40 protein-coding genes, 1 other RNA gene and 4 pseudogenes (1 of these 45 running past the window's edge) are annotated in these 57,671 nt (G+C 63.4%); 31 read left to right on the top strand and 14 right to left on the bottom strand.

What is annotated here, in order from left to right; all coding sequences use genetic code 11:
- From XANALMUS060_RS00210 to leuB, 5 genes are all read left to right on the top strand, one after another.
- A protein-coding gene (locus XANALMUS060_RS00210; protein ID WP_045736655.1) for a 2-isopropylmalate synthase crosses the window boundary here: on the top strand, positions 1-551 show its 3' portion. It extends 1,009 nt beyond the left edge of the window; only the last 551 of its 1,560 coding nucleotides appear in the window; its start codon lies off the left edge, out of view; its stop codon occupies positions 549-551.
- 81 nt (positions 552-632) lie between these two features.
- Positions 633-2,060, top strand: a complete 1,428-nt coding sequence (gene leuC / locus XANALMUS060_RS00205; RefSeq protein WP_045736654.1) for a 3-isopropylmalate dehydratase large subunit — start codon at positions 633-635, stop codon at positions 2,058-2,060.
- Positions 2,057-2,236, top strand: a complete 180-nt coding sequence (locus XANALMUS060_RS00200; protein WP_045736653.1) for a hypothetical protein — start codon at positions 2,057-2,059, stop codon at positions 2,234-2,236. The genes leuC and XANALMUS060_RS00200 overlap by 4 nt, the downstream gene beginning before the upstream one ends.
- Positions 2,236-2,814 (top strand): 3-isopropylmalate dehydratase small subunit, encoded by a 579-nt coding sequence (leuD, locus tag XANALMUS060_RS00195; protein ID WP_045728207.1) that lies wholly within the window; start codon positions 2,236-2,238, stop codon positions 2,812-2,814. Before XANALMUS060_RS00200 ends, leuD begins: the two co-directional genes overlap by 1 nt.
- The gene (gene leuB / locus XANALMUS060_RS00190) at positions 2,804-3,883 is read left to right on the top strand and encodes a 3-isopropylmalate dehydrogenase (protein ID WP_045736652.1); all 1,080 of its coding nucleotides are present in this window, start codon (positions 2,804-2,806) and stop codon (positions 3,881-3,883) included. Before leuD ends, leuB begins: the two co-directional genes overlap by 11 nt.
- 93 nt (positions 3,884-3,976) lie before the next feature.
- On the opposite strand, the gene XANALMUS060_RS21690 is transcribed toward leuB, so the two are convergent.
- Both XANALMUS060_RS21690 and XANALMUS060_RS00185 read right to left on the bottom strand, forming a co-directional pair.
- The gene (locus tag XANALMUS060_RS21690; protein ID WP_052688056.1) at positions 3,977-4,645 is read right to left on the bottom strand and encodes a GGDEF domain-containing protein; all 669 of its coding nucleotides are present in this window, start codon (positions 4,643-4,645) and stop codon (positions 3,977-3,979) included.
- A complete protein-coding gene (locus tag XANALMUS060_RS00185; protein WP_235430282.1) occupies positions 4,642-6,858 on the bottom strand; it encodes a two-component regulator propeller domain-containing protein in 2,217 nt (738 codons plus the stop codon). Before XANALMUS060_RS00185 ends, XANALMUS060_RS21690 begins: the two co-directional genes overlap by 4 nt.
- Before the next feature lie 536 nt (positions 6,859-7,394).
- On the opposite strand from XANALMUS060_RS00185, the gene XANALMUS060_RS00180 reads away from it, so the two are divergent.
- From XANALMUS060_RS00180 to XANALMUS060_RS00170, 3 genes are all read left to right on the top strand, one after another.
- Positions 7,395-7,985, top strand: a complete 591-nt coding sequence (locus tag XANALMUS060_RS00180) for a TetR/AcrR family transcriptional regulator (protein WP_052688054.1) — start codon at positions 7,395-7,397, stop codon at positions 7,983-7,985.
- Between the two features lie 135 nt (positions 7,986-8,120).
- A complete protein-coding gene (locus XANALMUS060_RS00175) occupies positions 8,121-8,783 on the top strand; it encodes a protein-L-isoaspartate O-methyltransferase (protein WP_045737039.1) in 663 nt (220 codons plus the stop codon).
- An 18-nt stretch (positions 8,784-8,801) separates the two neighbouring features.
- The gene (locus XANALMUS060_RS00170) at positions 8,802-10,238 is read left to right on the top strand and encodes a TolC family outer membrane protein (RefSeq protein WP_045736650.1); all 1,437 of its coding nucleotides are present in this window, start codon (positions 8,802-8,804) and stop codon (positions 10,236-10,238) included.
- Between the two features lie 94 nt (positions 10,239-10,332).
- On the opposite strand, the gene waaA is transcribed toward XANALMUS060_RS00170, so the two are convergent.
- Positions 10,333-11,670: a lipid IV(A) 3-deoxy-D-manno-octulosonic acid transferase gene (waaA, locus tag XANALMUS060_RS00165; protein WP_045736649.1), complete on the bottom strand. Its 1,338-nt coding sequence runs from the start codon at positions 11,668-11,670 to the stop codon at positions 10,333-10,335.
- A 79-nt stretch (positions 11,671-11,749) separates the two neighbouring features.
- On the opposite strand from waaA, the gene XANALMUS060_RS00160 reads away from it, so the two are divergent.
- On the top strand, positions 11,750-12,694 hold the full coding sequence (locus XANALMUS060_RS00160; RefSeq protein WP_045736648.1) for an LpxL/LpxP family Kdo(2)-lipid IV(A) lauroyl/palmitoleoyl acyltransferase: 945 nt from the start codon (positions 11,750-11,752) through the stop codon (positions 12,692-12,694).
- A gap of 7 nt (positions 12,695-12,701) precedes the next feature.
- Here the strand turns inward: XANALMUS060_RS00160 and XANALMUS060_RS00155 are convergent, their stop codons facing one another.
- Genes XANALMUS060_RS00155 through XANALMUS060_RS00145 form a run of 3 tightly spaced genes read right to left on the bottom strand, consistent with a single transcriptional unit; the run spans position 12,702 to position 15,365 of the window.
- The gene (locus XANALMUS060_RS00155) at positions 12,702-14,060 is read right to left on the bottom strand and encodes an O-antigen ligase (protein WP_045736647.1); all 1,359 of its coding nucleotides are present in this window, start codon (positions 14,058-14,060) and stop codon (positions 12,702-12,704) included.
- Positions 14,041-15,156: a glycosyltransferase gene (locus XANALMUS060_RS00150; protein WP_045737038.1), complete on the bottom strand. Its 1,116-nt coding sequence runs from the start codon at positions 15,154-15,156 to the stop codon at positions 14,041-14,043. Before XANALMUS060_RS00150 ends, XANALMUS060_RS00155 begins: the two co-directional genes overlap by 20 nt.
- Before the next feature lie 11 nt (positions 15,157-15,167).
- Positions 15,168-15,365 carry a zinc-finger domain-containing protein gene (locus XANALMUS060_RS00145; RefSeq protein ID WP_045727055.1) on the bottom strand — a complete coding sequence of 66 codons (198 nt, stop codon included), beginning with the start codon at positions 15,363-15,365 and terminating at the stop codon, positions 15,168-15,170.
- Positions 15,366-15,548: 183 nt separating this feature from the next.
- Here XANALMUS060_RS00145 and XANALMUS060_RS00140 point away from each other — a divergent pair, with 183 nt between their 5' ends.
- Positions 15,549-15,812 (top strand): helix-turn-helix transcriptional regulator, encoded by a 264-nt coding sequence (locus XANALMUS060_RS00140; RefSeq protein ID WP_255352335.1) that lies wholly within the window; start codon positions 15,549-15,551, stop codon positions 15,810-15,812.
- A gap of 586 nt (positions 15,813-16,398) precedes the next feature.
- On the opposite strand, the gene XANALMUS060_RS00135 is transcribed toward XANALMUS060_RS00140, so the two are convergent.
- Positions 16,399-18,690: an NADP-dependent malic enzyme gene (locus XANALMUS060_RS00135; RefSeq protein WP_045736645.1), complete on the bottom strand. Its 2,292-nt coding sequence runs from the start codon at positions 18,688-18,690 to the stop codon at positions 16,399-16,401.
- A 169-nt stretch (positions 18,691-18,859) separates the two neighbouring features.
- On the bottom strand, positions 18,860-20,206 hold the full coding sequence (locus tag XANALMUS060_RS00130) for a dicarboxylate/amino acid:cation symporter (RefSeq protein WP_045736644.1): 1,347 nt from the start codon (positions 20,204-20,206) through the stop codon (positions 18,860-18,862).
- A 435-nt stretch (positions 20,207-20,641) separates the two neighbouring features.
- Between XANALMUS060_RS00130 and XANALMUS060_RS00125 the strand changes: the two genes are divergently transcribed.
- The 3 genes from XANALMUS060_RS00125 (at position 20,642) to XANALMUS060_RS00115 (ending at position 25,527) form a co-directional block, all read left to right on the top strand.
- Positions 20,642-21,781: a porin gene (locus XANALMUS060_RS00125; RefSeq protein ID WP_045736643.1), complete on the top strand. Its 1,140-nt coding sequence runs from the start codon at positions 20,642-20,644 to the stop codon at positions 21,779-21,781.
- A 127-nt stretch (positions 21,782-21,908) separates the two neighbouring features.
- A complete protein-coding gene (locus XANALMUS060_RS00120; protein WP_045736642.1) occupies positions 21,909-22,841 on the top strand; it encodes a cache domain-containing protein in 933 nt (310 codons plus the stop codon).
- Between the two features lie 28 nt (positions 22,842-22,869).
- Positions 22,870-25,527, top strand: a complete 2,658-nt coding sequence (locus XANALMUS060_RS00115; RefSeq protein WP_045736641.1) for a PAS-domain containing protein — start codon at positions 22,870-22,872, stop codon at positions 25,525-25,527.
- Between the two features lie 155 nt (positions 25,528-25,682).
- Here XANALMUS060_RS00115 and XANALMUS060_RS00110 read toward each other — a convergent pair whose 3' ends face one another.
- Positions 25,683-26,321, bottom strand: coding sequence for a response regulator transcription factor (locus XANALMUS060_RS00110; RefSeq protein WP_045736640.1), 639 nt, complete (start codon positions 26,319-26,321; stop codon positions 25,683-25,685).
- A 177-nt stretch (positions 26,322-26,498) separates the two neighbouring features.
- On the opposite strand from XANALMUS060_RS00110, the gene XANALMUS060_RS18055 reads away from it, so the two are divergent.
- From XANALMUS060_RS18055 to XANALMUS060_RS00095, 3 genes are all read left to right on the top strand, one after another.
- A complete protein-coding gene (locus XANALMUS060_RS18055; RefSeq protein WP_235430281.1) occupies positions 26,499-28,316 on the top strand; it encodes a two-component regulator propeller domain-containing protein in 1,818 nt (605 codons plus the stop codon).
- On the top strand, positions 28,201-31,179 hold the full coding sequence (locus tag XANALMUS060_RS00100; RefSeq protein ID WP_235430312.1) for a ligand-binding sensor domain-containing diguanylate cyclase: 2,979 nt from the start codon (positions 28,201-28,203) through the stop codon (positions 31,177-31,179). The genes XANALMUS060_RS18055 and XANALMUS060_RS00100 overlap by 116 nt, the downstream gene beginning before the upstream one ends.
- Before the next feature lie 187 nt (positions 31,180-31,366).
- Positions 31,367-32,398, top strand: coding sequence for a LacI family DNA-binding transcriptional regulator (locus XANALMUS060_RS00095; RefSeq protein WP_045736638.1), 1,032 nt, complete (start codon positions 31,367-31,369; stop codon positions 32,396-32,398).
- A 52-nt stretch (positions 32,399-32,450) separates the two neighbouring features.
- On the opposite strand, the gene XANALMUS060_RS00090 is transcribed toward XANALMUS060_RS00095, so the two are convergent.
- Positions 32,451-33,791 carry an MFS transporter gene (locus XANALMUS060_RS00090; RefSeq protein WP_045736637.1) on the bottom strand — a complete coding sequence of 447 codons (1,341 nt, stop codon included), beginning with the start codon at positions 33,789-33,791 and terminating at the stop codon, positions 32,451-32,453.
- On the opposite strand from XANALMUS060_RS00090, the gene XANALMUS060_RS22605 reads away from it, so the two are divergent.
- From XANALMUS060_RS22605 to XANALMUS060_RS00075, 3 genes are all read left to right on the top strand, one after another.
- Positions 33,790-33,921, top strand: coding sequence for a hypothetical protein (locus XANALMUS060_RS22605; protein WP_255352334.1), 132 nt, complete (start codon positions 33,790-33,792; stop codon positions 33,919-33,921). The two genes, XANALMUS060_RS00090 and XANALMUS060_RS22605, sit on opposite strands and share 2 nt — an antisense overlap.
- A 159-nt stretch (positions 33,922-34,080) precedes the next feature.
- Positions 34,081-37,074, top strand: coding sequence for a TonB-dependent receptor (locus XANALMUS060_RS00085; protein ID WP_082064744.1), 2,994 nt, complete (start codon positions 34,081-34,083; stop codon positions 37,072-37,074).
- 47 nt (positions 37,075-37,121) lie between these two features.
- Entirely contained in the window at positions 37,122-39,044 is a 1,923-nt protein-coding gene (locus XANALMUS060_RS00075) for an alpha-amylase family protein (RefSeq protein WP_082064742.1), read from the top strand.
- Positions 39,045-39,171: 127 nt separating this feature from the next.
- Here the strand turns inward: XANALMUS060_RS00075 and XANALMUS060_RS18050 are convergent.
- Positions 39,172-39,246: non-coding RNA, sX9 sRNA (locus tag XANALMUS060_RS18050), on the bottom strand.
- A 102-nt stretch (positions 39,247-39,348) separates the two neighbouring features.
- Positions 39,349-39,591, bottom strand: a pseudogene (locus XANALMUS060_RS21685) (IS3 family transposase); the annotation flags it as partial.
- Between the two features lie 455 nt (positions 39,592-40,046).
- On the opposite strand from XANALMUS060_RS21685, the gene XANALMUS060_RS00065 reads away from it, so the two are divergent.
- A complete protein-coding gene (locus XANALMUS060_RS00065; RefSeq protein WP_235430280.1) occupies positions 40,047-40,622 on the top strand; it encodes a hypothetical protein in 576 nt (191 codons plus the stop codon).
- Here XANALMUS060_RS00065 and XANALMUS060_RS00060 read toward each other — a convergent pair whose 3' ends face one another.
- Positions 40,623-42,134, bottom strand: a complete 1,512-nt coding sequence (locus XANALMUS060_RS00060) for an MASE1 domain-containing protein (protein WP_082064739.1) — start codon at positions 42,132-42,134, stop codon at positions 40,623-40,625.
- A gap of 430 nt (positions 42,135-42,564) precedes the next feature.
- Here XANALMUS060_RS00060 and ybaL point away from each other — a divergent pair, with 430 nt between their 5' ends.
- From ybaL to XANALMUS060_RS00005, 11 genes and pseudogenes are all read left to right on the top strand, one after another.
- Positions 42,565-44,244 carry a YbaL family putative K(+) efflux transporter gene (gene ybaL, locus XANALMUS060_RS00055; protein ID WP_045736635.1) on the top strand — a complete coding sequence of 560 codons (1,680 nt, stop codon included), beginning with the start codon at positions 42,565-42,567 and terminating at the stop codon, positions 44,242-44,244.
- Positions 44,245-44,505: 261 nt separating this feature from the next.
- Complete coding sequence (locus XANALMUS060_RS00050) at positions 44,506-45,237, top strand: aldolase/citrate lyase family protein (protein ID WP_045736634.1); 732 nt, start codon at positions 44,506-44,508, stop codon at positions 45,235-45,237.
- Between the two features lie 115 nt (positions 45,238-45,352).
- Complete coding sequence (locus XANALMUS060_RS00045; protein ID WP_235430311.1) at positions 45,353-47,383, top strand: TonB-dependent siderophore receptor; 2,031 nt, start codon at positions 45,353-45,355, stop codon at positions 47,381-47,383.
- A 243-nt stretch (positions 47,384-47,626) separates the two neighbouring features.
- Positions 47,627-48,853: a carboxylate--amine ligase gene (locus tag XANALMUS060_RS00040; protein ID WP_045736632.1), complete on the top strand. Its 1,227-nt coding sequence runs from the start codon at positions 47,627-47,629 to the stop codon at positions 48,851-48,853.
- Positions 48,850-50,649 (top strand): IucA/IucC family protein, encoded by a 1,800-nt coding sequence (locus XANALMUS060_RS00035; RefSeq protein WP_045736631.1) that lies wholly within the window; start codon positions 48,850-48,852, stop codon positions 50,647-50,649. Before XANALMUS060_RS00040 ends, XANALMUS060_RS00035 begins: the two co-directional genes overlap by 4 nt.
- Positions 50,646-51,812, top strand: a complete 1,167-nt coding sequence (locus XANALMUS060_RS00030; protein WP_045736629.1) for an MFS transporter — start codon at positions 50,646-50,648, stop codon at positions 51,810-51,812. The genes XANALMUS060_RS00035 and XANALMUS060_RS00030 overlap by 4 nt, the downstream gene beginning before the upstream one ends.
- Positions 51,790-52,695, top strand: a pseudogene (locus tag XANALMUS060_RS00025) (IucA/IucC family protein); the annotation flags it as partial. The gene XANALMUS060_RS00030 and the pseudogene XANALMUS060_RS00025, both read left to right, overlap by 23 nt.
- A pseudogene (locus XANALMUS060_RS00020) lies at positions 52,689-53,153 on the top strand (IucA/IucC family C-terminal-domain containing protein); the annotation flags it as partial. The pseudogenes XANALMUS060_RS00025 and XANALMUS060_RS00020, both read left to right, overlap by 7 nt.
- Entirely contained in the window at positions 53,150-54,316 is a 1,167-nt protein-coding gene (locus XANALMUS060_RS00015; protein WP_045736629.1) for an MFS transporter, read from the top strand. The pseudogene XANALMUS060_RS00020 and the gene XANALMUS060_RS00015, both read left to right, overlap by 4 nt.
- On the top strand, positions 54,294-56,048 hold the full coding sequence (locus XANALMUS060_RS00010; protein ID WP_045736628.1) for an IucA/IucC family protein: 1,755 nt from the start codon (positions 54,294-54,296) through the stop codon (positions 56,046-56,048). Before XANALMUS060_RS00015 ends, XANALMUS060_RS00010 begins: the two co-directional genes overlap by 23 nt.
- Positions 56,045-57,256, top strand: coding sequence for a type III PLP-dependent enzyme (locus tag XANALMUS060_RS00005; RefSeq protein WP_045736627.1), 1,212 nt, complete (start codon positions 56,045-56,047; stop codon positions 57,254-57,256). The genes XANALMUS060_RS00010 and XANALMUS060_RS00005 overlap by 4 nt, the downstream gene beginning before the upstream one ends.
- Before the next feature lie 149 nt (positions 57,257-57,405).
- On the opposite strand, the pseudogene XANALMUS060_RS21680 reads toward XANALMUS060_RS00005, so the two are convergent.
- Positions 57,406-57,576, bottom strand: a pseudogene (locus tag XANALMUS060_RS21680) (fatty acid hydroxylase); the annotation flags it as partial.
- Positions 57,577-57,671: the final 95 nt, after the last annotated feature.

The raw sequence follows: 57,671 nt of genomic DNA, 5'->3' as shown, positions 1-57,671 counted from the left end.
GTCACAGCGGCCGCGCCGCGGTCGAGCAACGTCTTCGCGCGCTGGGCTACGTGCTGGAAGAAGCCGAACTGGGTATCGCCTTCGACGCGTTCAAGAGGCTGTGCGAACAGCAGCGTGTGGTCAACGACACCGACCTGCAAGCGATGATGCAGGAAGCGCCAGAGAGCCAAGGCTATCGGCTGTGGTCGATGACCATCAGCGACCGCGGCCAGCGCGCCAGCGCCCAGGTCGAACTATCCGATCCGAACGGCCAACGCGTCAGCGAACAAGCCGAGGGCGATGGCCCGGTCGATGCACTGTTCTCCGCACTGTCTGCCGCCACCGGCGTGCAGTTGACGCTGAACAGTTATCAGGTCCACAGCGTCGGCATCGGTGCCGATGCACGCGGCGAAGCCAACCTGAGCGTGCGTCACGGCAACCTGGAATACGAAGGCACTGGCACCAGCCGCGACATCATCGAAGCCAGCGCACTGGCTTGGCTGGATGTCGCCAACCGCATCCTGCGTCAGCGCCAGGGTGTGCGGACCGACTTCACCGGCGCAATGGCCTGAACCTCCAGCGCGCCGTCATCGACCTCTTGTACGCTCCCCTTCCCCTCCCCCCACCAAGCGTCTCTGCCAGGTAGTTTCGCAATGTCTTCGACCCCCCGCACCCTGTACGACAAACTGTGGGACGCGCACGTCGTCGTCCCGGAAAGCGACACGGCCCCCGCCGTGCTGTACATCGATCTGCACCTGATCCACGAAGTGACCTCGCCGCAGGCGTTCACCGAACTCAAGACGCGCGGCCTGAAGCCACGCCGCCCCGAACGCACCAAGGCGACGATGGATCACTCCACGCCCACCCTTCCGCGTGCGGCCGACGGCAGCTTGCCATACGCCAGCAAAGCTTCCGAAGCACAGGTGGACATGCTCGCGCGCAACTGCGCCGACTATGGCATCGAACTGTTCGACATGGGCTCGGCGAACCGCGGCATTGTCCATGTGATCGCGCCGGAACAGGGGTTCACCCAACCCGGCATGACCATCGTCTGCGGCGACAGCCACACCTCCACCCACGGCGCATTCGGTGCGCTGGCGTTCGGCATCGGCACCAGCGAGGTCGGTCACGTCCTGGCGACCCAATGCCTGCTGCAGCGCAAGGCCAAGACCATGGCGATCAACGTCGACGGCCCACTCGCGCCGGGCGTTGGCGCCAAGGACGTGATCCTGCACATCATCGGCGTGATCGGGGTCAACGGCGGCACCGGCCACGTGATCGAGTACCGCGGCTCCACCATCGAAGCGATGGACATGGAACAGCGCATGACCCTGTGCAACATGTCGATCGAAGCCGGTGCGCGCGCCGGCATGGTGGCGCCGGATCAGACCACCTTCGACTGGGTGGCCAACACGCCGCGCGGCCCCAAGGGCGCCGACTTCGATGCCGCCGTGCAACGTTGGTCGCAACTGCGCAGCGATGCTGGCGCACGCTTCGACGTGGAAGTGCGCATCGACGCACGCGACATCCGCCCAACCCTGACCTGGGGCACCCACCCGGGTACCGCGATCGCGGTGGACGTGCCGATCCCGGCCGCACAGGATGCCGCGGCGCAGAAGGGCCTGGACTACATGCAACTGGAAGCAGGACACCCGTTGATCGGCACGCCGGTGGACGTGGTGTTCGTCGGTTCCTGCACCAACGGCCGGCTCAGCGACATGCGTCAGGTGGCGCAGGTGCTGCGCGGCCGCAAGGTGGCCCAGCACGTGCGCATGCTGGTGGTGCCGGGTTCGGAAATCGTCAAGCACCAGGCCGAGGCCGAGGGCATCCACGACGTGGTGCGCGCCGCGGGTGCGGAATGGCGCGAATCCGGCTGCTCGATGTGTATCGCGATGAACGGCGATCTGGTCGCGCCGGGACAGTTGGCGGTGAGTACCAGCAACCGCAATTTCGAGGGCCGCCAGGGCCCCGGATCGCGCACCCTGCTGGCCTCGCCACTGACAGCGGCCTGGGCGGCGGTGAACGGCAAGGTCAGCGATCCGCGCACGCTGTTCGCCGATGCGAAGGACGGCGCTCGATGACCCTGCACATCGCAACCTTCGCGGCCACCTTGACCTTCGTCGCGGCAAGCACACGCGCCTTTGCCCATCGCGGCAAGCCACTGTTACCTGCGCACGTATCCACTCCGGCGCTGATGCCGGCACCGCAACACATCATGGCGGGAACCATTTCCGCCGTATCCCAGGAGACACCGTGATGGCCGGCTTCGCCACCCTCACCTCGCGCAGCGTGGTACTGCGCCAAACCAACATCGACACCGACCAGATCATTCCGGCGCGCTTCCTGTCCACCACCGAACGCGCCGGTCTTGGCCGCCACGCCTTCAACGATTGGCGCTTGCAGGCCGATGGCACGCCGAACCCGGAATTCGCCTTCAACCAGCCGCACAACGCTGGCCGCCAGATCCTGCTGGCGGGGCGCAACTTCGGCTGCGGCTCCTCGCGCGAGCACGCTCCATGGGCGCTCACCGACCTTGGCCTGCGCGCCATCGTCAGCAGCGAAATCGCCGACATCTTCCGCAACAACAGCCTCAAGAACGGCCTGCTGCCAATCGTGCTGGCCGAGGACGACGTGCAGACGCTGATGCAGCGTCCGGACGACGAACTGACCGTGGACGTGGCCGCACGCGAGCTACGCACGCCCGACGGGCGCGTCTATGCGTTCCCGCTCGATAACTTCTCGCAGACCTGCCTGCTCGAAGGCGTGGACGAAATGGGCTACCTGCTGTTGCGCCAACCCGATATCGAACGTTACGAGGCCACCCATGCACGCTGACATCGTCGTCCTGCCTGGCGACGGCATCGGCCCCGAGGTCACCGCTGCGGCGGTCTCGGTGCTGCACGCCATCGCTCACCGCTACCAGCACACCTTCCAATTCCACGAGCACGATATCGGCGGGATCGCCATCGACCGCCACGGCGAGCCATTGCCGGCGGCAACGTTGCAGGCGTGCCAACAGGCCGACGCCGTGCTGCTGGGTGCAGTCGGTGGGCCGAAATGGTCCGACCCCAACGCCAAGGTGCGCCCCGAACAAGGCTTGCTGGCGATCCGCCGTGGCCTGGGCCTGTTCGCCAACCTGCGTCCGGTCAAGCCGCATCCGGCGGCACTGGACGCCTCCCCGATCAAAGCGCATCTGCTGAACGGCGTGGACATCGTGGTGGTGCGCGAACTGACCGGCGGCATCTACTTCGGCGACAAGACCCGCAACGCGACCGAAGCCAGCGACCTGTGCCGCTACAGCGTCGAAGAAATCGAACGCGTGCTGCGCAGCGCTTTCCGTCTTGCGCAACAACGCCGCAATCACGTCACCTCGGTGGACAAGGCCAATGTGCTGGAAACCTCGCGACTGTGGCGCGACGTGGCCGCGCGTATCGGCCGCGACGAATTCCCCGAGGTGCGCCTGGAACACCAACTGGTCGATTCGATGGCCATGCACCTGCTGGCCAAGCCACGCGAGTACGACGTGATCGTCACCGAGAACATGTTCGGCGACATCCTCACCGACGAAGCCTCGATGCTGGCCGGTTCGCTGGGCCTGCTGCCGTCGGCCTCGCTGGGCGACGGTCGCATCGGCCTGTACGAACCGATCCACGGTTCGGCCCCGGACATCGCCGGCAAGGGCATCGCCAACCCCTACGCGACGATCCTCAGCACGGCGATGCTGTTGCGCCACTCGCTCGGCCTGAATGCCGAGGCGGAAGCCATCGAGCAGGCGGTGGGTGCCGCACTGGACGCAAAGGTGTTCACTGCCGATCTGGCCGCGCCCGGCCACGGCGTTTCCACCGAAGCCGCAGCACGCGCGGTCCTAGAGCAGCTCGGCGTCGCGAGCGCGACAGTACGCTGAGCGCGCTGGCAACCGTGGTGCCCGCACGCGGGCGCCACGACGTTTGCAACGAATCGCGACCAACGCGCACGCGCAGAGTTAACGCGCAGAGTTCTAGCCGACCACCCGATCGCGGCCTTCGTGCTTGGCCTGGTACAGATGCTTGTCGGCCTGTAGCAACAGGTCGCGGCGTGCACACAACGTCGGCGAAAGACAGGCAAAACCGATACTGGCGGTAAACTGCACGACGCACCCATCACCGTCTTGCAAGGTGAGGGTAGCGAAACGAGCGCGCAAGGCATCCAAACACACCAATGCCTGCTCGCGATCCAGACCAGGCAACACCAACAGAAATTCCTCGCCTCCATGACGGGCCGCAAAGGCATTATCGCCCAGGGCAACGCGCAGCAAGTCGCCCACCCGGCGCAACACCTCGTCGCCGACCTCGTGGCCGTATGCGTCGTTGATCTTCTTGAAGTAATCGATGTCAAGCAACGCCACACACAGTGCTGTGGACGTAGCCATGGCCTTTTCCAAGGCGGCGGTGAGGTAAGGTTCGGCGGTATGCCGATTCGGCAAGCCGGTCAACGCATCGTGACCAGCTTGATAGGCAAGCTTGCGCACCAGTTCGTCACGCTCGCGATTGGCCGCCGTCAGCGCCATATTATTCGCCCGCAACTCGTGAGTACGATCAGCAATAATCGCATTGAGGCGACGTTGACGGCGCCGATGACGATAAGTACGGCCGCGATACCACCACAGCAACAAACCGCTGACACTCATTGATGCGAACAGTACGAACGGCCAACGCTGCCAGAACGGCGGCAGCAGTTGCAGACGGAACGAGACGCTGCCAATCCGCTCGCTGCGCGACCAATCCAATGGGCTGATGATCGCCTGCACCTCCACAGGCGATAATCTCCCGGCGGCAGGTTGGTATAAATCGCTTCTTCGCTGCTACCGGCATCGATCCATTGGCGATCAGACCCATACAGGCGATAGCGATAACGGATCTTGTCTGGGGATCGGAAACTCAGCCCGGCGTAGCGAATCGCCAACCGCGCGACACCCCCATGCAAGGTGTAATCACGATGCAACGCGAGTGGTTTGCCGTTGACCTGTAGGCTCTCGATCACCAACGGTGGCGGGCGCACGCTGCGTAGTCCTGGCAACGTCGGATCGATCAATCCCAGGCCCTCGGAAGTCGGGATCAACAGCGTGCCGTCGTGGCTGCGCCAGCCCGCCGGCGCACTGCTACCGTTGACCTGGCTGCCCGGCATGCCATCGCTGCGGTCGAGTACGTCTATCACTAACTTCGTGCGTTTGCCGGCATCCAATTGCGTCAGATCGGCACGCGGAATACGGAACACACCTAAGTTACTCGTCGCCCATATATTGCCGTGCTTGTCATCGATAAGCCGGAATAACTTATCGCGCGGCAGACCAATGCGATGATCGTAGAGACGGAACCGCCCGCCGCTTCGTCGCAATAGGCCATGATCGGTGGCAATCCAGAGGGTGCCATCGGGATCTTCGAGGAAATCGAATACGTTCTGCGCCTGAAATCCACTCCCGCTCGGGGTGCCCTTCAGCGCACCATCGGACGATATTGTCGCGATGCCCTGGTTGGTCCCGACCCACAGGACTCCGGCGCGATCACGGTACAGCGTTTGCACATGCGATCCAGGCAATCCATCGGCGGTACCATAGGCGCGTCTATAAGCCCCCTTGCGATAAAGCAAGCCATCATTGCTACCGATCCACAGGCCACCGTCGGCATCGAGCGACACGGCGCGCACCATGGTCTTGGGAACTCCGGCCTCGACACCAAGCCGTTGCCTGATCGCGCCATCGGCCGACAACAACAACACGCCTTGGCTGTCGGTCCCTACCCACATGCCGCCATCCTTGGTCGGTTCCAGCGCCAACGCCGCCGGATCCCGACCGGGTTGATTACCAATGCGTAACGCGCGGATGCGGCCGTGCTGCCAAAGATCGAGTCCGGTCGCGTGGCCGATCCAGATGGCGCCATCGGCGCTTTGCCGAACTACGCGCACATAATTGTTCCCTAATCCATCACGCCGGGTGAGACCACCAGCATCGCCCTTGGCAACGCGATATAGACCATCGCTGCTGCCTGCCCAAATCAGGCCTTCGCGATCCTCGATCAAGGTTGTGCTGAAAACACCGGAGATCGACAGAATCTGCTCACTCTCCCCTTCAGGCAAACGCCGCAGCAGTTGCCCGTTGGACATGGTGATCCAGAGCTGGTTTTCTTGGTCCTGCAACGCGGACACAACACGCTCTCCACGTTGCAGCCATTGCACCTGACCGTCATCGCTGCGCCAGAGCAGGCCGATATCGGTAGCGACCAGCAGCCCCCCCTTGCGATCGCGCGCCAAGTTACGGATCGACGCTGTCCGCATCGCCGTGCTTCCCCAGCGGGATGCCGGGGCAGTCGCCGAGGCCAGTCGGAACAGCCCCTGCGAGGTCCCCACCAACAACCCATCACCGTCTTGCAACAAACACACAACATGGGCATTACCCATGCCAGCAAGATTGCCGACATCGACCAAACGGCCATCGCGCTCGATCCGGAACAGGCCATCCTCGTTACCGACCCACACTGCGCCGCCGGCATCGCGCAATATGACTTTCGCCCGCAACTGTTGCGCGCGCGCGTCGCCCAGATGTCGCCACCGCCCCGCGACATAGCGGAACACGCCGTTATAAGCGGTCCCGACCAGCACGCCGCCATCGGGCTCGGCCACGACCGAGAACACGTTGGACAGATCCATGCCTGGCGTATTTTGCCGGTCGAACGAGGTAAAGATGCGGCCATCGAAACGTGCCACGCCCTCCCAGGTAGCAACCCAGATCATGCCATCACGATCCTGCACCAGACCATGCACCAGGTTGTGCGGCAGCCCTTCCTCCATGGTCCAGCGGGCGATCACCGGACGATTGAGTACCTCGCGTTCGGTCAGCGACGGCACCGGCTGTGCGGTTGCGGTTGCGGTTGCGGTTGCGGTTGCGGTTGCGGTTGCGGTTGCGCATAGGCTGCACAGCAGCAGCAAAAGGCGCGAACCCAGTGCCAGACAACGGTGCATCGCGCACGCACGGACGCGCTCGCGATTCTGATGAATCCACTGCCCCTGTTTCATCACATCCCGAATCGCACCAGCAACGGCGCCCGGCACCCCATATTGCAAGCGGATTAATCTATCACCGAGCACTGGACGTCAATGTCAGGATATTCCCGACCTGCGCAGCAGGCCGTACGACATCTATTCAGCACGGGAATCGGGATGCGCCACAGGCGAGCCATCACTCAGGCCTAACAATTCCGACGCATTGAAAGGAGCAGATGAACCGTCGCCATCCATGCGCCAGCATCAAAATAATAAACCCAACGGTGTAGTATATATATCGAACCGACTGGTATAGTATTTTCACTATGGCCCACCAATCGTCAACCGCCCCATCACCCAAGCCCTCTTCACGTTCTGCCGGACCAGGACGCCCCAAGGACATGGGCAAGCGTGCAGCGATCCTGGAAGCGGCCAAGTACATGTTCACCGAACTGGGTTTCGGCCGGGTCAGCATGGACGGTATCGCCGCTCGTGCCGGCGTCTCCAAGCTCACCGTCTACAGTCACTACGGCGACAAGGAGACCCTGTTCGCCGAGGCGGTGCGCGCGCAATGCCAAGCGCTACTGCCCGAAGCCCTGTTCTGTCATCCGCTGAAAGGCCCGCTGCGCGCGCAACTGGTGGAAATCGGCCTAGCCTACTTCGCGATGATCAGCAACGAAGAGGCGATGGCCACCTATCGCATGATGCTGAGCCCGAACACCGGCGACGAACACGTCCGCGAGATGTTCTGGAATGCCGGCCCAAAGCGCACCCGACAGGATCTAGGACAATTACTCCAGGCATATGTGGCGACCGGCGAACTCGAGATCGCCGACATGTCGCTAGCCGCCTCGCAGTTTTTCTCTCTGGTCAAGGGCGAACTGCACTCGCTGATGATGTGCGGCCTGTGCCGCAACCCCAGCCAGACGCATATCCGCACACATGTGCATGCCAGTGTCGACTTCTTCCTGCGCGCCTATGCGGCGCGCTGAGTCCACGCGGCGTGTGTGGTCAGGTACCGATGACTTCCGGCACTGCGCCTCACGCTGTCCCGAAGGCGATGCTGCTGCATACGCCCAATCTCTACGCCAGCTAAAATGCGCGCCCTTCTGCGTTGGATGCCCGAAATGACGATCGACTACTCCCAAGCCCGCGAAAAAATGGTTGAACAGCAGATCCGCCCGTGGGACGTGCTCGACCTACGCGTGCTCGACGTGCTGTCGCGGCTGCCGCGCGAGACTTTCGTGCCGCAGAGCCACCGGGCGGTCGCTTATGCCGACCTGGAGATTCCGCTGGGCCACGGCCAGTACATGATGAAGCCGGTCATCGAGGGGCGCATGCTGCAGGCCTTGGACCTGCAACCTGGCGAGGACGTGTTGGAAATCGGCACGGGCAGCGGTTTCGTCAGCGCCTGCCTGGGCGAGCTGGGCCGCGAGGTGGTGAGCCTGGAGATCGAAGCCGCCCTGGCCACGGCCGCACGTGCCAACCTCGACGCCGCCGGACTGGGAAGCAATATCCGCATCGAGACCGCCGACGCATTGACATGGACCCCGGGCGAGCGTCGCTTCGATGTCATCTGCGTGACCGCTGCGGTTACCGAGATTCCGGCACAGTTCCTCTCCTGGCTGCGCCCAGGCGGCCGCCTGTTCGCCATCCGCGGCCGCGCCCCGGTCATGGAAGCGGTACGCATTCACGCCAACGCCGGCACGCCACGCACGGAGTCGCTATTCGAAACCGACTTGGCGTATTACCTGCGTGGCACCGCGCCAGTTCCTCAGTTCACATTCTGATCCATCAAGGAAGCCGCAATGATCCGCCGATCCCTCGCCCTTGCACTGGCCGTCGCGCTGTCCCCGTTAGCCGCCAACGCTGCGGACCTCATGCAAGTCTACGAAATGGCCCGCAACAGCGACCCGACCCTGGCCTCGGCGGAATCGACCCGTCTGTACGACAAGGAAGGCGCGGTGCAGGCGCGCGCGGCACTGCTGCCGCAGATCAACGGCGAGGCCTCATTGCAGCGTTCCCATAGCAATACCGAACGCGACAGCAGCGGCAACAATCAACTCATCGATCTGATCCACCGCCTCAACCCCTCCTTCCCGACCGAGGCGCTCGAAACCGCGCAAGGCCCAACATCAAGCACCAGCAAGAGCCGCAACTACACCCTCCAAGGTCAACAAACCCTGGTCAATTTCGCGCAGTTTTCCAACCTGCGTGCACAAAAGGCGCGCAGCCTGGCCGCCGACTACACGTTGGAATCGGCCAAGGACGACCTGATCGTGCGTACCTCGGCGGCCTACTTCAACGTGCTGGTCGCGATCGAGTCGCTGGTCGCCGCGCAGACCAACGAAGCCGCCGCGAAAAAACAATTCGACTACGCCCAAAAGCGCCTGGAAGTGGGCCTGGCACCGATCACCGACGTGCACGAAGCCCGTGCCCAGTACGACCAGGCCCGCGCCGACACGATCAGCTCGCGCAACGCGCTACAGGACCTGTACCAGGCGCTGACCCAGATCACCGGAAAGCCGGTGCATGACCTGCGCGGGCTGCCGGAGGACTTTCGTCCGCAATTGCCGCCGAGCAACGGCGATATCGACAGCATGATCGCCTCGGCCCTGGACAAGAATCCATCGCTACGCGCCTACAAGTACCAGGCGGAGGCGGCCGAGGACAGCGTCTCGACCGCACGCGCCGGGCACCTGCCGACGCTCAACCTATCGGCCAGCGCCGGCCACAGCGCGATCTGGGGAAATCCCGGCAACAACACACCGCGCAATGACAGCAACGTCATCGGGCTCACCCTGAACATCCCGATCTTCGCCGGTGGTGCCACTCAATCGTTGGTGCGCCAGGCCCTGGCGCAGCGTGATATCGCGCAAGACGACTACGAGCTGCAGAAGCGTCAGCTCGACCGCAACATCCGCAAGGCTTATCAGACCGTCGTCGCCGGAATCAGCGAAATCGAGGCACGGCGCCTGGCGGTGGTCTCGGCGCAGGCCGCCTTCGACGCATCGCAAGTCGGCCTGGAAGTGGGCACCCGTACTGTGCTGAACGTAGTGCAGAACCAGGGCACCCTGTATCAGGCACAACTGAACTATGCGCAGGCGCGCTACAACTTCCTGCAAAACCGGCTCCTGCTGAACCAAGCGCTGGGAACGCTGAACGTGACCGACGTGCAATCGATCAACGCATTGCTGACACAAAAAGCCGAATCCAAACTCGACTCCAGCAACAATCTCCAGTAAGCGCGGCTGGCCACAGACACCGCAGCAGCAACAGCCCTACGGGGACCATTCGTTTGGGCGAACACGCCCTGCCTTCGCTACAGGGCGGCTGACCTCAGCCGCCTACCGCAGACGGGTCTGCTTCCGGCTCCACTGTGGCCACTGGCGGCAGATGCGGTGCAATCAACTGCAAGGTACGCTGCAGCGCGCCACGACCATTAGCGACCAGCGCGTACCCGGCATCGGCCATGCGCGAGCGTGCACCGGCATCGGCAAGTAACCGCTGCAACGCAGCGCACACCGCCGCCGCATCCTCGCAAATGGCCAGCGCCCCAGCTTCACGCATACGCCGCGAAATCTCGGCGAAATTGTGCAGGTGCGGGCCGCTCACCGACGGCGTGCCGACCGCTGCCGGTTCCAACAGGTTGTGCCCGCCAACCGGCTGCAGACTGCCACCAACGAAGGCGATCTGCGCGCAGGCATAGAACGCCATCAACTCGCCCAGCGTATCGATCACGAACACATCGTCCTCGGCACCCGGCCACTGCTGCTGACGGCGCGTGGACACGCGCCAACCCTGATCGCGCGCCAGCGCCTCGACCTTGGCGAAGCGCTCAGGATGACGAGGGGCCCACAGCAACAGCAACGCCGGCCACTGCCTGCGCAACTGCCGGTGCATTTCGATCACTGCCGCCTCTTCGCCATCATGGGTGCTGGCGGCGATCCACAGAGGACGTACCGCCGGCACCCGTTCGCGAAACGCCGCGACAAACGCCGGCAGGTGCGCCGGAGCGGCAATATCGAACTTCAGGTTCCCCAACGCTTGGACCTGCTCGGCAACCGCACCCAGTTCGACGAAGCGCCCGGCATCTTCCTGCGACTGCGCCGCCACGCAGGTCACGGTGCGCAGCGCGCGCCCGATCAGCGGCCGCAGCATCCGGTAGCCGCGCAAGGAACGCGCCGATAACCGCGCGTTGAGCACGTACACCGGAATCCCGCGATCGCGGCAGCCGAACAGCATGTTCGGCCACAACTCGGTCTCCAGGATCAGCGCCAGACTCGGGCGGAAGTGACGCAGGAATCGACCGACACTGCCCGGCACGTCATACGGCAGATAGACATGCTCCAATGCGTCGCCCCATAGCGCGCGCACCCGCTCGGACCCGGTCGGGGTGATGGTGGTGATGACCCAGCGGATATCCGGACGCTGCGCCCGCAACGCATTGACCACCGGCGCGGCGACGTTGACCTCGCCCACCGACACCGCGTGCAACCACACCCGCGGACGACCACGGCTATGCGAATACGCTGCATAACGCTCGTCCCAACGCTGGAAGTACTCACGGACACGAAAGCCGCGCCAGATCAAGTGATAGACCGTGACCGGCAGCAGCAGATAGAGCACGGCCGAATACAGGCCACGCAGCAGCCACTCGATGAAATTGTTACGCATCTAAACAGCATAGCCGGTTATGCGCGGCTGGCGGCAGACGTCCCCGGCACCGGCGGGCAGGCCCGGCTACACTGATGCCATGTCCGATGTCGCCTCTGCTCCGTCCTCTTCCACCACCCATCTCACGCCGCCGCCACGCACGCCGCGCCACTGGTCGACCTGGTTGCTACTGGGCCTGGCGCTGCTCGCCGCGCGTCTGCCCTGGCGCTTGCAGCGCGTGCTGGGTCGCGGCATCGGCTGGCTGGCGCTGCGTCTGGCTGGCACCCGCCGCCACGCCGCCGCAACGAATATTGCACTGTGCTATCCGGAACAGAGCCAGGCTTGGCGCGCGCACCTGCTGAGAGAGAGCTTCCACGCATTGGGCGTGGGGGTGTTCGAGTTCGCCCGCGCCTGGTGGGGCAGCATCACTCCGATGCGCTCCCACGCGCGCATCGAGGGCCTGGAACACCTACAACGGCTGCAAGCGCAGGGCCGCGGTGTCCTGCTGGTTTCCGGCCACTTCATGACCCTGGAGATCTGTGGCCGCCTGCTGTGCCAGCACGTACCGCTGGCCGGCATGTACCGGCGCCACCGTAATCCGGTGTTCGAGTGGGCGGTCAAGCGCGGCCGCCTGCGCTACGCCAGCGCCATGTTCGTCAACGAGGACCTACGCGGCAGCATGCGCCACCTCAAGCGCGGCGGCATCCTGTGGTATGCGCCGGACCAGGACATGCGCGGCAAGGACACCGTCTTCGTCCCGTTCTTCGGCATGCCTGCGGCCACCATCACCGCGACCCATCAGCTGGCGCGACTCACCGGCTGCGCAGTCGTGCCGTTTTTCCACCATCGCGAGGGCGCCGATTACGTGCTACGCATCGCGCCGCCGCTGGACAACTTCCCGTCCACCGACATCGTCGCCGACACAGCGCGAGTCAGTGCCGCGATCGAAGCGATGGTGCGCGCGGCGCCGGCACAGTATCTGTGGATCCATCGTCGCTTCAAACGCCAGCCCGAAGGCCGCCGCAGCGTCTACGCACGCGATTGAGCGCCGCCTAGGCCGACGCCACCAGCCCCTCTGGACTCCCCGCATCGGGCTCCTTCGCCAAGAGCGCGCCGGCATACAGACCGACCAGCATTAGCGCCAGCGAACCCCAGAACGACGAATAGAACGCCAGATGGGTGTTGAACGGGAACACCGTGATCAGCAACGCCTGCATCGCCGGCCGCGCACGTTCGCGCGCCGCAGCCGACGCGTAACGCCAAGCCCGCCAGGCCTGCGCAGCGCCGGCCAGCCAGAGCAGCAGACCGATCACACCCGTTTCGCTGAGCACCTCGAGCACGATCTGGTGGGCATGAAGGGCCGGCTCCCGGCCCCACTCGCCGGGCTGGGTCGGAGTCGGATTGCAAGCGGCATAGGCCTCGCGGAAAGACCGCACCCCCACCCCGCTCAACGGATGCTGACGGATCATGCACCAGGAGGCCGCCCAGATCTGCGCACGGCCCGTCAATGCCGCATTGAGATCGGCCGGTTGCCCGCTCAACGCGCGCGCGCTGCGCTCGAATCGGTCATGCACCTGCGGCGATACAAGACCGAGCACGCCGGCCCCCAACACTGCGGCGACACCGAGCGCCAGCAACTTGCGCACACCCAGCAAACGCCAACCCGACAGCACCAGCAGCAGCGCATAGGTGATCCACGACGCACGCGACCCGGCCAATACCAGCACCACCCCCACCGCCATGGCAGCCAGCAACCACCCCCAGGCGCCACCGCGACGCGCAGCCACCCACAACAAGAATGGCGACACACTCGCCAGCACCTGGCCGAACTTGAGATTGCACGGACCAAACACACCACTGAGACGATCGGCCGCCATGGCTTGCTGCGCCGTACACAGACCATGATGGCTGATCGTCCACTTCAACTGATCCATCGACCAGAACAGCGGACTGGTACCGCACACCGCCTGCAACAGAGCGTCCAGCGTCCAGATCGCGGCAATCACCCCCAGACCGTTGAAGGTGAAGCGACGCCCGCGCGGCGTCGCCACGGCCATCGCCACCAACCACAGGAACGGCAGAAAACGCAGATCCACCGCCGACTCGCGCAGCGCCAGCGGCACGTCCACCGCGCCCAGCGCCGACAGCGGCTGCGGTAGCCAATAGGCCAGGAACAACAGCGTAGTCAGCGCCCAGGCCGGCCCGCTCAACAAGCCCGCACCGCCACCACGGAAGCGGCTGTGCAGCAAGCGCGCCAAGGTGAGCAGCGCGCCCAGCGCCAGCACACTCGCAGCCAAGCCCGGTGCCGGCCACAGCGCGACGAAGGCCAGTACCCAGACCGGCGCCCAACGCTCCCCGGATTCCGTCGCAGCAGACGTGGACAAGAACCTCTCAGGGCCGGAGTTCGTCATAGATCGCCAGAGTACTGCGCTGCATCGCCTGCAGGGTATAGGGAATCGTGGCCGGCAGCGCCGGTGGCGACGTCAGCAATTGGCGCGCGACCGCATGCAGCGCGGCGGCATCGAAAGTGGCCACTGCGCCGCCAGGCTGCAATTGCGCCAGCAGTTCGCCGACCCCACCGTGCGCCCAACCCAGTACCGGCCGGCCCACCGCCAGCGCCTCGACCACGGTGCGACCGAATGCCTCGGGCTTGCGCGACAATTGCAACACCAGATCGCTGGCGGCATAGGCCTGGGCGATGTGCGCGGTCGGCGCGGTAAACGCGACCGCATCGGCAACGCCCAGCGCGCTCGCCTCGGCCTCCAATTCGCGCACATACGCCTCGCGTCCGGGTTCGCGTGCGCCAGGCAACCACAATCGCACGTCGTCACCGGCGCCACGCAGCGCCGCCAGCAACCGCAACGCATCGGCATGGCCCTTCAGCCGTGTGCCACGGCCCGGGAGCAACAACAACGGACCAGTGTGACCGGCGAGCGCCGGTACCTGCGTCGCGGCCCAGGCACGCGCGCCCGGATCCGGCCAGGGCCGACGCGGAAACTGCACCGGGTCGATACCGCGCGCAATCACTCTTAACCGCGCCGGATCGGTCTGCGGATAGTGCCGCAGCACGTAGCCGCGCACCGTGTCGGACACGCAGATCACCCGCTCGCCACGGGTCATCACCGCGCTGTAGCGGCTGGGCGAATTGAGTCCATGCACGGTGGTGACGAAGCGCGGACGCTGCACCGTCGGCATAGCGCGCAGCGCATGCCAGCCAAGCCAGGCCGGCAATCTTGAACGGGCATGCACGATGTCGACGCGCTCGCGCGCGAACAGCCCCCGCAACGCAGGCACATGGCGCAGCGTCAGCAGCGACTTGCGCCCGATGTCCAAAGCAAGATGCTCGGCACCTACAGCGGCCAACGCCGACAACAGCCGCCCACCGGCCGACACCACCAGCGCACGATGCCCAGCGGCGACCAGCGCCTGGGCGATTTCCAACGTGGAGCGCTCCACGCCACCGGACTCCAGCGCCGGCAGCAATTGCACGACGGTCAGACGGTGCATCGCACCATCGATCAATCGACCAGCACGAAGACCGAACCGCAATACGGACATTTGGCCTGACGGTCGGCCGCGTCCTGGATCGGCAGGTAGACACGCGGATGCGAGTTCCACAGTGCCATTTCAGGGGTCGGACAGCACAGCGGCAGGTCGGCGCGGCGCACCTCGTAGCGCGTCTGGGCATTGGCGGGCGCGGTGGCGGTCTGGCTCATGGCAATGGGGACACATGGGTAGATAAGGGCCAATTCTAGCAGCCCCCCGGGGTGCGGGCGGGTTGCTACAGCCGGCATCGCGCCCCCTCCGACCCACCCTGTTCGACTAACATGCTTGATGCGGAACGACGGCAACACTATGCTGGCAATACGCGGCGCCGATATGCCGCTTCGAGGTGTTCTGTGGATATAGGTGTGCGATTGATGCAGGCGCGGCGAAATGCAGGCTTCACTCTGCGCGAGCTTGCCGCCTTGTTGGGCGTGGCGCATAGCACCCTTGGTCACTGGGAGAACAACCGTTCTGTTCCCAATGCCAGGCATTTGTTGAAGATCGCCGAACTTACCGGCGTTGACGCTTATGTGTCGCTCACTGGCAAGCCCTCCAAGCTGAACCAAAACGACAGCGACAGTCTGCCGTTGCCTGTTGGTAGCAAGCGTCTGGCCTGAGAGGAGTGACGCTTTGATAACGCCGCCACGATGAAGCGTGGCGGCGCAGTTTCTTCGTGTGCATCACAAAATGGCGGCCAGCCCAGTGACGCAGCATCGGTGCTCGTCAACTACCGAGCGCTGGGGAAGTGCGCTCCTGCAGCGCTGACAGCCTCGGCCTGATCAGCTTAAGCGCACTTTCACAAGTCAAACCCCACGCCTGCGTGCATTGACACCCGTGGCCGCATCTCATCAGGACGCCCCCCGCCATCGCCATCACGCGGTCGGCGCTGCCGATGGTCTACCGCCAAGGCGAACAGCCAAAGAGCCTCCATGGCTCAGCTTCAAATAATGGAACGCAGGCTTCTCTACCACGGCACTAGGCTCGCCTCCCGGCAATAACCGCCTGGACTCAACTTTCAAGTGCAACACCTTTCAATCAGGCAGAAGGTTGCACGCGGAAGTTGAGTCTGAGCGCTGTTAATCCGTGGATCGCGACCCAGCCCCATATCGACGACTCAACGCTATCGACTTCCCAACATTCGCCAGCTTTTCGATACAAGAGAAAGCCATGCGATTTACTGGCGAATCTGCCGTTGCAGCGAACTCAACCAATCTTCTCCGCTTCCATCTGCTTGCGGATCTGCGCATCGACGGCGGCGATCGCGGTCATGTTCATTACCCGACGCGCGGTGGTGCTGGTGGTGAGAATATGCACCGGCTTGGAAATCCCCATCAGAATCGGCCCGATCGCCACCCCGTCGGTAAAGACACGCACCAGGTTGTAGGCGATATTGGCCGCCTCCAGGTTCGGTAACACGAACAGGTTCGCACGCCCTTTGAGCGTGCTATTGGGCATGATCTGATTGCGCAATGCCTCGTCCCAAGCGGTGTCGCCCTGCATCTCGCCATCGATATTGAGATCGGGCTTGCGCTTGAGCAGCGCCTCACGCACATGGCGCATCTTCAGCGCATCGCGCGAGTCGTGGCTGCCGAAGTTGGAGTGCGACAGCAATGCGATGTTCGGCTCGATGCCGAACAACTTCAGCCGATAAGCGGCCTGCAAGGTGGCCTCGACGATCTGCTCCACGCTTGGGTCTTCCTGCACGTGGGTATCCACGAAAAAGAACACGCCCTGCTGATTGATCATGCCGGTCATCGCCGAGGTGGAGCTGACCCGCGGCTCCAGCGGAATCACACTACGCGCATAGCCGAGTTTCTTGTGGAAGCGACCGACCACGCCGGAGAGCAGCGCATCGGCCTCGCCACGCGCGACCATCACGGCGGCGATCAGCGTCGGCCGCGAACGCATCAGCTCTTTTGCGGCAGTGACAGTCACGCCACGCCGCTCGGTGAGCGCGTGGTAGTACTGCCAATAATCGTTAAAACGTGGATCGTCATAGATGTTGGTGATCTCGAAATCCACGCCGGCGGTGATGCGCAGCCCCATGCGTTGGATGCGCGCTGCGATCACGTCCGGGCGCCCGATCAGAATCGGAAACGCCAGACCCTCGTCGATCACGCTCTGCACCGCGCGCAGCACGACTTCCTCTTCGCCCTCGGCGTAGACCACACGCTGCTTGTCGGCACGCGCGCGGTCGTACAGCGGCTTCATCATCAGGCTGGTGCGGTAGACGAACTGGCTGAGTTTGTCGCGATAGGCATCCATATCGGCAATCGGGCGCGTGGCCACACCCGAGTCCATCGCCGCCTGCGCCACCGCAGAAGAGAGCTCGACCAGCAGGCGCGGGTCCAGCGGCCGTGGAATCAGGTAGTCGGGCCCGAAACTCGGTGTCTCGCCGCCATAGGCCGCGCCGAGATCGGAGGCTTCGCGCCGCGCCATCCCCGCGATCGCCTTGACGCAGGCGATTTTCATCGCCTCATTGATGCCTGTTGCACCGGCGTCGAGCGCACCGCGAAACAGGTAAGGGAAGCACAACACATTGTTGATTTGGTTCGGATAGTCCGAACGGCCGGTACCGATAATGGCATCCGGACGCACGGCCTTGGCCGCTTCCGGGGTGATTTCCGGATTGGGGTTGGCGAGCGCGAAGATCACCGGCTGCGGCGCCATCGTCGCCACCATCTCCGGCGTGAGGATGCCCGCCGCCGACAAACCGAGAAAAATATCCGCGCCTTCGACGATTTCCGCCAGGGTGCGTTTATCGGTATCGCGCGCGTAGCGCGCCTTGTCCGGATCCAGATCGGTGCGGCCGGTGTGGATCACTCCATCGCGATCCAGCGCCAGGATATTTTCCGGCTTCAGGCCGAGCGACACCAGCATATTGACGCAGGAGATGCCGGCCGCGCCCATGCCGGTAGTGGCAAGTTTGATGTCCTCGATGTTCTTTCCGGTGACCACCAGTGCATTGAGCACCGCCGCACCGACAATGATCGCGGTGCCATGCTGATCATCGTGAAACACCGGGATATTCATGCGTTCGCGCAGCTTGCGCTCGACAATGAAACACTCCGGCGCTTTGATGTCTTCCAGGTTGATGCCGCCGAAAGTCGGTTCGAGGCTGGCGATAATATCGACTAGCTTGTCCGGGTCGTTTTCGTTGATCTCGATGTCGAATACATCGATGCCAGCGAACTTCTGGAACAACACGCCCTTGCCTTCCATCACTGGCTTGGATGCCAGCGGCCCGATATTGCCCAGCCCCAATACGGCGGTGCCGTTGCTGATGACCGCGACCAGATTGCCGCGCGCGGTCAGTTCGCTGGCCTGCTGCGGATCGGCGACGATGGCTTCGCAGGCAAACGCCACGCCTGGCGAGTAGGCCAAGGACAGGTCGCGCTGGGTCAACATCGGCTTGGTCGCGGCGACCTTGATCTTGCCCGGTGGCTCCTGCCGGTGATAGTCGAGTGCGGCCTGTTTGAAATCGTCGTTTGACATTGAGGGCTTCTTTCGTCGAAGAGCGCGGAGGAGCGGAATTCTACTCCGAGGATCTGCGCCTGTTCTGTCCATCAGCTGTCGCGATGCGCTTGTGTGCATGGAAAATGCACAATCCCGGCGATGCCTGTGCGTTCGCACGATCGCCTCGCAATCCACGCACCACGACGGGTTACGCCGCCGTCGCGGGCAAGGTGGCGTCGCCTGTGTCCAATGCCAGGCGTAGACGGTCGCGATCCAACGCATTCTCCCAACGCGAGACCACCACAGTGGCCACCGCGTTGCCGATGAAGTTGGTCAACGAACGGCACTCGCTCATGAAACGGTCCACACCAAGAATCAGCGCCAGGCCGGCCATCGGCACTTCCGGCACCACTGCCAGGGTCACCGCCAAGGTGATGAAGCCAGCACCGGTCACGCCGGCCGCGCCCTTTGAGCTGATCATCGCCACCAACAACAAGGTGAGCTGATGACCAAGAGTCAACTCGGTGTTGGTCGCCTGCGCGATGAACAGCGCGGCCAGCGTCATGTAGATATTGGTGCCGTCGAGATTGAACGAATAGCCAGTGGGCACCACCAGGCCGACGACCGACTTCTCGCAGCCAGCATGCTCCATCTTTTCCATCAGCGAGGGCAGTGCCGATTCGGAGGAAGACGTACCAAGCACCAACAGCAACTCCGACTTCAGGTAGCGGATCAATTTGAAGATCGAAAACCCGCACAGGTGCGCCACCGCACCCAGAATCACCAACACGAACAGCAGCGAGGTGATGTAGAACGCGCCGACCAACCAGGCAAGGTTCACCAGCGACTGCACACCATGTTCGCCGATGGTGTAAGCGATCGCGCCAAATGCACCGATCGGCGCGGCCTTCATCAGCAGATGCACCAGTTTGAACACCGGCGCGACCAAGGCATTGAGCAGGTTCAGCACCGGCTTGCCGCGCTCGCCCACCAACGCCAGCGACACACCGAACAACACCGCCACGAACAGCACCTGCAGGATGTTGGGACCAGCCAACTTGCCGTTGATCACCTGGTCACCGGTAAAGGCACCGATCAGCGAGTTGGGGATGATGTCCATCAAAAAGCCGGTCATGGTCAGTTGGTGCGACTGCTGCACGTAACTGTCGATCTTGCTCTGGTCCAACGTCGCCAGATTGGCATTCATGCCCGCGCCGGGCTGCACCACGTGCGCGACGATCATGCCCACCACCAGTGCCAGCGTGGAGAAAAACAGGAAATACACCATCGCCTTGACGAAGACCCGACCCACCGTCTTCAACTGCGTCATCCCGGCGATACCGGTCACGATGGTCAAGAAAATCACCGGGGCGATGATCATCTTCACCAATTTGATGAATGCGTCGGCCAGCGGTTTGAGTTGTACAGCCCAGGCAGGATCGAGATGGCCGAGTAATGCACCGACAACAATGGCGAACAACACCTGGGCATAAGTGTGCCGGTAGAACGGTACGGGCCGCGGCCCGCGACCTGCCGCTGGAAAGGGACTGTGCATCTGAAGGCGCTCCGGAACGGCCCGACAACCCGACGCGGGTCGCGGAATGCAGCCTTTGTACGCGTCAAGGCCGTAAAAGCAGATAACCCATTGGTCGTAGTTTTCGTTGCGGGCACCTCCGGCGCGTGGGCGCACCCCCAAACGCGCACGGAAGCCGGAGCCCTCGGGAACCAGCATCACGTTCACAGATATGCGTCGCGTCCCCCCAGCACTTTCGCCAGGACGCGACCCTTAAGTTGAACGATTCACATATGAATTGTGATTTTATCGTTAAAGAATTGTAGCCAGCGACCGCTATCACCTAGATGTAAGCCGTTATCGAGGACTGCATCCGCCTCGATGACCGTCTTTCATGCGTCGCTGCCCCCCGTGTCACATCGCGTCCTGACCAGGGGCTGTGGCGCTTCTTTGACCTTAATCGAGACAAACTCCATCATGCGCCACAGCCTCCTTTTCGCCGCACTGGGCCTGACCGCCGCCGCTCCCGCCATCGCCGCCAACGGCTTCGATCACTGGCCGACCAAAGCGACCTTCAACGACGGCACCACGCTGGCTGCGGTCGGCACCTACCAGTACGACTGGAACACCTTCTCCAACGACAACGCTCGCCTGCTGGAGAACAACCACACGTTCCGGCGCAAGGAATTCGGCGTCCATTTGAATAAGGATGGCGTCTACGACGCGATGGTGGGCTTCGACTTCCAGTCCAAGCAGTGGCTGGACGTGTTCTTCGGCCTGGAGACCAAGGCGCTGTTCGGCAACGACTACGGCCACGTGCGCCTGGGCTACATCAAGGTGCTGGGCGGTCTGGAAGCCGCGCTCCCGGTGCAGGCGATCTATCAAGGCCGCCGCACTGGCGCGGAGTGGACTTTCGAGCAGCCGCAGTACCTGCTGCAAGCTGCCGTGTACGGCGGCAAAGACCTGCAGGGCCACAATCCCGGCACCACCCAGGCTGTCCATGCCGCGTGGACCCCGTTCAAGGCCGAAGGCGATGTGCTGCACCTGGGCGTGGTGTATTCGCAGGAAAATCCGCGCGGCTATCACAACGGTCTGAACGTGAGCTTCAGCCCCAGCGTGCGTCTGAATACACCTCCTGAAGTCGCGCTGACCCCTGTGAGCCTGATCGATTCGGGCATCCTGATCGACGTCGACCAGATCCGCCGCACCGGGCTGGAAGCGCTGTGGATCAAGGGGCCGTTCTCGCTGCAGGGCGAGGCGCTACGCGCCGACGTGAGCCGCACCAACAGCCTTCCCAACTACAGCGCAGACGGCCAGTACGTGTTCGCCAGTTATGTGTTGACCGGCGAATCGCGCCCGTACAGCGCCGGCAACGTCGATATGGTCAAACCGGCCAACGCCTATGGCGCAGTGGAAGTGCTGGTGCGCTACAGCCGCCTGGATCTGAACGACGGCAACGTGCTCGGCGGCAACCAACACGATTGGACCTTCGGCGCCAACTGGTACCTGACCAATCATTTCAAGTTCCAGTTGAACTACGTGCGCGCCGATGCCGAACGCGCCGGCATGCAATTCAAGCCGAACTCGGTGGACCTGCGCGCCCAAGTCCAGTTCTGATCCACCCGTCGCGAGTACGGTGGTCCGGGTACATATCGGACCACCACGCGATCACGCGTGCGACACGGCGGACACCGCGTCGCACGCCAGCTAAGCTGATGCGGAACTGACCATCGTCCTTCTCCGCATGTCCTTCTTTTTGCATCACCGCCACCGCATCCTGCTACTGAGCGGCATCGTCGGCGCAATGGTGGTGGTCATGCTGTCGGCACAGCACTTGGCCGAACAGCGTGCGCGACGCAGTGAAAGCCTGCAACTGCACCAGCAATTGCAGTTGTATGCGCAATCACTGCAACAACGCATCGAGCGCTATCGGACCATACCGCAGATACTGGCGCTGGACCCGGAGTTGCGCAACGCGCTAGAGCGTCCACTGAGTCCGGCCACGCAGCGACGGCTGAATCTGAAACTGGAACGTGCAAACGCCGTCACCCACTCATCGACGCTGACCCTGATCGATACCAATGGCCTCGCGCTGGCCGCCAGCAACTGGCGCTCTGCCAGCAGCAATGTCGGGACCGACTATGGCTTCCGACCCTACGTGAAACAAGCACTGACTCAAGGGAAAGCAGGCTTCTACGGCATCGGCATGACCACCAACGTGCCAGGTTATTTCCTCTCGCAGGCGATCAAAGACGACGCCGGACGAGTACTGGGCGTCATCGTCATCAAGATCGAGCTGGCCGCAATAGAGCGCGAATGGCGGCATTTGTCCGACATCGTCCTGGTCAGCGACCATCACGACATCGTCTTCCTGTCCAACCGCGATGTCTGGCGCTACCGTCAATTACAGCCGCTCGGTGCGCGCGAGCACGACGAACTGCTGGCAACCCGCCAGTACGCCCAGCAGCCGCTACTGTCGATGCAACGGCGCGTACTGGATACGCTGGAAGATGGCACTCAGGTGATCCGCATCGACGTCCCAGCGCATCCGGCGCCATTGCTGTGGCAACGCATCGCGCTACCGGAAAACGGATGGCGACTGCATTTACTGCACGACATCAGGGGTCCGCGTGGCGTGCGACACGGCGGACACCGCGTCGCACGCCAGCTAAGCTGATGCGGAACTGACCATCGTCCTTCTCCGCATGTCCTTCTTTTTGCATCACCGCCACCGCATCCTGCTACTGAGCGGCATCGTCGGCGCAATGGTGGTGGTCATGCTGTCGGCACAGCACTTGGCCGAACAGCGTGCGCGACGCAGTGAAAGCCTGCAACTGCACCAGCAATTGCAGTTGTATGCGCAATCACTGCAACAACGCATCGAGCGCTATCGGACCATACCGCAGATACTGGCGCTGGACCCGGAGTTGCGCAACGCGCTAGAGCGTCCACTGAGTCCGGCCACGCAGCGACGGCTGAATCTGAAACTGGAACGTGCAAACGCCGTCACCCACTCATCGACGCTGACCCTGATCGATACCAATGGCCTCGCGCTGGCCGCCAGCAACTGGCGCTCTGCCAGCAGCAATGTCGGGACCGACTATGGCTTCCGACCCTACGTGAAACAAGCACTGACTCAAGGGAAAGCAGGCTTCTACGGCATCGGCATGACCACCAACGTGCCAGGTTATTTCCTCTCGCAGGCGATCAAAGACGACGCCGGACGAGTACTGGGCGTCATCGTCATCAAGATCGAGCTGGCCGCAATAGAGCGCGAATGGCGGCATTTGTCCGACATCGTCCTGGTCAGCGACCATCACGACATCGTCTTCCTGTCCAACCGCGATGTCTGGCGCTACCGTCAATTACAGCCGCTCGGTGCGCGCGAGCACGACGAACTGCTGGCAACCCGCCAGTACGCCCAGCAGCCGCTACTGTCGATGCAACGGCGCGTACTGGATACGCTGGAAGATGGCACTCAGGTGATCCGCATCGACGTCCCAGCGCATCCGGCGCCATTGCTGTGGCAACGCATCGCGCTACCGGAAAACGGATGGCGACTGCATTTACTGCACGACATCAGGGGTCCGCGTGCCGCCGGCCACGCTGCGGCGCTGGCCGCAGGCGGCATCTGGCTCGCATTGGCATTGCTGGGCCTGTTATTCCAACAACACCAGCGCCTGGCGTGGCTGCGCCAGCGCAGCCGACATGAACTGGAATCGCTACTGCAACAGCATGCACAGGAGCTCCACACCGCACAGGATGGCATCGTGCAAGCAGCGCAACAGGCCAACACGGGGCTCAGCCGCAGCTTGGAACACTTACCACAAGGCGTGGTGATCATCGACACGCAACTGCGTCTTGTGGCGTGGAATTCGCGCTACCTGGAAATTTTCCGTTTCCCGCCAGAACTGATCTGCGTCGGTCGTCCGATCGAGGACGTCTTCCGCTACAACGCACGCCGAGGCTTGCTCGGCCCCGGCCCGGTGGAAGCGGCAATTCAACGCCGCCTGGACCACTTGCGCAGCGGTCGCCCGCACATGCACGAGAGCGAGAAAGAAGACGGCACCGTGCTGGAAATCCGTGGCAATCCACTGCCCGACGGCGGCTTCGTGACCAGCTATGCCGACATCACCAGCTACAAAAACGCCGCGCGCGAACTGCGCTCGTTAGCCAATGCACTGGAAACCCGCGTCGCCGAACGCACCCGCGACCTAGCCGCGGCCAAACGCGAGGCCGAAAACGCCAACCGCTACAAAACCCGCTTCGTCGCTGCGGCCGTCCACGACCTGTTGCAGCCACTCAACGCCGCACGCATGTTCGTCTCGGCGCTACGCGGCAAGTTGCACGACAGCGACGCGCGGCAAATCGCCGACCATGTCGACAACGCACTGGTGGCGCAGGACGCGATCCTCAACAGCTTGCTGGATATCTCGCGACTGGAATCGGGCACGCTGAAGACTCAGGTGCAGGACATCGCACTGGACCCGCTCCTGCGAGCACTGACGCACGAGTTCGGCATTCTCGCCGAGGACCGCGGCCTACGTCTGAACTACGTGCCAAGCCGAGCCACGGTGCGCAGCGACGCGACCCTGCTGCGACGCATCCTGCAAAACTTCCTATCCAATGCGCTGCGCTACACACCAAATGGATGCGTTCTGCTGGGCTGCCGACGCGATGGCGCCAACCTGCGCATCGAAGTCCACGATCAGGGCCCTGGCATCCCCGATGCGCTGCAGCAAGAGATCTTCGAAGAGTTCCGCCGGCTCGGCGACGGCGTCGCCCAGGATCGCGGCGCCGGCCTGGGCCTTGCGATCGTGGAGCGCATCGGACGCCTGCTCGGACACCGCATCAGCCTACGCTCGCAGTTGGGGCGTGGCAGCGTGTTCGCCGTCACCGTGCCGCTGGGCGATGCCGCCGCCATGACGCAACCGCAGGCACCGGCCGCAGTGGCCAGCGACAACGGCGACGATCCTATCCTCCACGGCTGCAGGGTCTGGTGTATCGACGACGACCCACGCGTATGCCAAGCCAACAGCGCCTTGCTAACACGCTGGGCGTGCCGAGTAGAGCTGGCGGCCAGCCCGAAGCAAGCGCTGGCCGCAGCGCAGCCGCTACACGCACCGGAGCTGGTGCTACTGGACATCCACATGGACGAACACGATGGACCCAGCCTGTTCGCGCAACTTTGTGCCCGCTGGCAGGCTGAACCGCGCTTGATACTGGTCACTGGCGAAATGGATCCGACGTTGCGCGCACTCGCCCAGCAGCACGGCTGGGGCTTGCTGGTCAAACCGGTACGCGCGCCGGCCTTACGTGCCCTGATGACGCAAATGCTGTTGCGACGCGGCCAGAACATCTGATGAAGTGTGGATTGGAATACCAACAAAATCGAAGATGATGCCATGCGGGCCAATCCTCAACCCACGACCGCGCGCGTGGAGCAATCAACGCGTCGATATCGGCGAAGCAGTCGGTCTTGGCGATATACAGCCAATCCCTAGGCCGCAACCACGGCTCACGCCTCACCTTCCGGCTCCAGCGCCTTGACCAGCAGTGCAGCCTGAGTCCGACTGTGACATTCGAGCTTCTTCAAAATGCCTGTCACATGGACCTTGACCGTGTTCTCGGCCAAACCCAGTGTGTAAGCGATCTGCTTATTGAGCAGCCCATCGGCCAGGCACAGCAGTACCCGGAACTGTTGCGGCGTGAGTTGGGCCAGACGGGCCGCCAACTGCGCATCGGCCTGCGAACGGGCGACTGTCAGCGGCGGGAACCAGGTACCACCTTCGAACACCGCCGCCACCGCCACCCCGATGGTTTCGGCAGGAGACGACTTTGGAATGAATCCAGCGGCACCGAACTGCTGCGCACGACGGATCACGCGTGGATGGTCGTTGGAGGAAATCACCACCACCGGCACATCCGGGCGCTCGCCACGCACATGCAAGAGCGCCGAGAAGCCACGCGCACCGGGCATCGCCAGATCCAGCAAGACCAGATCGGCATCGGCATGCGCGGCCAGTGCGTCATCCAAGTTGGCGGCGCTTGCCGCCTCGACGACCTGGGCGCGCGGCAACGACTGCCGCAGCACATGCAACACAGCAGCCCGAAACAAGGGGTGGTCGTCAGCAACCAGGATCTTAGGCCCATCCATAGCACATAGTCTGACATGCGCATCGGCGGCAAGGCAGTAACGCGCACTCAAGCCAGGGGCCATTCCGGCCGATAATGCGGCGTGAGCACATTTCTCTCCACACTGACCCGCTGTTCGTCGCATGCCATTTACGGCTGCATGCTAGGACTGCTTTTGACACCGGGTGCAGCCCTGGCTGTGAACACGACCACGCACAGCAGCCTGGAGCACTTTGGCCTGGACGAGGGTCTGTCACAACTGACGATCAATGCGTTGCAAAGCGACGATCAAGGATTCCTGTGGCTCGCCACGCAGGAAGGCTTGAACCGCTTCGACGGGCATCAGTTCCGCACCTACCGGCGTGAACTCGATAGCAGCGAGAAGCAAAGCCTGGTCAGCAGCAGCATCGACAGCCTGGCCTTCGAATCCCAAGGCAAACGCCTATGGGTGGGCAGCAACGATGCCGGGCTGGAGGTGATCGAACTGACCACCTGGCGCCGCCATCGGCTCAATACCAGTGATGGGCTGTCGAACAACCGGATCACCCAGATCCTGCTCGATCCGCACGGAGGCGCATGGCTCGGTACCGAACGCGGTATCAATCGTGTGGATGCCACGGTGCGCCAGATACAGCAACTGGGCGGGGACACCTCCGTGGTGGGCTTGGACTGGATGCCGGATGGCAAACATGCCGTGGCACTGGACCGAAATTGCCGGCTGTGGCAACTGAGTCCCGACACCCGCCAGGAGCTGCCGACGCCGCACGGCATCGACGAGTGCGTGGCATTGAAGTCCGGCCCGGAAGGACTATGGCTCGCCTCGTCCAGAGGCGGCCTGCTCAAGCTCGACGCACACGGTGCCGTGCTGGCGCATTGGACAACAGCGCAACTGCTGACAGACGGCGGCGACCTCACTGCGCTGATTCGGCTCAAGGACGGACGGCTACTGATCGGCACCAGCAATGGGATCGTCACGCAATTGAGCGCCAATGGTCACGAACCGCTGCGGCTGACCTTCGACACCCCGGCACATAGCAGCATCACCCGCTTCTACCAGACCGCCGAAGGCAACTGGTGGATCGGCACCTATACCGAAGGGTTGTACCGGGTACGGCCGTTGTCGGCGATGATCCGCAACGACGAGGAAAATCTCAACGATACCCACGAATGGCCCAGCAGCAGCGTGCGTAGCATCTGGCGCGATGGTGAGCGCATCCTCATCGGCACCGATCAAGGCTTGGTGATGCGCGACAATAACGCATCTCCCTGGCACATCCCACCTGGACTGGCGAGCGCGGCGATCCGCGCGCTCGTCCCCGATTCCGACGGTTGGTGGCTGGGAACGCGACACGGGCTCTGGCACCTGAGTCACGACGGCGAATTGCGGCAACTGCAAGGCCTGTTGGACGACCAAATCAGCGACCTGCTGCTGGAAGGCAACACGCTATTGGTCGCCACCCGGCGTGGTCTGAACCGTGTGGTCGCCGGCCACATACAGAATGACCCGCGCGACGCGCCACTGGCGGGTCATCAGTTAACCCGGCTCTACCGCGATGCCGACAACACGCTGTGGATCGGCTGCAACGACTGCGGCCTGTGGCGCATGCGCAACAATCAGCCTGCCGTGGCCTACCATCCGCGGGGCGCAGAATTGTATCCCTCGATCTGGTCGCTGTACGCACACAACGGTACGCTCTGGGTGGGCACGTTCTCCGGCGGCCTATACGGCATCCCATTCCGGCCGATAATGCGGCGTGAGCACATTTCTCTCCACACTGACCCGCTGTTCGTCGCATGCCATTTACGGCTGCATGCTAGGACTGCTTTTGACACCGGGTGCAGCCCTGGCTGTGAACACGACCACGCACAGCAGCCTGGAGCACTTTGGCCTGGACGAGGGTCTGTCACAACTGACGATCAATGCGTTGCAAAGCGACGATCAAGGATTCCTGTGGCTCGCCACGCAGGAAGGCTTGAACCGCTTCGACGGGCATCAGTTCCGCACCTACCGGCGTGAACTCGATAGCAGCGAGAAGCAAAGCCTGGTCAGCAGCAGCATCGACAGCCTGGCCTTCGAATCCCAAGGCAAACGCCTATGGGTGGGCAGCAACGATGCCGGGCTGGAGGTGATCGAACTGACCACCTGGCGCCGCCATCGGCTCAATACCAGTGATGGGCTGTCGAACAACCGGATCACCCAGATCCTGCTCGATCCGCACGGAGGCGCATGGCTCGGTACCGAACGCGGTATCAATCGTGTGGATGCCACGGTGCGCCAGATACAGCAACTGGGCGGGGACACCTCCGTGGTGGGCTTGGACTGGATGCCGGATGGCAAACATGCCGTGGCACTGGACCGAAATTGCCGGCTGTGGCAACTGAGTCCCGACACCCGCCAGGAGCTGCCGACGCCGCACGGCATCGACGAGTGCGTGGCATTGAAGTCCGGCCCGGAAGGACTATGGCTCGCCTCGTCCAGAGGCGGCCTGCTCAAGCTCGACGCACACGGTGCCGTGCTGGCGCATTGGACAACAGCGCAACTGCTGACAGACGGCGGCGACCTCACTGCGCTGATTCGGCTCAAGGACGGACGGCTACTGATCGGCACCAGCAATGGGATCGTCACGCAATTGAGCGCCAATGGTCACGAACCGCTGCGGCTGACCTTCGACACCCCGGCACATAGCAGCATCACCCGCTTCTACCAGACCGCCGAAGGCAACTGGTGGATCGGCACCTATACCGAAGGGTTGTACCGGGTACGGCCGTTGTCGGCGATGATCCGCAACGACGAGGAAAATCTCAACGATACCCACGAATGGCCCAGCAGCAGCGTGCGTAGCATCTGGCGCGATGGTGAGCGCATCCTCATCGGCACCGATCAAGGCTTGGTGATGCGCGACAATAACGCATCTCCCTGGCACATCCCACCTGGACTGGCGAGCGCGGCGATCCGCGCGCTCGTCCCCGATTCCGACGGTTGGTGGCTGGGAACGCGACACGGGCTCTGGCACCTGAGTCACGACGGCGAATTGCGGCAACTGCAAGGCCTGTTGGACGACCAAATCAGCGACCTGCTGCTGGAAGGCAACACGCTATTGGTCGCCACCCGGCGTGGTCTGAACCGTGTGGTCGCCGGCCACATACAGAATGACCCGCGCGACGCGCCACTGGCGGGTCATCAGTTAACCCGGCTCTACCGCGATGCCGACAACACGCTGTGGATCGGCTGCAACGACTGCGGCCTGTGGCGCATGCGCAACAATCAGCCTGCCGTGGCCTACCATCCGCGGGGCGCAGAATTGTATCCCTCGATCTGGTCGCTGTACGCACACAACGGTACGCTCTGGGTGGGCACGTTCTCCGGCGGCCTATACGGCATCGATCTCAAACGCGATACCGCGGTCCGCTACAGCGATCGCGAAGGACTGGGCAGCAATGTCATCTACACGATCCTGCCGGACATGCAGGGACGGCTGTGGCTGAGTACCAACAACGGATTGAGTGTGCTCGATCCCGCTACCGGGATCGTGCAGAATCTAGGCCGACGCGACGGGCTGCCAAATCAAGAGCACAACAGCGGCCATGGCTATCGCGATGCACAGGGGATGCTGTACTTCGGTGCCCCCCAGGGCATGGACGTGATCGACCCCAAAATCCTGCCACGCCGCAGTGCGCCGGCACGCGCCGTGCTGACGGATCTACGAATTCTCAATGCAAGCGAAGGCCGTCATAGCGGCGCCACTCATACCGAGACCAACGTGGTCTATGCGCATCACATCGCGCTGAATTACCGCGATAACGTGTTCACCCTCGGGATGACCGCGATCGACTTCGCCGCACCCGGCAGCGCGCGCCTGCGCTATCGCATGCATGGCCTAAAGCAGGGATGGATCTATCCACAAAGCGCGTACAGCGAACTCTCAGTCAGCCATTTACCACCGGATCTTTACACGCTGGTGGTGCAGGCTGCCGGCCGCGACGGCCAGTTCGGTGACTCGCGCGCGCTGGAGATCGAGGTACTACCGCCACCATGGCGGCACCCGCTGGCCTATGCCTGCTACACACTGCTCGGGCTGGTGTTGATCGGCCTGGGATTACAAAGATTCCGCCGCACGGTCAACCGCGAACGCGAGATGGTGGAACTCCTCAACCTCACCGTCGCCGAGCGCACGCGCCAACTCGAACACGCCAATCAGCAGTTACTGCAGAGCAATCATCAACTGGAGTCCGTCACCCGCATAGACCCGCTGACCCGCGTCGCCAATCGCCGCGAGCTGCAAGACTGGCTGGCACGCGAGTGCCCCGCGCTACTGAGCGCATTGGAAGATGGCAGCAGCGGCGACGCCTTGTATTTTTTCATGATCGACATGGATAACTTCAAGCGCATCAACGACGACTACGGCCACCTGACAGGCGATGCCGCCCTGGTGCATTGCGCGGAGATCTTGCGCGGACTGTGTGGCGAACGCGACCTGCTGGTGCGCTGGGGCGGCGAGGAGTTCATGCTCGTCACCCGTCTCCCCCGAAATGGTGCTGCCGAAACACTGGCCGAACGTCTGCGTGTGGCCGTGGCAACGCACCACCTCGCGCTGCCCGAACGCGAACTGGCGATGACCTGTTCTATCGGCTACGCACCGTGGCCATTCGTCGCCGCCTGGCCGACACTGGGCGACTGGGAACAAAGCGTGGGCCTGGCCGATCGCTGCCTATACGCGGCCAAGGGCGCAGGCAAAGACGGATGGGTCGGCCTGGCGCCTGGACCAGCCCCGGAGCGACCGCGCGTGCATGGGCTGTTGGCAGGCGGCGCTCCGGAAGAACTCGGCGACAACGTGCGCATTCTGCACTCCCCAGAAAAACTGCCGCGCTTCGCGCGCTGAGCGCGCCACACATAGTCGGCTTCAGCGCAAACGAGGTGCGCGGCATGCCACCACGACGAGTCCGCAGAACTGGCACAGGTTGCGACGCATCCACTGTGTTGGGATAGGGCGACGGTCATTACAGTGCCGTACTACTCGGCTGGCATACACTGCAATTTCAGCCTCACCTGCCGCTTGGTTCGATCGCATGCCCGACAAACCCGAACCCGCCGTACCCAGCGCGCGTCTGCAGATGGCCGACATCGCGCGCATGGCCGGCGTTTCAGCATCGACCGTCTCGCGTGCGCTGGCCGACAATCCGGTCGTCGCCGAGCGCACGCGTGCCTACATCAAGCAACTCGCCAAAGAAGCGGGCTACCGGGTCGATCCGATCGCACGCAGCTTGCGTGCGCGACGCTCGAACATCATCTGCGTAGGCGTGCCGCTGATGCACGCGCACGAACAACCGCTGTCCGACCCCTTCATGATGACCATGCTGGCGCTGCTCGCCGATGCCTTGACCGCGCGTGGCTACAGCATGCTGCTGTCCAAATTGCATCAGCACCAGGACCATTGGGTTGAAGACCTTGCGCGCAACAGCCGCGCCGACGGCATCATCATGCTCGGCCAGAGCCACGAACATGCCGCACTCGACGCCGCTGCGCGTGGCGGTCTGCCGATGATCGTGTGGGGCAGCCGCATCGACGGCCAGGCCTACACCAGCGTTGGCAGCGACAACCTGCGCGGCGGTGAACTGGCCACCACGCACTTGATCGAACACGGCCGCCGCCGCATCGCCTTCCTCGGCGACGAGGCACTGCCGGAGGTGGCGCCGCGTTTCGCCGGCTACCGGCGCATACTCGAGGCACACGGACTGAGCTTCGACCCGCGCCTGCACGCACGCAGCCATTTTCTCAGCGAGGACGCCTATCGGCTGACCCGCGCAATGCTCAAAAAAACCGCGCCACCGGATGCGGTGTTCGCCGCGTCGGACAGCATCGCTCTGGGCGCGATCCGTGCCCTGATCGAAGCCGGACACAGCGTCCCGCAGGACATCGCACTGATCGGTTTCGACGACATTCCACTGGCCACCTACAGCCAACCACCGCTCACTACCGTGCGTCAGGATCTCGCTCACGCCGCCACCGCGCTGGTGGACGGCGTGCTGAGTCTGATCGCCGGCGAAGTCGTGGCCTCGGTGGAATTACCGGTGAGCCTGGTGGTGCGCGACTCGGCGTGAACGGCAGGAATGCTTGGCAATTCACACACGCGCCGCGTCGCGGCACGAGACGTCAGTTGCTGACGTCGTTCGCCTGACGTGTTCGCCATCGCGCAACCGGGCTCCTCACCAACAGCATCGCCACCGCCGCCGCCAGCATCAGACCACCAGCCAGACGGATCACATTGCGCGGATCGCTCTGCAACAGAGAGTCGTAATACAGCGGCAAGGTCACGATCTGAATCAACATCGGCAGCACGATAAACAGATTGAACAAGCCCATGTACACACCCGTGCGCTCGGGCGGAATGCTGTTGGCCAGCATCAAATAGGGATTGCCCATCATGCTGGCCCACGCCAGGCCAATGCCGACCATCGGCAGCAACAACAGCCATCGATCATGGATCGACGGTAGCAGCCACATACCGACGCCCGCAGCAATCAGGCACGCGACATGCGTGAACTTGGGACCGACCCGGCGCGCCACCGGCACCATCGCGAACGCGGCCAGGAACGCAACGAAGTTGTAGAAGCCACCGATCTGACCATTGACCAGGCCCGCCTCGCGGAAACCATGCGAATCGGCCGCCGTGGTACCGAACAGCGTGGTCGACAAGGACAGGACGATGTACTGCCAGTAGCAGAACATCGCATACCACTGAAACAGCATCACCAACGCCATCTGCCGCATCGTCGGCGGCATTTGCCGAATCGCATCGACGATCTCGCGCACGGTGGCTAGTGGCCCGACTGACGCATGCCGCAAGCGTTCCAACGCCTGCGGCGACAACTTCGGCTCGCGCACGCTATAGGCGGTGAGCAGGATCGAGACAGCGGAAAAAGTCGCGCCGATGGCGAACGCAGCGATGGTGACATAGGGAATGTGATGCGCATTGGCCGCATCCTGATTCATACCCAACCACACCAGTAGCGGCGGCGTCGCATAGGCCAGTGTCTGAGCGAGGCCGGTGAACGCGCTCTGGGTCAGATAGCCTAATGGACGCTGCGGCTGGGTCAGCACGTCGCTGACCAAGGCACGGTATGGCTCCATCGCCACGTTATTGGCCGCGTCCAATAACCACAACAAGAGCACCGCCATCCACAACGCAACACTGAAAGGCATGGTCAACAGGCACACACTGCAAACCAGCGCACCCACCACCATGTACGGCATGCGCCGGCCCCAACGGGTCACGGTGCGGTCGCTGAGCACACCGACAACTGGCTGCAATACCAGCCCGGTCATCGGGCCGGCCAGCCACAGGTACGGCAAATTGGCGTGGTCCGCGCCCAAGTAGTTGTAGATCGGACTCATGTTGCTCTGCTGCAATCCGAAGCTGTACTGCACGCCAAAGAAACCAGCGTTGAGCGCCAGCACGCGCGCGAGCGGAAGCAAGGGGCGATCAGAACGCATGAGCATCAACCTAGATGAGCCAGGTGCGCGGGAGGCACACCGCAGCGGCGAGCGGATGGTGATTTTCTTGCAATCGTTTGTAACGCTGCACCGCAACATCCGCATCATTCAAAAATCAAACAAAAAATAGCTTGATGCTCGATGGCGAAATTTGCTGCAATGCAAGTTGCAATCGATTGTAAGTACGCGTATCTGTCACTCGCCCCACCGTTTGCACGGGGCGTGCCCGCCAACGCTGTCGCGAGCACGGCCCGTCCCACCGTCATCACTTGCTTCGGGAGAGAACGCGATGCACCCCTCTTCAATCCGCCTGCAGACCCTGGCTCTGGCCGTTGCCGCAGCGCTGTCCGCACCCACTGCCGCCCTGGCGCAGCAGGCCGCCGCTGCCACGAGCGACACGCCCCAGGCAAAAGGCGATGTGATCAGCCTGGACTCGGTGTTCGTCACCGGCACCGCCACGGCCAAGAGCAAACTCAAATCCAGCGTATCGGTCAGCACCGTCGGCGCTGAAGCGATCGAACAGTCCGCGCCGCGCAGCACCGCCGAGATCTTCCGCAACATCCCCGGCATCCGTTCCGAATCCAGCGGCGGCGAAGGCAATGCCAACATCGCCGTGCGCGGCCTGCCGGTCGCATCCGGCGGAGCCAAGTTCCTGCAATTGCAGGAGGACGGGCTGCCGGTGCTGGAATTCGGCGACATCACCTTCGGCAATGCCGATATCTTCCTACGCTCGGACTACAGCCTTGAGCGCATCGAAGCGATCCGCGGCGGTTCGGCCTCGACCTTCGCCAGCAACTCGCCCGGCGGCATCATCAACTTCATCAGCAAGACCGGGGAGACCGCTGGCGGTAGCGTCGGCCTCACTCGCGGCCTCGGCGGCTACGACAACACGCGGCTGGACTTCGACTACGGCGCGCCGTTCGCCGAACACTGGCAATTCAACATCGGCGGTTTCTACCGCCGCGGCGACGGCGCGCGCGATGCCGGCTACACCACCGACAAAGGCGGCCAACTCAAGGCCAACCTGACCCGGTTGTTCGACAACGGCTACGTGCGCGTCTACGCGAAATATCTCAACGACCGCGCTGCCGGTTATCTGCCCGTGCCGACCCTGGTCAGCGGCAGCGATGGCTCGCCGCACTTCGGCAGCATCAATGGCTTTGATCCCGGCACCGATACGCTGTACAGCCCGTACTTCCGCAGCAGCACCACGCTGGACGGTAAAAATCGGCCATCGCGGGTGGAACTGGGCGACGGTATGCACCCGCTGTCGCGTGCGTTCGGCGCCGAAGCGCAGTTCGATGTCGGTAGCGGTTGGACCCTGACCGACAAATTCCGCATCGCCGATACCTCCGGTGATTTCGTCTCGCCATTCCCCGCACAAGTGACAGATGCCGGCACACTGGCCACCAGCATCGGTGGCGCGGGTGCCGGCCTGCGCTACGTCGACGGCCCGAATGCCGGCCAGGCTTACAGCGGACTGGCAATGCGCACGCATCTGTTCAACGTCCATCTCAACAACTTGGACAATGCGGTCAACGACTTCAGCCTGGCGCGCGACTTCGGCAACGGCAACGGTGGCAGCCTCAACCTTAAAGCCGGTTGGTACACCTCACGGCAAACCATCAATGCGGACTGGACCTGGAATTCCTACGTGCTCTCGCTCGCGCACCGTGCGCGACTGCTGGACGTGGTCGGCGCCGACGGCAGCCTGCTCTCGCAAAATGGGCTCTACGCCTACGGCGTGCCGTACTGGGGCCTGGACAACACCCGCCACTACGATGTGCGCTACGACATCAACGCGCCCTATCTAGCACTGAGTTGGGATCAAGGACCACTGAGCGTGGACGGCAGCCTGCGCTATGACATGGGCCGAGCGCGCGGCAACACGTCCGGCGGCGCGCTGGTCAACAACGTCGACGTCAATGGCGACGGCGTGATCGAGGCACCGGAGCGCAGCGTGGCGACCATCGACTACGCCAATCGCAAGCCGGTACGCTACGACTGGAATTACCTGTCTTACTCGTTCGGCGCCAATTACCTGATCAACGACGACCTGGCCGCTTTCGCGCGCTACAGCCGTGGCGCACGCGCCAACGCCGACCGTCTACTGTTCGGGGTGGTGCGCGACGATGGCTCGGTCTCTTCCAACGAAGCGGTGAACGTGGTCAAACAGCTCGAAGGCGGCCTGAAATGGCGCAGCGGCGGCCTGAGCCTGTTCGCTACCGCCTTCGCCGCACGCACCCAGGAGCAGAACTACGAAGCAACCACCCAACGCTTCTTCGACCGCACCTACAACACCCGCCACTACGATGTGCGCTACGACATCAACGCGCCCTATCTAGCACTGAGTTGGGATCAAGGACCACTGAGCGTGGACGGCAGCCTGCGCTATGACATGGGCCGAGCGCGCGGCAACACGTCCGGCGGCGCGCTGGTCAACAACGTCGACGTCAATGGCGACGGCGTGATCGAGGCACCGGAGCGCAGCGTGGCGACCATCGACTACGCCAATCGCAAGCCGGTACGCTACGACTGGAATTACCTGTCTTACTCGTTCGGCGCCAATTACCTGATCAACGACGACCTGGCCGCTTTCGCGCGCTACAGCCGTGGCGCACGCGCCAACGCCGACCGTCTACTGTTCGGGGTGGTGCGCGACGATGGCTCGGTCTCTTCCAACGAAGCGGTGAACGTGGTCAAACAGCTCGAAGGCGGCCTGAAATGGCGCAGCGGCGGCCTGAGCCTGTTCGCTACCGCCTTCGCCGCACGCACCCAGGAGCAGAACTACGAAGCAACCACCCAACGCTTCTTCGACCGCACCTACAAAGCGCACGGCCTGGAACTTGAGGCCGCCTACCGTATCGAGGGCTTCGGCCTCAACGGCGGACTGACCTGGACCGACGCCACCATCGACAAGGACCAGATCACCCCGGCCAACGCCGGCAACACGCCGCGTCGCCAGGCCCGATTCGTCTGGCAACTGACGCCGAGTTACCGCGGTGAGCGCTACGAGGTCGGCGTCAACGCCATCGGCACAACCTCGGCCTACACCCAGGACAGCAACCAGCTGAAAATGCCCGGCTACACGCAGGTCAACCTGTTCGCCGACTATCGCATCACCGATGCGTTGACCGTCTCGCTCAACGTCAACAACGTGTTCAACACCTTCGGTATCACCGAAGCGGAGGAAGCCTCGATCGCCGATGCCTCCTCCAACATCATCCGCGCGCGCTCTATCCCGGGCCGCACCTCCAGCATCAGCCTGCGCTACGACTTCTGACCAAGGACTCGACGTCCGCGTCCCGTGCGGGGCGCGGTCTCACTCCCATGACTGTTTCCTCTCCCGACACGCCTTCCCTTCTCGCCGCCCACACACTGTGGCAGCAACACCTGCACGCGGATGTCGCCGCGACAGTGCTGCCGCGCCTGCAAGTACACGGCGAGCGCCTACTGGCGCCATTGCACGCGCTTTACGGCAAGCACCCAGCGTTTGCGCAATGGATGCCACAGTGGCTCGAACAACTCGCCAACGCCGCCAACGTGCGTCCACTGGACCTGCGCCGGCTGGATGTCGAGCGCGCACCCGACTGGTTCGGCACACCGGCCATGCTCGGCTACAGCGCCTATGTAGACCGCTTCGCCGGCACACTGAGCGGAGTGGGCGAACGTGTACCGTATTTGCAGGAACTAGGCATACGCTACCTGCACCTGCTGCCATTCCTGCGCGCGCGCGCGGGCGATAACGATGGCGGCTTCGCAGTCAGCGACTATGGCCAGGTCGAGCCGCGACTCGGCAACAACACCGACCTGATCGCACTCACCACACGCCTACGCCAGGCCGGCATCAGCCTGTGCGCCGATTTCGTCCTCAACCACACCGCCGACGACCATCCCTGGGCGCTGGCGGCCAAGCGCGGCGACACACGCTACCTGGACTACTACCACCACTTTCCCGACCGCGGCACGCCCGACCGCTACGAACACACCTTGGCGCAGGTATTTCCGCATACCGCCCCAGGCAACTTCACCTGGGTGGAAGACGCCGATGCCTGGCTGTGGACCACGTTCTATCCCTACCAGTGGGATCTGGACTGGAGCAATCCAGCGGTCTTCGGCGAAATGGCATTGGCACTGCTGCACTTGGCCAACCTGGGTGTGGAAGTGTTCCGCCTGGATTCCACCGCCTACCTGTGGAAACGCCCAAATACCGACTGCATGAACCAGCCGGAAGCGCACACGATCCTGCAGGCACTGCGCGCGCTCACCGACATCCTCGCTCCGGCCGTGCTGCTGAAGGCCGAAGCCATCGTGCCGATGGCACAACTTCCACCCTACTTCGGCACCGCCGCGACGGGCGGCCAGGAATGCCATCTGGCCTACCACAGCACGCTGATGGCCGCTGGCTGGGTGGCACTAGCCGAGCAACGCGGCGACATCATGTACAACGCGATCGCGCAGACGCCCGCGCTGCCGCCGGCCTGCGGCTGGCTGAGCTACGTGCGTTGCCACGACGACATCAACTGGAATGTGCTGCAGCGCGAAGCCGCTGGTGGCGATGGCGTGGCACCGTTCGCGCTGACGCGCGTGGCGCAGTTCTACGCCGGCAAACTCCCAGGCAGCTATGCGCGCGGCGAAGCATTCCAGAGCAGCGGCGAAGGCGTGCACGGCAGCAACGGCATGAGCGCAGCATTGGTCGGTATCGAAGCAGCCTTGGCCGCCAGCGATATCGCCGCACTGGAACTGGCCGTGCGCCGCCTGGTGCTGCTCTATGCAGTCGCGCTGGCGATGCCTGGTATTCCACTGCTGTACATGGGCGACGAACTGGCGTTGGGTAACGACACGACTTACCGCGAGGATCCGCTGCGCCACCATGAAGGCCGCTGGTTGCATCGCCCGATGATGGACTGGGCGCGCGCCGCGCAACGCCACGACAGCAATCAGCTTACTGGGCAGGTTTATTCCAGGCTGCGCCGCCTGATCGATGCGCGCGCGAGCACCGCGGCCCTGGCCGCCGACCAGCCGCTGCGCGCTGTGCCGTTGCACGATCCGGCCTTACTCGGCCTCGCCCGCGGCGAGGATTTTTTCGCCATCTACAACTTCAGCGCACAACCTGTGGCTGTGAAACTAACGGCGATCACCGGCGAGGGCATATGGCAGGCCATCGCCGATGGCGGCGACGATGCTGCAACGCTGGCGGACTGGGATGACGCCCTCCCCGCCTACAGCCTGCGCTGGTGGCGGCGCGGCTGAGCACGATCGTCGTCTCCTCCAGCAATACGCAACGCTTTGCTCTCCCCACGCACGACCAAGCACTCCCCGCAAGAAAATATCGACTCAACCCGATGATTGTCTGAGTTACTGCATCAACCCGAAGAGTGGCTGACAACACATCGCCAGTCGCTGTCGGATCGGTGCGCACAGCGCGCAGGAACCGCCGTGTTCAACGGTGCATGAGGATTCCGAGCACTGCGCGCGCCGGTCCGGCAGCGATACCGTTGTTTTGTTAGCGACTCTAAATAACCGCGCATTGAATCGTCCAGCGCTCTGTCGGCACTCATGACCCTGGCTGCGCGTCGCGCCGCTCGCACTCTACAGGCGATAGGTCGCTGTTAGAACCGTGGTGGCGTTTGGGTTGTACAACATCTCGATGTCGTCAAACGCGGCGGCACGTGCGTTCCTGCGTTGGATAGATCACTCGGCTAATCCGCGAACCGTTGAGCAGGCCGAAGAAGCTCTGCACTGATGCAATGTCGTGGCAGTTTCCGCGACGACTCATGCTGCACACCAGTCCATGGGACACATTTTGGATGTCGCGCCCCTCGGCGACACGGCATCACTCCGCCTTCAGGCGCCGAACCTTGGCGCATTGATCGCGCTCAGCCCGCTGCACGATGCCGGCCTTACCAAACTTACCGAGCCAAGCGTAACTGCACGCTCTCACGCCTGATCATTCGGCCACCTCCACCACCTTGAATTCGGGATCGGCCACCTGACAGACCGATTGTCTTTCGAACTCATCGGTATACGGCTTGCTGTTCGCACACACCTGCGAACTTGCCATCTTCCATGCAATGAGATGTCCCGGAAACCCTGAGCAATTCAATCGGAATTTTCGAGGTTTGTTCACAGGCTCCATCAATGGCCCCTGCCGCAGACACCCCCTGAATTTTCCGCAAGACAGCACCGATATTTTCAGAGCTGATAATCCCAGAATTTTTACACGAAATTTTGCAGCACATCATAAATGAATAGATGCACATCTCAATAAATGATGGCTCATATCACAAGTATCGCGCCACCAATTACTTGTCGACAGCCTTTTGGTGCGATTCGCGTAATGTGCAACCGCCTGAACCGCAGGCAAAAAATCTCGAATTTGATAAGGAAATAGCCATGTTGAAAACTTCGAAAGCCTCCCTGATCGCCTCCGCCATTTTTCTATGCTCGATGCTGATCGTCGCCGCCGATGCACAGAGTTGCTGCCCCGGAGGTGGAAATGGCTCCCCGATCTCCAACAATAGTTTCAGCGCAAGCTCATCGCCGACTCGCAATCTTTCGACGAACCCATCCGTGGGCATTTATCAGTTCGAGCGCAATGGCGCGACCTATCTGCAGATCAGCGACATCACAGGCCAGATCCGCGGCGTGATCTCGAGTGTTGGCAACACCGCGCGGGTGATGCCGATAGGTAAGGACATGTATCGGGTAAAAACCGTCGATAGCTTCGACAGCCGAAATGGCACGGTGGTCAGCAATACCGCTTACTTCATCGTCCAGGTCGCCAACGGTGTCCACGGCGATACCTGGACCGTCACTATCAAAAATTAATCAATCAAGAAGCGCCGGCCTCTCTAGAGGCTCGGAGACCAGAAAACTGAGTTTCCGCTCATGGCGGCGCCGGCAGGCGCCGTCATGAGCTTTTAGCCGACTGGCCAGTTCGTCATCGACCTCGTCAACATCGCGACCCGTTTTGCCTCCCGGCATACTGGAGTCGGCCTCGACGCTCAGCAGCACCCCACGCCGGCCATTGGCAGTCCACACACGGGCAGTGATCCGATGACGCCCCGCGCTAGGCAGAATATCCAGTGCGTTGAATACGCAACGGTAGGCCGCCAGTTGCAGACCAATCGACAACCTTCGCGAGTCGCCACGCAAGTATGTCTCCACTTCGGTATCGCACGAATTGGCGAACGCGATAGAACCCAGCGCCCCATAAAGGCCATGCGTTTCAATTTCCAGTGGATACAAAGCAGCGACATAATCGTCCAGCAACTGTGCCTGGATGACACCGGTACGATTCATTTCCATGGCTGCGGCATAGTGACCGTGCTGCTTCAGCGACATCGCGATGTCACGGCGCAGCTTATTGATGTGGACGTGGATATCGCTGTATTCGATCACCCGATTACGCAGGGTCCGTTCGGCTGACATATAGCTGGCCTGGGCGACCTGCAGCGCCTGTTGTTCGGCAAACCCGAGCCGCCGAGCCAGATCCAGCACACCGGAGATCCTGGTCCCGAGGATGAACAAAGTGGTGCTGCCGAAGGCGACCAGCATCTGGACGTAGAACGTATCCAAATCGAAGGCTCCTACACGATGCACCTTGGGCAGAGACATCGCGACCGCGATGTCGGCCAGGACGATACCGATCGCAGCACCGCGCCAATGATGCGAAAGCGTCAGCCAGAAACCGGGAACGATCATCAGCACCAGCAAGAATTGCCGCACCACGCCGGCAGGCGTATTCATCGCCAGGCAATACAAGGCGACGATCAGGACCGCCGCGATCAAACCATCATGGATGAGACGGCGCGACACCAGCATCGGACCTTCGCGGCGCACCCACAGCAGCGCAGGCAGTACGAATACAAGAATGCCCAGATAGTTACCTATCCAGAATTTCAGGGCATTCTCCAGATTAATGTAGTTTGCAGGCCCGTCGAAGAACCAGTTCAATGCCTTGTTGACCAACACGCCCCACAACGACATCGCCAGGACGACCAGCAGTAGACGTTCCTGCCATACCAACATATCGGGGACGCGCCGACGAAACCACAGCGGCAGTATCGCCGACATCGGCATCAGCAGGAATGGACTGAGAAACACCCATGTCGCGCTCTCGCCCTGATCGATCATCGGCGCGCGCAAGACCAGCAACGCCGCCGCGTCGCCGAGCAGCAGATAGGGCCACAGTCGCAACGGGACGAACAGCAGCGTAGCCGCGCGCAAACCAGCCGGCAGGAACCACTGGTCCAACGACAGATTCCACACCGCCAGATAGACCGCACAGTAAATGGCGCTGAGCAAGATTCCATTCGCGAAATTTTTTAATCTAGCCATGCCACATTGGTCCTGGCGGTATTCCGAATTGGCGCAAACATACACGACAGCATCGCGCAAAACAGTAGACATTTCACCTCCGACAAAACCCTGTAATATCTTTCCTGACAGGGAGTTGCAGAAGGCGGGCAGGTGCATGCGATGAGGTTCTCAGCATTAACGCAGCTGCCATCCCAGTAGAGCCACAGCTGCGGTCGATGACGCCATGCACACCACACACTGTCGCAACCATCACTCCCTGCAACGCGCACCGCACAATGGGTCAAGCCGCGCCCCCACAATTCGGGCCATGAACACCCGCGAAGCCCCGCCATTCAGCACCCCACGCGGTGCGATGCGACGCGTGCGGCACACCGCCCGCCACCTGCCAATTTGCCGACCACAGCCGCATCGGCGACACTCAATGGCACTGTCTGTTGCAAAAATATGAATGAACCACGACACCGGCCTCATCGACATCATCGCGGTCGGGCTCGGCTTGGCATTCCTGCTTGGCACGCTCGCCCACCGCCTCAAGCTCTCGCCGCTGGTGGGCTATTTGCTGGCCGGCATCTGTGTTGGGCCGTTCACTCCCGGCTTCGTCGCCAACCAGGGGTTGGCGCATCAGCTGTCCGAGCTGGGAGTGATTTTACTGATGTTCGGGGTCGGCCTGCACTTTTCGCTCGAAGACCTGCTGGAAGTGAAATGGATCGCGATCCCCGGCGCGCTGGCGCAAATCGCGGTCGCGACCCTGCTCGGCTGGGGCCTGGCCTACAGCATGCATTGGCCGACGCTGCACGGCCTGGTATTTGGCCTGGCACTGTCGGTCGCCAGTACGGTGGTGTTGCTACGCGCGATGGAGGAACGGCGCTTGCTGGAAACGCAGCGCGGGCGCATCGCGGTCGGCTGGCTGATCGTGGAGGATGTGGTGATGGTGTTGGCGCTGGTGCTGTTGCCCGCGCTGGCCGACGCACTGGGCGACAAAGGCGCCGACATTGGTTCGATCCTCGACACACTGGGCCTGACCCTGCTGAAGATGGCAGCGTTCGTGGCGGTGATGTTGCTGGTGGGCCGCCGCGTCATTCCATGGGCGTTGGAGAAAGTAGCCGCGACCGGCTCGCGCGAACTGTTCACGCTGTCGGTGCTGGCAATCGCACTTGGCGTGGCATTCGGTTCGGCCACGCTGTTCGGGGTCTCGTTCGCGCTGGGGGCCTTCTTCGCCGGCATGCTGCTGAAGGAGTCCGAACTCAGCCACAAGGCCGCCAGCGATTCTCTGCCGCTGCGCGACGCGTTCGCCGTGCTGTTCTTCGTCTCGGTCGGCATGCTGTTCAATCCGCACATTCTGCTCGAACATCCATGGCAGGTGCTGGTGACGTTCTTGATCATTACCGTGGGCAAGTCGCTGGCCGCCTTGCTGATCGTGCGCGCATTCGGCCACCCCATTCGCATCGCCCTGACCATCTCCGCCAGCCTGGCGCAGATCGGCGAATTCTCTTTCATTCTCGCCGGCCTGGGGATGCGCCTGGCGATCCTGCCGGAGAACGGGCGCGATCTGATTTTGGCCGGGGCACTGTTATCGATCATCGCCAATCCGTTGCTGTTCAGCTGGCTGGACCGTTGGCAGGCACGTCAGGCCGCGCAGGCACCGGTCACGCCGGAACCGGAGCTGCCCCCCGGCCCATCCCTGGACGTGGCCGGGCATGCCATCGTGATCGGCTACGGCCGGGTCGGCAGCACGCTGGCCGCAGTGCTGCGCACCTACGGCGTACCGGTATTGGTGGTCGACGACAACCGCGAACATGTGGAGCGCGCCCATGCCGACGGCCTCCCTGGCATCCGCGGCAGCGCCACCGCCGATCTTGTCCTGGCCGAGGCGCACCCGGAAAAGGCCACAATCGCGATTTTGGCAATCCCGCAGCCATTAGAAGCCGGCGAAGCGCTGGTCAAGCTGCGCGCACTGAACCCGGAGCTGACCCTGCTGGCGCGCGCCCACAGCGATGCCGAGGTCAAGCACCTACTCGACCATGGCGCCGATGGCACCGTGATGGCAGAACGCGAGCTGGCCCACTCGCTGGCGGACATGGTGATGGCGACACCGCCATATCGGGCATTGCGCAAGGCAACGCACTGAGGCCAGGGGCTGAGCCGACCTGGACAAGCAGAACGGGGGTTGGGAGCCGCCTGCGCCGGAGCCCTGGAAGCATCGCACCATCGCACACGCATGCACCGGTCTGCGCTCGATCTGCCACAAAGCCGATGTCCGCCCACGCAGACAAACGACCATGGCGCACAGAAATCGCCGGCGGGGCTTCCATAAAAGCCAATCATATTGATAAGCGTTATCGTTTATGAGAGAGTAGGCATTCTTTCCCACTGCCGCTCGCCTTCCCCCATGGCCTGCAAGATCGGGTTACTCAATTCCATCCCCAGCCCCCTGCTGTGCGAGATGTTCGGCCATGTCGGCTACGACTTCGCCGTGCTCGATCTGGAGCATGTCCTGCGCTCGCCGACGGAACTGGAGCACGCGATCCGCGCCTGCGAACTGGGCAACTGCGAAGCATGGGTGCGGGTACCGGAGGTCGATGCCAAGCTGATCGGCCGGGTGCTCGATGCCGGCGCCCGCGGCGTGGTGTTGGCCGGACTGGAAAACGCCGAACAGGCCGAGCGTGCCGTGGCCGCTGCGCACTTTCCGCCACATGGCCGACGCGGCATCAGCGGTGGGCGCGTCACCGGCTTCGGCAGCGTCTGCTTGACCGACTATCTCCAACGTACCCACAGCAGCGTGCGTGTGGTGCCGATGATCGAAAGCGCGGCGGGCGTGCATGCGCTGCCGCAGATCTTGCAAGTCCCCGGCGTGTCGCTGGTGATGGAAGGCGCGCTGGACCTGGCGCTGGATTTGGGGCTTGGTCCGCAGCCAACCCATCCGCAGGTTTGGGCACATCTGCTGGCAATCGCCGCCGCCTGCCGCGACGCCAACGTGCCGTTTTGCCCCAATCCACGCGATGCAGCGCAACACCGACACTGGCTGGCGCAAGCGGATCTGCAATGGTTGTTCGCTGGCGAAGATCGCGCGCTGCTACAAACCGCATTGCGGCAGCACGCGACCGATCTACGCAATCACTGAGCGCTCTCCTGACGTCTTCATCATGAGCACGGCATTTCCTCCCGCTGTTCTGTCCATCGCCATCGCACTCGCCCCATCGAGCGGGTACGCGCAGCAAGCGCAGGACCTCGACAAGATGCACGACACACAGACGCAGATCCGGCAGCTCGACGCAATACAGGTGCAGGGCAACCTGCTCGGTCGCGCCAGCGCCGAAGACGTGCAGCACTATGCCGGCAGCCGGCAGCTGATCGACAACGCGCAACTGCGCGGCGGCGCCAACCGCGCGCTGGACGACGCGCTGCAGCGGGTACCGGGCATCAAGATATTCGACGAGACCGGAACCGGTGCGCTGCCGCAGATCATGCTGCGCGGCCTGTACGAGAGCCGCAGCGGTCGGGTGCAGGTGCTGGAGGATGGCATTGCGTTGGCACTGGCACCCTACGGGCAAACCAGCCTCTCGCTGTTCCCGGTCGACCTGAATCAGATCGACCGGATCGATATCGTGCGCGGCGGCGCGGCAGTGCAGTACGGCCCCAACAACGTCGGCGGCGTCATCAATCTGATCAGTCCAGACATCCCCAGCACATGGACCACCTTACTGAGACAAAACCTCACCGCTGGCGGCGCTGGACATTTCCTCGGCAACAGCGCGATCAGCACCGGCGGCTATGCCAACGACCGCTTTGGCCTGCAACTGGACGCGAACTGGACCAAGGGCGATTACTGGCGTGACCACAGCGCCACCGACATCAAGAACCTGCGCCTGCGCACGCAATGGTGGCTGGCGCCTGACAAACTGCTCAAGGCCAGCGTACAGCGCTACGTCGCCGACATGGACCTCGCCGGTGCGCTGGCACCGGCCGACTACCGCCACAACCCACGCCAATCCACACGCCCGTTGGATACCTTCAGCGGGCGCACCACCCGCACCTCGCTGGTCTATCAACAGAATTTCGGCGACCTGGGGCCGTTGCAGGATTTGCGTCTGGAGTGGAGCAACTTCAGCGCGCGCAGCAGCCGCGACTTCGTGGTCGGCCTGCGCCAGGATTCCTCCGAGACCTGGCGCGCGGACCTGCCGCCGCAACTGCGGCAGAGCGCACCGCGCGACTTCCACGTCTACGGGAGCGAGCCGCAACTGCACTGGAGCATGGGTAACAGCGCACTGCGCCAACACTGGACACTCGGCGCGCGGGCGATCAACGAAGACATCGACTTCCTGGTCGGCACTACCCGTCTGCGCGACGGCGTCTATACCCTGATGCGCGATTGGCGCTTCAAGGACCATGGCATCGCCGCTTACGTCAGCGATGCCATCGCGCTGGCCAATGACCGCATCACCCTCACCCCGGGGCTGCGCTACGAACAGGTCGATGCGCATTACGACAACCTCGCCAACGGTGCGCGCACGCGTAACAAGACCAGCGACGCCCTCCCCGGCGTAACCCTCGGCGTGCAGGCCAACCCGCAGTGGTATGTGTACGCCGACGCACAACGCTCGCTGCGCGCGCCGCAAGTCACCCAAATCATCTTCGGCGACAACCTCGACGCCGAGCAGGCATGGAACTACGAGGTCGGCGCGCGCTACCAGCCCAACACGCGCACCCGCGTGCATTTCGGCAGCTACCGGATCGATTTCGCCCAGCAAATCCAGCTCGACAACACCACGCGCAGCTACCGCAACCTCGGCAAAACCCGCCACCAGGGCAGCGAGGTGGAACTGCAGTGGAGCCCAGCACGCTTGCCCACACTGACCTTCAACGTCGGCTATGCGTATCTGGACGCACGCCAGGAAACGGGTCTCTACGACGGCAAACGCGTGCCTTACACCTCACGCAACCAGTTGACGCTCGGCGCCTGTTACCAATCCGGTCGCACCACGGTCACGATGTCCAGTGACTACTTCAGCCGCGCCTTCAGCGATGCCGCCAACAGCGTGCAGGAAAACACGATTGCCTCGGTCGGCGAGCTCCCCTCGTATTGGGTGTGGAACGCACGCGTGAGCCGGGTGCTCAGCGAGGACGACGGCCACCAGCTCACTGCTTCGCTGGCAGTGAACAATCTATTGGACCGCAATTACTGGTACCGCGGCATCGACACCAGTCCGTGGGGACGCCAGCCCGCACCTGGCCGCAGCGTTACTTTCGGCCTGCAATACCGCTTCTGATCGTCGCCGGCGTCGTACCACGACATCAGCGACGGCAACACCGCGCACGGTAACGGCGCGGTGCCGCCCGCGAAAGACGCGGGCCGATGTAACGGACGCCCCCGCGTCCTCTCCCGACCCAGCATGCGCCCGATGCGTATGCCAGGCAACCTCGCAACCCGCCGCAGACGCGGCGCGCCTGCCGTGTCCGCCCGCTCGCGGCCACGCAGGCATGCGCACGCCTGCGTTCGACGAGCAGCCCACATGACTTCACACGCGTCACCCCTGCTGATCCTCAGCCACATCTGCCATCGCGCAGTGACCGATGGTTTCCTCCCCGCCGCCCAACGCCTGGGCGTGCCGGTCTTGCTGCTGACCGACCACGGCCACGCTCATCTGGAGCACTTCCACCATCACCCACCGGCCGGGCCAGTGCAGGTACTCGAATGCGACGTGTTCAATCCGCTCAGCGTGCTCGATCTACTGGACACCATGCCGGTGCAACCATGCGCGGTGTTCAGCAACAGCGATCACCTGCAAACCAGCACCGCGTTGGTCGCCACCGCGCTTGGAGTGCCCGGCAAGGACTGGCCGATCTGTTACGCGGCCAAGAACAAGGCCGCGATGCGACAGCGCCTGCGCGCGCACGGATTGCCGACACCCTGGTTCTGTTGTCTGCCACCGGGCGCGGCGCCACCGACGCAAGCACCATGGCCACTGATCGCCAAACCGCGCGAAGGCGTCGCCAGCCAGGACGTGCGTCACTGCGCCGATACCGCTGCGTTGCAAGCGTATCTTGACGCGCTCTGGCAGCGCCAGCCACAACGCAGCGTCTTGCTGGAAAGCGTACTGGACGGCCCGTTGTTCACCCTGGAGACGCTGGGCGACGGACAGCGATTGCAAGCGCTCGGCGGCTTCGATGTGCGCCTGTCGTCACCGCCGTATTTCGTCGAATGCCAGGCACGCTGGCGCGGCGCGGTCGATACCCCGCTCGTGCAGCAAGCGTTGGCGCAATTGCATACCTTCGGCATCGGCTTCGGTGTTTGCCATAGCGAATTCATCCTCACCGCCGACGGCCCGGTCCTGGTGGAAATCAACTATCGCAGTATCGGCGACGGGCGCGAATTTCTGCTCGATCGCCTGTTCGGCGGACGCTGGTTCGATAGCGTGCTCGGCCTGCATCTGGGACAACCGCTGCCGACGCTGCGCGCGTGCCGCGAACATGCGCTGGTGCGCTACTACGTCGCAGAACGCGAGGGCATTCTGACACTCGCCAGTGCCGACCAATCCTGCAGCGACACGCGATGGGAAACGCACTATCGCTGCCTGCGACAACCAGGCCAGGACATCCGCTTAAGCCATTCCAACAAGGATTATCTGGGCGCGCTGCACGTGCTCGCCGACACCACAGACGACCTGCAACATGCACTCGTCAACGCCGAAGCGCCGCTGAAATGGCACATCGATGCCAAGGCCGGAGCAACACAATGAATCAAAATCACGACGCCGACCGTCACTACATTGCCGTGCGCATCATCGATGCTTGCCTGCGCGAGGATCTGCACGGCATCACCAGCCGCGGCAGCATCGCCACGCCGCCGCCCGCCGTCCTCGCCGCTTGGCCGCAGCCGATCGCCAACGTCATCTGGTGGCGCATCGCGCACCTGCCAGACGGCGAGCTGTGGCTTCCAGTACGGCGCCAAGGCTATCTGCAGGAGCTCAGCGCGTGCAGCGACGGCTGGATCCTGCACACGGCGCAACGCAGCGTGTTCGAATCCGGTACGCCCCAATGGCTGGCGCGAATGGGCGCTGGATGCGACGCGCAAACGCAGACACTCCATCGCGCCTATGTCGAGGAGGCTGATTGCGCGGTACGTCAGCGTCGACTGGCGCGACACGCCTACCTGCAACAGCAACCGCTGCTGGCCGCCGCGCTGGATGCCAGCGACGCGCACGAACGCGCCTACCGCTGCGAACAACTGGCCAGCCACCGCGATCATCCCTTCTATCCGACCGCGCGTGCCAAAGTCGGCCTGGACGATGCCGACCTGCCGCGTTACGCACCGGAGTTCGGCCCGAGTTTCACGCTGCGCTGGCTGGCGCTGCCGTCCGCGCACATCGTACAGACCACGCCACCACCATCATTCTGGCCACAACCGAGCCTGCTCGGGCTGAATCCGGCACTGGACGCCAGTCATGTCGCATGGCCAGTGCATCCCTTGCTCTTCTCACGCCTGGGCGGGGCGGATTTCCCCTTACCAGCAAGCGCAATCGTCGCACCACAACCCTGGCTACAGGTACGTCCATCGCTATCGCTGCGCACAGTGATCCCACTGATGTTTCCGGATCACCATCTCAAGCTGCCGGTACCGATGCGCACCCTCGGCGCACTCAACCTGCGGCTCATCAAACCATCCACGCTGTACGACGGACACTGGTTCGAATGCGTGCTAAGCGACATCGCCGCGCACGATGCGGCGCTGGCGCCACGCTACCTGCACGTGGACGAAGCGCACGCCGGGCATGTCGGCGATGCACGCCATCTCGCCTATCTACTACGCCGCTATCCGCCACTGCCGGAGGCGACACTGGTTCCGGTGGCCGCACTGTGCGCGCCAATGCCCGACGGGCGCCCGCTGGCCATGCACCTGGCCGAACGCTTCCATGGCGGCGACCTGACCGCGTGGTGGGACAGTTATGCGTCGCTGATGTGCCAGGTCCATCTACGGCTATGGCTGCGCTATGGCATCGCGCTGGAAGCCAACCAACAAAACAGCGTGCTGATCTACGCACCCGAACGTTCGCCACGCCTACTGCTCAAGGACAACGACGCGGCTCGGGTGATGCTCTCGCGGCTGCATGCGCAACGACCAACGCTGGCCGCGCTGGGGCCGCCACGCGATGCGCGCATCGCGGTGGACGACGACAACGCGCTGGCCCGGATGTTCTGCACCATCATCCTGCAACTGAACCTGCAAGCCGTGCTGGAAGGATTGGCCCAATGGCGCTCAGCGCTGCGCGCGCCGCTATACACCCGCTTGCGCGCATGCCTGTACGACAGCCTGCGTGCCCTACGCGCCGACGGCATCGACACCGCACCGGCACAAGCACTGCTGGCCGCGCCGCGACTACCGGTCAAGTATCTGCTCAGCGCCGGCAGCCTGCTCGGCAAGCAGCTCACCGGCGCCACCGATATCAACAAGTTCTACGGCGATAGCGCGCCCAATCTGCTAGGCGACGGACTGGATGTCACCGCGCCGACGACCGCGACGCAGACCACACCGTGAAACGCATCCTCGGTCCCGTGCTGGCCGCACACTATCTGGCCGCTTTCACCGCGCTGGGCATGCCGCTGTTCCTGCCGCAAGTGCTGCAGCAACTGGCACCCGGCGCGGCGATCGGCTGGAGCGGGGTGCTGTACGTGCTACCCACCCTGTGTACCGCACTCACCGCCAGCACCTGGGGCTGGCTGGCCGATCGCTACGGACGCAAGCGCTCGCTGCTGCGCGCGCAACTGGGGCTGGCGCTGGGCTTCGCCATGGCGGGCTTCGCCCCGAACATGGGCTGGCTGATCGCCGGTTTGGTCGTACAAGGCACCTGCGGTGGCTCACTGGCCGCGACCAATGCCTATCTGACGACCCAAGCCCAGCACGGACCGCTGGCACGCGCGCTGGACTGGACTCAGTTCTCGGCGCGTCTGGCGATGGTCAGCGCGCCCAGCCTGCTCGGCCTGGCCACCGCACTGGGCCCCACGCAATCGCTGTACCGCTATCTGGCGTTGCTGCCGCTGCTGGCGTTCACGCTGAGCTGGCGTCTGCCAGCGGATCCTCCGCGCCGCCGCAACACGCCGACCAGTATCGCAAGCACAACGCACGCGTACACGCCACAACGGCAATGGACGCTGTGGGCAACGCAATGCCTGTTCTGTTTCGCGATGGTCGTGACGTTTCCATACTTCCTGCCGTATGCGCAGGCCCATGGCATCGACAACAGCGCCGGCGCCGGCCTGCTGTACAGCCTGCCGCACTTGGTCTATCTGATCCTGCTGCCATGCTGGCGTGGACACGCCCGCAATGCCTCGCCGTTGCCGGCAGGCTTGGGATTATTCGCGCTGGCCTGCCTGCTGCACACCGCATCGCTCACGCCCCACTGGCTGATCGTGGCACGGCTGCTGTTCGGCCTTGGCATGTGGATGGCCCTGCGCGGCCTCAATCGCAGCCTCGCCGACATCGCTGGCGGACACAACGCCGGACGCTTGTTCGGACGCTTCGATGCGGCCGGCAAGTTCGCTGGCGTCGCCGGTGGCGCATTGGCTGGCGTCCTGGTGCAAGGCCATGGTGTGGCATTGCCATTCCTCGCCGCCGGCATCGCCGCACTGTTAGCGCTGCCGCCAGCGCTGTTGCTCACATCCGTTCGGAGAAACCTCCATGTCCCTGTTGCCGATGCATGACCCCTGGCACGACACCCTGGCGCAAGCACACGCGATGACCTGCTGGCTCAATTGCTATTTACGCGAAATCGCACTCGGACGCGGTATGGCCGATCTGGATTACCGTGGTTTGGACCGTCCCGGCAGCAGCAGCACTGAGGAACGCTGGCTGCGCCTGCAACTGCCGTCAGCTGCAACATTGTGCGTGCGCCTGGCGCATGCCGACGCACTAGGTCGCTGCCGCTTCGCCTCCGCACCGTATCTAAAAGCCGATGGCCGCCCCTGGCACTGCCTCGATGCCGCCGCGCTGGTGCGTGTGCTGCTGCAAGAACTGAGCGACGGCCAAGCGCCCAACCTGGCGCTGCTCGCACAGAGCGACAACAGCATCGCCATCACCACACAATTGCTGCACAACGCAGCCGCCGCGATGCCCAGTGGCGATGCGTTGATCGATGCCGAGCAATCGATGCTGTGGGGCCATGCTTTTCATCCCACACCCAAGAGCCGCGAAGGTGTGCCGCTAGCGCAAGTGCTGGCCTGTTCGCCGGAAGCGCGCAGCCAGTTCCCCTTGTTCTGGTTCCGCATCGATCCGCGCCTGTATCGCGCCCAGGGCGTGGACGTGCGCGCCACCCTGGCACAGGCCAGCGGCAGCGCTGGTCTGTATCCCTGCCACCCATGGGAGGCCGAGCGCGTACTGGCGCATCCCCTCCTGCGCCAAGCCCAAGCACACGGCTGGATCGAGCCACTGGGCGAACGCGGCCTGACGCTGCGCCCAACCTCATCGGTGCGCACGCTCTACCACGCCGAGTTGGACTACTTCCTCAAGCTGTCGGTGCATGTGCGCCTGACCAACTGCGTGCGCAAGAACGCGTGGTACGAATTGGAAAGCGCGGTGGCGACAACGACGCGGCTCGGGTGATGCTCTCGCGGCTGCATGCGCAACGACCAACGCTGGCCGCGCTGGGGCCGCCACGCGATGCGCGCATCGCGGTGGACGACGACAACGCGCTGGCCCGGATGTTCTGCACCATCATCCTGCAACTGAACCTGCAAGCCGTGCTGGAAGGATTGGCCCAATGGCGCTCAGCGCTGCGCGCGCCGCTATACACCCGCTTGCGCGCATGCCTGTACGACAGCCTGCGTGCCCTACGCGCCGACGGCATCGACACCGCACCGGCACAAGCACTGCTGGCCGCGCCGCGACTACCGGTCAAGTATCTGCTCAGCGCCGGCAGCCTGCTCGGCAAGCAGCTCACCGGCGCCACCGATATCAACAAGTTCTACGGCGATAGCGCGCCCAATCTGCTAGGCGACGGACTGGATGTCACCGCGCCGACGACCGCGACGCAGACCACACCGTGAAACGCATCCTCGGTCCCGTGCTGGCCGCACACTATCTGGCCGCTTTCACCGCGCTGGGCATGCCGCTGTTCCTGCCGCAAGTGCTGCAGCAACTGGCACCCGGCGCGGCGATCGGCTGGAGCGGGGTGCTGTACGTGCTACCCACCCTGTGTACCGCACTCACCGCCAGCACCTGGGGCTGGCTGGCCGATCGCTACGGACGCAAGCGCTCGCTGCTGCGCGCGCAACTGGGGCTGGCGCTGGGCTTCGCCATGGCGGGCTTCGCCCCGAACATGGGCTGGCTGATCGCCGGTTTGGTCGTACAAGGCACCTGCGGTGGCTCACTGGCCGCGACCAATGCCTATCTGACGACCCAAGCCCAGCACGGACCGCTGGCACGCGCGCTGGACTGGACTCAGTTCTCGGCGCGTCTGGCGATGGTCAGCGCGCCCAGCCTGCTCGGCCTGGCCACCGCACTGGGCCCCACGCAATCGCTGTACCGCTATCTGGCGTTGCTGCCGCTGCTGGCGTTCACGCTGAGCTGGCGTCTGCCAGCGGATCCTCCGCGCCGCCGCAACACGCCGACCAGTATCGCAAGCACAACGCACGCGTACACGCCACAACGGCAATGGACGCTGTGGGCAACGCAATGCCTGTTCTGTTTCGCGATGGTCGTGACGTTTCCATACTTCCTGCCGTATGCGCAGGCCCATGGCATCGACAACAGCGCCGGCGCCGGCCTGCTGTACAGCCTGCCGCACTTGGTCTATCTGATCCTGCTGCCATGCTGGCGTGGACACGCCCGCAATGCCTCGCCGTTGCCGGCAGGCTTGGGATTATTCGCGCTGGCCTGCCTGCTGCACACCGCATCGCTCACGCCCCACTGGCTGATCGTGGCACGGCTGCTGTTCGGCCTTGGCATGTGGATGGCCCTGCGCGGCCTCAATCGCAGCCTCGCCGACATCGCTGGCGGACACAACGCCGGACGCTTGTTCGGACGCTTCGATGCGGCCGGCAAGTTCGCTGGCGTCGCCGGTGGCGCATTGGCTGGCGTCCTGGTGCAAGGCCATGGTGTGGCATTGCCATTCCTCGCCGCCGGCATCGCCGCACTGTTAGCGCTGCCGCCAGCGCTGTTGCTCACATCCGTTCGGAGAAACCTCCATGTCCCTGTTGCCGATGCATGACCCCTGGCACGACACCCTGGCGCAAGCACACGCGATGACCTGCTGGCTCAATTGCTATTTACGCGAAATCGCACTCGGACGCGGTATGGCCGATCTGGATTACCGTGGTTTGGACCGTCCCGGCAGCAGCAGCACTGAGGAACGCTGGCTGCGCCTGCAACTGCCGTCAGCTGCAACATTGTGCGTGCGCCTGGCGCATGCCGACGCACTAGGTCGCTGCCGCTTCGCCTCCGCACCGTATCTAAAAGCCGATGGCCGCCCCTGGCACTGCCTCGATGCCGCCGCGCTGGTGCGTGTGCTGCTGCAAGAACTGAGCGACGGCCAAGCGCCCAACCTGGCGCTGCTCGCACAGAGCGACAACAGCATCGCCATCACCACACAATTGCTGCACAACGCAGCCGCCGCGATGCCCAGTGGCGATGCGTTGATCGATGCCGAGCAATCGATGCTGTGGGGCCATGCTTTTCATCCCACACCCAAGAGCCGCGAAGGTGTGCCGCTAGCGCAAGTGCTGGCCTGTTCGCCGGAAGCGCGCAGCCAGTTCCCCTTGTTCTGGTTCCGCATCGATCCGCGCCTGTATCGCGCCCAGGGCGTGGACGTGCGCGCCACCCTGGCACAGGCCAGCGGCAGCGCTGGTCTGTATCCCTGCCACCCATGGGAGGCCGAGCGCGTACTGGCGCATCCCCTCCTGCGCCAAGCCCAAGCACACGGCTGGATCGAGCCACTGGGCGAACGCGGCCTGACGCTGCGCCCAACCTCATCGGTGCGCACGCTCTACCACGCCGAGTTGGACTACTTCCTCAAGCTGTCGGTGCATGTGCGCCTGACCAACTGCGTGCGCAAGAACGCGTGGTACGAATTGGAAAGCGCGGTGGCGCTGACCCACCTGCTGGCACCGGCCTGGCGCGCGCTGGCGCAGCGCGTGCCTGGGTTCCACGTCTTGCTGGAGCCAGCGGCCACCGATCTGGATTTTTCCGCGCTCGATCCCGATACGCAAGCCTGCCGCGAACTCGGCGAGAGTTTCGGCGTGCTTTATCGACAGACGATTCCCACCGCGCAGCGGCAACGATTGCGTCCGCAAGTGGCAGGGGCGCTATTCACGTGCGACACGAGCGGCCAGCCGGCTTGCGCCGCGCCGTTGCGCGCACTGGCGCAGCGCCACGGCGACAGCCTTGATGCAGCCACCTCGACCTGGTTTCGCAGCTATGCACGCCTGCTGCTGGACGGTGTGTGGAGCGCATGGTTCGCCTACGGCATCGTGCTGGAACCACATTTGCAGAACACCGTGATCGGCAGCGTCGATGGCCTACCGACACAGTTATGGATCCGCGATTTGGAAGGCACCAAACTGCTGCCCTCGCGCTGGCCTGCCACACGTCTGCACGGCCTGTCCGAAGCCGCGCGGCAATCGCTGTACTACAGTGCCGAACGCGGCTGGAACCGCATCACCTACTGTGCGCTGGTCAATAACCTGGCCGAAGCGATTTTCCATCTCGCCGACGGCCACGCGCATCGCGAGCGGCGACTCTGGCGGATCGTCGGCGACATCGCCAAGCACTGGCAACAACGCAACGGCACACAGCCGGCATTGCAGGCCTTGCTGGATGGCGCGCCGTTACCGGCAAAGAACAACCTATGCACGCGTCTGTTGCAACGCGCCGACCGCCATGCCGACTACAGCGCCTTGCCCAATCCAATCGGTACATCGACGCGACGACAGGTGGCCGCGTGAGCCTGCACATCGATCCGACACCGCTACCAGCCGCGCTGACGCAGCTACGCGCGCAGGCCGATGGTCCCGTCTGCGCTTACGTCTACGACCTGGCCGCACTGCATGCGCACGTATCGAGATTACGCACGCAATTACCTGCAGAGTGCGAACTGTTCTATGCCGCCAAGGCCAATGCCGAACCCTCGCTGCTACGCACATTGGCCCCCTGGGTAAACGGCTTCGAGGCCGCCTCCGGCGGAGAACTGCAATGGCTGCACCGCCACCAGCCAGGACAGCCACTGCTGTTCGGCGGCCCCGGCAAGCTCGACACCGAACTGCAACTGGCCACCAGCCTGCCCAACTGCAGCGTGCATGTGGAAAGCCTGAGCGAATTACAGCGACTGGCGCACATCGCCGCGTCAGCACCGCGTCCGGTCTCGGTGTTCCTGCGCCTGAATATCGCGGTACCCGACATGCCGGACACACGCCTGGTCATGGGCGGGCGGCCGTCGCCATTCGGGCTGGACCTGCTCGACCTGGACGCGGCACTGCGCCTGCTGCGCGAGAGTCCAATGTTGCGCATGGATGGATTCCACTTCCACCTGATGTCGCATCAGCGCGATGCGCAAGTGCACCTGCGGCTGATCACCCACTACTTGCAACTCGTGCAAGGCTGGCGCCAGTCCTACGCACTGGGGCCGTTGATAGTGAACGCCGGTGGCGGCTTCGGCGTGGACTATGCCGTACCAGAAGCCTCGTTCGACTGGGCCGCGTTCTGCACCGGACTCCCCCCACGACTGCGCGCGCACGGCGCCGATCTGCGCCTGCGCCTGGAGCCGGGCCGCTATGTCAGCGCCGCCTGCGGCTGGTACCTGATGGAAGTGCTGGATATCAAGCGCAGCCATGGCGCGTATTTCGCCATCGGCCGCGGTGGCACCCATCACTTCCGCACGCCCGCTGCGCAAGGGCACGATCACCCATTCCAGGTGCTACGCGGTACGCAGACGCCAGTGCTATGCGATGCGCGAGTGACCCTGGTCGGACAATTGTGTACACCCAAGGACGTCATGGCACGCGACCAGCCAGTCGCCGCGCTGGCGCCGGGAGACTGCCTGGCGTTTTCACTGGCCGGCGCCTACGCCTGGAATATCTCCCACCAACAGTTCCTGATGCATCCACCACCACAGATGCTGTTCCTGGACAACACCGCACAAGCGCCAAGGCGCTGAAGTTCATGGCGATGCACCATCCACACCGACCATCAGAACAAGCCCTGCCTCGTGCAGATTGATCCACCGCCGATCGGATAAATACCTTCGCATGGAAATGACACACGCAAGACCGCGCACGCATTAGAGCGAACTGACCTGCCGCTGTACTACGCTGGCGTTGTCGGTTTTGTCGGCGTTGCCGATGTCGGTGCTGGATGCGGGTCGGCGTGCAGCGGCATGCCAGCATGATCCACCGGGATCGGAGCGTAATCCTCACCGAACGCCACCTCGCCCGGCCTCCAGCCTGCACGACACCGCACCGCGCCCCAGAACCGCTTAGAGCGTGTTATGAACTTGAGGCTTTCGCGGCTATCGTAAGCGGATGAAGCCAGCACGCTCCTATCCGACCGACGTATCCGATGAAGAATGGGCC

The organism is Xanthomonas sp. MUS 060, from assembly GCF_000963215.1.
In the GTDB taxonomy this organism is placed as follows: domain Bacteria; phylum Pseudomonadota; class Gammaproteobacteria; order Xanthomonadales; family Xanthomonadaceae; genus Xanthomonas_A.
Note: the sequence above shows the minus strand (reverse complement) of the source record. Positions and strands in the feature narration are given on the sequence as shown.

Excerpts from the sequence above, each read along its gene's own strand:
- XANALMUS060_RS00160 (WP_045736648.1), top strand. The coding sequence starts at position 11,750 with ATGTCCGATGTCGCCTCTGCTCCGTCCTCTTCCACCACCCATCTCACG.
- leuB (WP_045736652.1), top strand. The coding sequence starts at position 2,804 with ATGCACGCTGACATCGTCGTCCTGCCTGGCGACGGCATCGGCCCCGAG.
- XANALMUS060_RS00060 (WP_082064739.1), bottom strand. The coding sequence starts at position 42,134 with ATGGCTAGATTAAAAAATTTCGCGAATGGAATCTTGCTCAGCGCCATT.
- leuD (WP_045728207.1), top strand. The coding sequence starts at position 2,236 with ATGGCCGGCTTCGCCACCCTCACCTCGCGCAGCGTGGTACTGCGCCAA.
- XANALMUS060_RS00050 (WP_045736634.1), top strand. The coding sequence starts at position 44,506 with ATGGCCTGCAAGATCGGGTTACTCAATTCCATCCCCAGCCCCCTGCTG.
- leuC (WP_045736654.1), top strand. The coding sequence starts at position 633 with ATGTCTTCGACCCCCCGCACCCTGTACGACAAACTGTGGGACGCGCAC.
- XANALMUS060_RS00090 (WP_045736637.1), bottom strand. The coding sequence starts at position 33,791 with ATGCGTTCTGATCGCCCCTTGCTTCCGCTCGCGCGCGTGCTGGCGCTC.
- XANALMUS060_RS00085 (WP_082064744.1), top strand. The coding sequence starts at position 34,081 with ATGCACCCCTCTTCAATCCGCCTGCAGACCCTGGCTCTGGCCGTTGCC.
- XANALMUS060_RS00010 (WP_045736628.1), top strand. The coding sequence starts at position 54,294 with ATGTCCCTGTTGCCGATGCATGACCCCTGGCACGACACCCTGGCGCAA.
- XANALMUS060_RS00040 (WP_045736632.1), top strand. The coding sequence starts at position 47,627 with ATGACTTCACACGCGTCACCCCTGCTGATCCTCAGCCACATCTGCCAT.
- XANALMUS060_RS00130 (WP_045736644.1), bottom strand. The coding sequence starts at position 20,206 with ATGCACAGTCCCTTTCCAGCGGCAGGTCGCGGGCCGCGGCCCGTACCG.
- XANALMUS060_RS00075 (WP_082064742.1), top strand. The coding sequence starts at position 37,122 with ATGACTGTTTCCTCTCCCGACACGCCTTCCCTTCTCGCCGCCCACACA.
- XANALMUS060_RS00115 (WP_045736641.1), top strand. The coding sequence starts at position 22,870 with ATGTCCTTCTTTTTGCATCACCGCCACCGCATCCTGCTACTGAGCGGC.
- XANALMUS060_RS21690 (WP_052688056.1), bottom strand. The coding sequence starts at position 4,645 with ATGAGTGTCAGCGGTTTGTTGCTGTGGTGGTATCGCGGCCGTACTTAT.
- XANALMUS060_RS00045 (WP_235430311.1), top strand. The coding sequence starts at position 45,353 with ATGCACGACACACAGACGCAGATCCGGCAGCTCGACGCAATACAGGTG.
- XANALMUS060_RS00065 (WP_235430280.1), top strand. The coding sequence starts at position 40,047 with ATGCACATCTCAATAAATGATGGCTCATATCACAAGTATCGCGCCACC.
- XANALMUS060_RS00135 (WP_045736645.1), bottom strand. The coding sequence starts at position 18,690 with ATGTCAAACGACGATTTCAAACAGGCCGCACTCGACTATCACCGGCAG.
- XANALMUS060_RS00125 (WP_045736643.1), top strand. The coding sequence starts at position 20,642 with ATGCGCCACAGCCTCCTTTTCGCCGCACTGGGCCTGACCGCCGCCGCT.
- waaA (WP_045736649.1), bottom strand. The coding sequence starts at position 11,670 with ATGCGTAACAATTTCATCGAGTGGCTGCTGCGTGGCCTGTATTCGGCC.
- XANALMUS060_RS00110 (WP_045736640.1), bottom strand. The coding sequence starts at position 26,321 with ATGGATGGGCCTAAGATCCTGGTTGCTGACGACCACCCCTTGTTTCGG.
- XANALMUS060_RS00180 (WP_052688054.1), top strand. The coding sequence starts at position 7,395 with ATGGGCAAGCGTGCAGCGATCCTGGAAGCGGCCAAGTACATGTTCACC.
- XANALMUS060_RS00200 (WP_045736653.1), top strand. The coding sequence starts at position 2,057 with ATGACCCTGCACATCGCAACCTTCGCGGCCACCTTGACCTTCGTCGCG.
- ybaL (WP_045736635.1), top strand. The coding sequence starts at position 42,565 with ATGAACCACGACACCGGCCTCATCGACATCATCGCGGTCGGGCTCGGC.
- XANALMUS060_RS00155 (WP_045736647.1), bottom strand. The coding sequence starts at position 14,060 with ATGACGAACTCCGGCCCTGAGAGGTTCTTGTCCACGTCTGCTGCGACG.
- XANALMUS060_RS00145 (WP_045727055.1), bottom strand. The coding sequence starts at position 15,365 with ATGAGCCAGACCGCCACCGCGCCCGCCAATGCCCAGACGCGCTACGAG.
- XANALMUS060_RS22605 (WP_255352334.1), top strand. The coding sequence starts at position 33,790 with ATGAGCATCAACCTAGATGAGCCAGGTGCGCGGGAGGCACACCGCAGC.
- XANALMUS060_RS00150 (WP_045737038.1), bottom strand. The coding sequence starts at position 15,156 with ATGCACCGTCTGACCGTCGTGCAATTGCTGCCGGCGCTGGAGTCCGGT.
- XANALMUS060_RS00170 (WP_045736650.1), top strand. The coding sequence starts at position 8,802 with ATGATCCGCCGATCCCTCGCCCTTGCACTGGCCGTCGCGCTGTCCCCG.
- XANALMUS060_RS00035 (WP_045736631.1), top strand. The coding sequence starts at position 48,850 with ATGAATCAAAATCACGACGCCGACCGTCACTACATTGCCGTGCGCATC.
- XANALMUS060_RS00120 (WP_045736642.1), top strand. The coding sequence starts at position 21,909 with ATGTCCTTCTTTTTGCATCACCGCCACCGCATCCTGCTACTGAGCGGC.
- XANALMUS060_RS00175 (WP_045737039.1), top strand. The coding sequence starts at position 8,121 with ATGACGATCGACTACTCCCAAGCCCGCGAAAAAATGGTTGAACAGCAG.
- XANALMUS060_RS00095 (WP_045736638.1), top strand. The coding sequence starts at position 31,367 with ATGCCCGACAAACCCGAACCCGCCGTACCCAGCGCGCGTCTGCAGATG.